General features: G+C 74.7%; 47 protein-coding genes and 1 pseudogene (2 of these 48 only partly in view). 34 read left to right on the forward strand and 14 right to left on the reverse strand.

The genetic code is table 11. From position 1 onward, the window contains the following. The 3 genes and pseudogenes from ACTWP5_RS14765 to ACTWP5_RS14775 all read left to right on the forward strand — a co-directional run. Positions 1-220: the 3' end of a sensor histidine kinase gene (locus ACTWP5_RS14765; protein WP_443221386.1), read on the forward strand. Its footprint begins 1067 nt before the window's first position; the window shows 220 of its 1287 coding nt (coding positions 1068-1287); its start codon lies off the left edge, out of view; it ends in the stop codon at positions 218-220. Beyond that, complete coding sequence (locus tag ACTWP5_RS14770; protein WP_443221387.1) at positions 220-903, forward strand: response regulator; 684 nt, start codon at positions 220-222, stop codon at positions 901-903. The genes ACTWP5_RS14765 and ACTWP5_RS14770 overlap by 1 nt, the downstream gene beginning before the upstream one ends. A gap of 232 nt (positions 904-1135) precedes the next feature. Continuing rightward, positions 1136-2282: pseudogene (locus tag ACTWP5_RS14775) on the forward strand (MerR family transcriptional regulator). 212 nt (positions 2283-2494) lie between these two features. On the opposite strand, the gene ACTWP5_RS14780 reads toward ACTWP5_RS14775, so the two are convergent. After that, a complete protein-coding gene (locus ACTWP5_RS14780) occupies positions 2495-3955 on the reverse strand; it encodes a BNR repeat-containing protein (protein ID WP_443221388.1) in 1461 nt (486 codons plus the stop codon). Positions 3956-4145: 190 nt separating this feature from the next. Here ACTWP5_RS14780 and ACTWP5_RS14785 point away from each other — a divergent pair, with 190 nt between their 5' ends. After that, the gene (locus ACTWP5_RS14785) at positions 4146-4676 is read left to right on the forward strand and encodes a GNAT family N-acetyltransferase (protein ID WP_443221389.1); all 531 of its coding nucleotides are present in this window, start codon (positions 4146-4148) and stop codon (positions 4674-4676) included. Between the two features lie 101 nt (positions 4677-4777). Here the strand turns inward: ACTWP5_RS14785 and ACTWP5_RS14790 are convergent, their stop codons facing one another. Beyond that, on the reverse strand, positions 4778-5845 hold the full coding sequence (locus tag ACTWP5_RS14790; protein ID WP_443221390.1) for an ABC transporter permease: 1068 nt from the start codon (positions 5843-5845) through the stop codon (positions 4778-4780). 108 nt (positions 5846-5953) lie between these two features. Between ACTWP5_RS14790 and ACTWP5_RS14795 the strand changes: the two genes are divergently transcribed. The 4 genes from ACTWP5_RS14795 (at position 5954) to ACTWP5_RS14810 (ending at position 10278) form a co-directional block, all read left to right on the forward strand. Further along, positions 5954-6565 carry a TetR/AcrR family transcriptional regulator gene (locus ACTWP5_RS14795; protein WP_443221391.1) on the forward strand — a complete coding sequence of 204 codons (612 nt, stop codon included), beginning with the start codon at positions 5954-5956 and terminating at the stop codon, positions 6563-6565. Between the two features lie 274 nt (positions 6566-6839). Further along, positions 6840-8321: a flavin-containing monooxygenase gene (locus ACTWP5_RS14800; protein WP_443221392.1), complete on the forward strand. Its 1482-nt coding sequence runs from the start codon at positions 6840-6842 to the stop codon at positions 8319-8321. Continuing rightward, positions 8318-9310, forward strand: coding sequence for an alpha/beta fold hydrolase (locus ACTWP5_RS14805; RefSeq protein ID WP_443221393.1), 993 nt, complete (start codon positions 8318-8320; stop codon positions 9308-9310). Before ACTWP5_RS14800 ends, ACTWP5_RS14805 begins: the two co-directional genes overlap by 4 nt. Then, the gene (locus ACTWP5_RS14810) at positions 9307-10278 is read left to right on the forward strand and encodes an SDR family oxidoreductase (protein ID WP_443221394.1); all 972 of its coding nucleotides are present in this window, start codon (positions 9307-9309) and stop codon (positions 10276-10278) included. Before ACTWP5_RS14805 ends, ACTWP5_RS14810 begins: the two co-directional genes overlap by 4 nt. 68 nt (positions 10279-10346) lie before the next feature. On the opposite strand, the gene ACTWP5_RS14815 is transcribed toward ACTWP5_RS14810, so the two are convergent. The 3 genes from ACTWP5_RS14815 to ACTWP5_RS14825 form a co-directional block, all read right to left on the reverse strand. Beyond that, positions 10347-12710, reverse strand: a complete 2364-nt coding sequence (locus ACTWP5_RS14815) for a DEAD/DEAH box helicase (RefSeq protein WP_443221395.1) — start codon at positions 12708-12710, stop codon at positions 10347-10349. A 75-nt stretch (positions 12711-12785) separates the two neighbouring features. Continuing rightward, positions 12786-13307 (reverse strand): cupin domain-containing protein, encoded by a 522-nt coding sequence (locus tag ACTWP5_RS14820; RefSeq protein WP_443221396.1) that lies wholly within the window; start codon positions 13305-13307, stop codon positions 12786-12788. Positions 13308-13372: 65 nt separating this feature from the next. Continuing rightward, on the reverse strand, positions 13373-13882 hold the full coding sequence (locus tag ACTWP5_RS14825) for a pyridoxamine 5'-phosphate oxidase family protein (protein ID WP_443221397.1): 510 nt from the start codon (positions 13880-13882) through the stop codon (positions 13373-13375). 155 nt (positions 13883-14037) lie between these two features. Here ACTWP5_RS14825 and ACTWP5_RS14830 point away from each other — a divergent pair, with 155 nt between their 5' ends. Continuing rightward, positions 14038-14541 carry a nuclear transport factor 2 family protein gene (locus ACTWP5_RS14830; protein WP_443221398.1) on the forward strand — a complete coding sequence of 168 codons (504 nt, stop codon included), beginning with the start codon at positions 14038-14040 and terminating at the stop codon, positions 14539-14541. Here ACTWP5_RS14830 and ACTWP5_RS14835 read toward each other — a convergent pair. The 3 genes from ACTWP5_RS14835 to ACTWP5_RS14845 form a co-directional block, all read right to left on the reverse strand. After that, positions 14522-14980: a nuclear transport factor 2 family protein gene (locus tag ACTWP5_RS14835; protein ID WP_443221399.1), complete on the reverse strand. Its 459-nt coding sequence runs from the start codon at positions 14978-14980 to the stop codon at positions 14522-14524. The genes ACTWP5_RS14830 and ACTWP5_RS14835 overlap by 20 nt on opposite strands. 173 nt (positions 14981-15153) lie before the next feature. Next, positions 15154-15339 carry a hypothetical protein gene (locus ACTWP5_RS14840; protein WP_443221400.1) on the reverse strand — a complete coding sequence of 62 codons (186 nt, stop codon included), beginning with the start codon at positions 15337-15339 and terminating at the stop codon, positions 15154-15156. 121 nt (positions 15340-15460) lie between these two features. Further along, complete coding sequence (locus ACTWP5_RS14845; RefSeq protein WP_443221457.1) at positions 15461-19183, reverse strand: S41 family peptidase; 3723 nt, start codon at positions 19181-19183, stop codon at positions 15461-15463. A 381-nt stretch (positions 19184-19564) separates the two neighbouring features. Here ACTWP5_RS14845 and ACTWP5_RS14850 point away from each other — a divergent pair, with 381 nt between their 5' ends. The 4 genes from ACTWP5_RS14850 (at position 19565) to ACTWP5_RS14865 (ending at position 24961) form a co-directional block, all read left to right on the forward strand. Beyond that, entirely contained in the window at positions 19565-21868 is a 2304-nt protein-coding gene (locus ACTWP5_RS14850; protein WP_443221401.1) for an MMPL family transporter, read from the forward strand. A 294-nt stretch (positions 21869-22162) separates the two neighbouring features. Then, positions 22163-23218 (forward strand): energy-coupling factor ABC transporter permease, encoded by a 1056-nt coding sequence (locus ACTWP5_RS14855; protein ID WP_443221402.1) that lies wholly within the window; start codon positions 22163-22165, stop codon positions 23216-23218. A gap of 145 nt (positions 23219-23363) precedes the next feature. Further along, positions 23364-24110: a cobalt ECF transporter T component CbiQ gene (gene cbiQ / locus ACTWP5_RS14860; RefSeq protein WP_443221458.1), complete on the forward strand. Its 747-nt coding sequence runs from the start codon at positions 23364-23366 to the stop codon at positions 24108-24110. Further along, complete coding sequence (locus tag ACTWP5_RS14865; RefSeq protein ID WP_443221403.1) at positions 24098-24961, forward strand: energy-coupling factor ABC transporter ATP-binding protein; 864 nt, start codon at positions 24098-24100, stop codon at positions 24959-24961. Before cbiQ ends, ACTWP5_RS14865 begins: the two co-directional genes overlap by 13 nt. Here ACTWP5_RS14865 and ACTWP5_RS14870 read toward each other — a convergent pair. The 3 genes from ACTWP5_RS14870 to ACTWP5_RS14880 all read right to left on the reverse strand — a co-directional run bounded on the left by ACTWP5_RS14870 (position 24926) and on the right by ACTWP5_RS14880 (position 29606). After that, positions 24926-25882, reverse strand: a complete 957-nt coding sequence (locus ACTWP5_RS14870; protein ID WP_443221404.1) for a ribose-phosphate diphosphokinase — start codon at positions 25880-25882, stop codon at positions 24926-24928. The two genes, ACTWP5_RS14865 and ACTWP5_RS14870, sit on opposite strands and share 36 nt — an antisense overlap. 126 nt (positions 25883-26008) lie before the next feature. Further along, positions 26009-27691 carry a penicillin-binding transpeptidase domain-containing protein gene (locus tag ACTWP5_RS14875; protein ID WP_443221405.1) on the reverse strand — a complete coding sequence of 561 codons (1683 nt, stop codon included), beginning with the start codon at positions 27689-27691 and terminating at the stop codon, positions 26009-26011. A 178-nt stretch (positions 27692-27869) separates the two neighbouring features. Beyond that, positions 27870-29606, reverse strand: coding sequence for a dolichyl-phosphate-mannose--protein mannosyltransferase (locus ACTWP5_RS14880; protein WP_443221406.1), 1737 nt, complete (start codon positions 29604-29606; stop codon positions 27870-27872). 47 nt (positions 29607-29653) lie between these two features. Here ACTWP5_RS14880 and ACTWP5_RS14885 point away from each other — a divergent pair, with 47 nt between their 5' ends. The 13 genes from ACTWP5_RS14885 to ACTWP5_RS14945 all read left to right on the forward strand — a co-directional run bounded on the left by ACTWP5_RS14885 (position 29654) and on the right by ACTWP5_RS14945 (position 45646). Further along, complete coding sequence (locus ACTWP5_RS14885; protein WP_443221407.1) at positions 29654-30724, forward strand: 16S rRNA (cytidine(1402)-2'-O)-methyltransferase; 1071 nt, start codon at positions 29654-29656, stop codon at positions 30722-30724. A 163-nt stretch (positions 30725-30887) separates the two neighbouring features. Next, on the forward strand, positions 30888-31175 hold the full coding sequence (locus tag ACTWP5_RS14890) for a hypothetical protein (RefSeq protein ID WP_443221408.1): 288 nt from the start codon (positions 30888-30890) through the stop codon (positions 31173-31175). Positions 31176-31200: 25 nt separating this feature from the next. Further along, the gene (locus ACTWP5_RS14895; RefSeq protein WP_443221409.1) at positions 31201-32061 is read left to right on the forward strand and encodes a TatD family hydrolase; all 861 of its coding nucleotides are present in this window, start codon (positions 31201-31203) and stop codon (positions 32059-32061) included. 109 nt (positions 32062-32170) lie between these two features. Further along, the gene (rsmA, locus tag ACTWP5_RS14900; RefSeq protein ID WP_443221459.1) at positions 32171-33061 is read left to right on the forward strand and encodes a 16S rRNA (adenine(1518)-N(6)/adenine(1519)-N(6))-dimethyltransferase RsmA; all 891 of its coding nucleotides are present in this window, start codon (positions 32171-32173) and stop codon (positions 33059-33061) included. A 48-nt stretch (positions 33062-33109) separates the two neighbouring features. Continuing rightward, entirely contained in the window at positions 33110-34093 is a 984-nt protein-coding gene (locus ACTWP5_RS14905; protein WP_443221410.1) for a 4-(cytidine 5'-diphospho)-2-C-methyl-D-erythritol kinase, read from the forward strand. After that, positions 34086-35969: an ABC-F family ATP-binding cassette domain-containing protein gene (locus ACTWP5_RS14910; RefSeq protein ID WP_443221411.1), complete on the forward strand. Its 1884-nt coding sequence runs from the start codon at positions 34086-34088 to the stop codon at positions 35967-35969. Before ACTWP5_RS14905 ends, ACTWP5_RS14910 begins: the two co-directional genes overlap by 8 nt. Positions 35970-36166: 197 nt before the next feature. Next, the gene (locus ACTWP5_RS14915; protein WP_443221412.1) at positions 36167-38062 is read left to right on the forward strand and encodes an outer membrane protein assembly factor BamB family protein; all 1896 of its coding nucleotides are present in this window, start codon (positions 36167-36169) and stop codon (positions 38060-38062) included. 16 nt (positions 38063-38078) lie between these two features. Beyond that, positions 38079-38741: a LuxR C-terminal-related transcriptional regulator gene (locus ACTWP5_RS14920; RefSeq protein ID WP_443221413.1), complete on the forward strand. Its 663-nt coding sequence runs from the start codon at positions 38079-38081 to the stop codon at positions 38739-38741. A 193-nt stretch (positions 38742-38934) separates the two neighbouring features. Next, positions 38935-39984 (forward strand): galactose-1-phosphate uridylyltransferase, encoded by a 1050-nt coding sequence (gene galT, locus ACTWP5_RS14925; RefSeq protein WP_443221414.1) that lies wholly within the window; start codon positions 38935-38937, stop codon positions 39982-39984. Beyond that, positions 39981-40994: a UDP-glucose 4-epimerase GalE gene (gene galE, locus ACTWP5_RS14930; protein WP_443221415.1), complete on the forward strand. Its 1014-nt coding sequence runs from the start codon at positions 39981-39983 to the stop codon at positions 40992-40994. The genes galT and galE overlap by 4 nt, the downstream gene beginning before the upstream one ends. Beyond that, complete coding sequence (galK, locus tag ACTWP5_RS14935; RefSeq protein ID WP_443221416.1) at positions 40991-42211, forward strand: galactokinase; 1221 nt, start codon at positions 40991-40993, stop codon at positions 42209-42211. Before galE ends, galK begins: the two co-directional genes overlap by 4 nt. A 326-nt stretch (positions 42212-42537) precedes the next feature. Next, positions 42538-43227: a LuxR C-terminal-related transcriptional regulator gene (locus ACTWP5_RS14940; protein ID WP_443221417.1), complete on the forward strand. Its 690-nt coding sequence runs from the start codon at positions 42538-42540 to the stop codon at positions 43225-43227. 178 nt (positions 43228-43405) lie between these two features. Then, positions 43406-45646: an MMPL family transporter gene (locus tag ACTWP5_RS14945; RefSeq protein ID WP_443221418.1), complete on the forward strand. Its 2241-nt coding sequence runs from the start codon at positions 43406-43408 to the stop codon at positions 45644-45646. Positions 45647-45818: 172 nt separating this feature from the next. Here ACTWP5_RS14945 and ACTWP5_RS14950 read toward each other — a convergent pair whose 3' ends face one another. Both ACTWP5_RS14950 and ACTWP5_RS14955 read right to left on the reverse strand, forming a co-directional pair. Beyond that, entirely contained in the window at positions 45819-46289 is a 471-nt protein-coding gene (locus ACTWP5_RS14950) for a deaminase (protein ID WP_443221419.1), read from the reverse strand. Continuing rightward, the gene (locus tag ACTWP5_RS14955) at positions 46276-47004 is read right to left on the reverse strand and encodes a RibD family protein (RefSeq protein ID WP_443221420.1); all 729 of its coding nucleotides are present in this window, start codon (positions 47002-47004) and stop codon (positions 46276-46278) included. Before ACTWP5_RS14955 ends, ACTWP5_RS14950 begins: the two co-directional genes overlap by 14 nt. A 205-nt stretch (positions 47005-47209) precedes the next feature. On the opposite strand from ACTWP5_RS14955, the gene ACTWP5_RS14960 reads away from it, so the two are divergent. Then, entirely contained in the window at positions 47210-47866 is a 657-nt protein-coding gene (locus ACTWP5_RS14960) for a UbiX family flavin prenyltransferase (protein ID WP_443221460.1), read from the forward strand. Next, complete coding sequence (bluB, locus tag ACTWP5_RS14965) at positions 47863-49548, forward strand: 5,6-dimethylbenzimidazole synthase (RefSeq protein ID WP_443221421.1); 1686 nt, start codon at positions 47863-47865, stop codon at positions 49546-49548. Before ACTWP5_RS14960 ends, bluB begins: the two co-directional genes overlap by 4 nt. Before the next feature lie 20 nt (positions 49549-49568). Here bluB and ACTWP5_RS14970 read toward each other — a convergent pair whose 3' ends face one another. Further along, positions 49569-50387, reverse strand: coding sequence for an SAM-dependent methyltransferase (locus tag ACTWP5_RS14970; RefSeq protein ID WP_443221422.1), 819 nt, complete (start codon positions 50385-50387; stop codon positions 49569-49571). Positions 50388-50630: 243 nt separating this feature from the next. On the opposite strand from ACTWP5_RS14970, the gene ACTWP5_RS14975 reads away from it, so the two are divergent. From ACTWP5_RS14975 to ACTWP5_RS15000, 6 genes are all read left to right on the forward strand, one after another. Next, complete coding sequence (locus tag ACTWP5_RS14975) at positions 50631-51008, forward strand: small secreted hydrophilic protein (protein ID WP_443221423.1); 378 nt, start codon at positions 50631-50633, stop codon at positions 51006-51008. Beyond that, a complete protein-coding gene (locus tag ACTWP5_RS14980; protein WP_443221424.1) occupies positions 50938-52533 on the forward strand; it encodes a sensor histidine kinase in 1596 nt (531 codons plus the stop codon). Before ACTWP5_RS14975 ends, ACTWP5_RS14980 begins: the two co-directional genes overlap by 71 nt. Positions 52534-52672: 139 nt before the next feature. Beyond that, entirely contained in the window at positions 52673-53353 is a 681-nt protein-coding gene (locus tag ACTWP5_RS14985; RefSeq protein ID WP_443221425.1) for a response regulator transcription factor, read from the forward strand. Positions 53354-53487: 134 nt separating this feature from the next. Further along, positions 53488-54906 carry an SLC13 family permease gene (locus tag ACTWP5_RS14990; RefSeq protein ID WP_443221426.1) on the forward strand — a complete coding sequence of 473 codons (1419 nt, stop codon included), beginning with the start codon at positions 53488-53490 and terminating at the stop codon, positions 54904-54906. A 170-nt stretch (positions 54907-55076) separates the two neighbouring features. After that, positions 55077-56225: a glycerate kinase family protein gene (locus tag ACTWP5_RS14995; RefSeq protein WP_443221461.1), complete on the forward strand. Its 1149-nt coding sequence runs from the start codon at positions 55077-55079 to the stop codon at positions 56223-56225. Between the two features lie 347 nt (positions 56226-56572). After that, positions 56573-57671, forward strand: partial view of an ABC-F family ATP-binding cassette domain-containing protein gene (locus ACTWP5_RS15000; RefSeq protein ID WP_443221427.1) — the 5' portion only. It continues 581 nt past the right edge of the window; 1099 of the gene's 1680 nt are visible here — the first part of the coding sequence; its start codon is at positions 56573-56575; its stop codon lies beyond the right edge, outside the window.

A 57671-nucleotide genomic window follows, 5' to 3' on the forward strand; every position in this document is an offset into this window, starting at 1 on the left:
CGGCGGGCACGGGCTCGCGGGGCTGCGCGAACGGGCGCGCGCCGTCGGCGGCTTCGTCGACCACGGCGTCACCCGGGAGGGCTTCCGGCTGCTCGCCATGTTCCCCGCACGACCCGAGCCGGACGCACGGCCCACCACGCGCCGCCGCTGGCTCGCGGTGGCCACGGGCGTGCTCGCCTTCGGCGTCCTCCCGGCGAGCCTGCTCCTCGGGGGCCGGTGATGACGCGGCCGGTCAGGGTCCTGGTGGCCGACGACGAGCCGCTGATCGTGGCCGGCGTCCGCACCGTGCTGGAGTCGGCGGGCGACATCGAGGTGGTGGCGGCGGCGGGCGACGGCAGGACCGCCCTCGAGCAGGCGCTGCGGCATCGCCCCGACGTGGCACTCGTGGACATCACCATGCCCGCCCTGGACGGCCTCGCGGCCGTCGAGGAACTGCGCCGCCGTGCCCCCGAGGTGCGCGTGGTGGTGCTCACCGCGTTCGGAACGGAGCCGAACGTGCTGCGCGCGCTCCAGGGCGGTGCCGCCGGCTTCGTGCTGAAGAACTGCACCCCGGAGGAGCTGATCCGTGCCGTCCGCGCCGCCCACGGCGGCGACGCGTACCTCTCCCCGGCCGTGACCCGTGTGGTCCTCGGCGTCCTCGCGCCGGACGCCGTGCCGCGCCGCCGCGACGCGCTGGCGCGCCTGGCGGCACTGACGGACCGCGAGGCGGACGTCGTGCGCCTGGTGGCCGAGGGACTGTCGAACGCGGACATCGGACGGCGGCTGCACATGACCGAGACGACCATCAAGACGTACGTGAGCCGCGTCCTGGCCAAGCTGGGCTGCGACAACCGTGTGCAGGCCGCCCTGCTGGTCCGTGACGCCGGCCCCGGCTGGGACACCCCGAAGGCCCTGTCCGGCTAGACGCGGTGGCTGACGCCGCGGCCCCGCCGAGATCCGAACGGCGCGGGCCAGCCCCGCGCCACCGGCCGTGACCGGCGGACGGTGCCCGGGAACGTCTCCTGCGGCAGGCCCAGGCCCAGGCCCAGGCCCAGGCCGCGGCCGACGCGGCGGGCGAGAACGGCCGGGACGCGCGGCGGCTTCCCCCAACGGCACCAGGAGCGAAGCCCTTGACCCTCACGTGACGTCATGCCGCATGGTCGGTGGCGTGGAGGAACGCCTGACCGTGGGACGCGTCGCCGAGTTGGCCGGCGTGAGCGTCCGCACGCTGCACCACTACGACGAGATCGGCCTCGTGCGGCCGTCCGCGCGGACCGCGGCCGGCTACCGGGCCTACTCGGCGGGCGATGTGGAGCGACTGCGGGAGGTGCTCGCCTATCGGCGGCTGGGCTTCGGGTTGCGCGAGATCGCGGACCTGGTCGACGACGCGGCCACCGACGCGGTCGCGCACCTGCACCGGCTGCGCGGCCTGTTGCTGGAACAGCGCGACAGCGCTGCCGCCATGGTGACGGCCATAGACCGGGAACTGGAGGGACGGGCCATGGGGATCAGGACGACGTCGGAGGAACAACTGAGAGTGTTCGGCGCGCAGTTGTACGAAGCCATCGGGACCGCCTACCCGGCGACGCGGCGCACCGAGCCGCGGATCGCCGCGAGGATCTGGGACGCGCTCGGGGACGCGCGGACGGTGCTGAACGTCGGGCCGGCACCGGCTCCTACGAGCCCCCGGACCGCGACGTCACGGCGGTGGAACCGTCGGCGGTCATGCGGGCGCTGCGTCCCGCGGGCGCGGCGCCGTGCGTGGCCTCCAGCGCGGAGAGCCTCCCGTTCGAGGACCAGTCCTTCGACGCCGCGATGGCGGTCAGCACCGTTCACCACTGGCCGGACCCGGTCGCCGGGCTGCGCGAGATGTGCCGCGTGGCCCGCCGCGTCGTGGTGTTGACGTACGACGCCGGCAGCGCCGGCTGGCTTCAGCGGTTCTGGCTCCCCCGCGACTACCTGCCGGAGTTCGCCGACCTCCTCGTCGGCTGGCCCTCCCTCTCGTCGGCTGGCCCTCCCTGGCCGACCTGACCGGCGCGATCGGGGGCCGCGCGGAACCGGTGCTCGTCCCCTGGGACTGCGCTGACGGCTTCTTCGAGGCCTACTGGCGCCGGCCCGAGGCGTACCTGGACGAACGTGTGCGCCGCGCGGTGTCGGTATGGACCAGGGTCGGGCCGGAAGCCGAGCAGCGGGCGGTGAACGGACTCCGCGACGACCTCTCCTCGGGCCGGTGGGCGGAGCGCAACCGCGACCTGGTCGCCCTCGACGCGGCGGAGCTCGGCCTCCGCCTGCTCACAGCCTGAGCCACCGTGCGCGGGATACGAAGACGCCGCCGCGGCGACACCCGGCCTCGACGGCGCGCCCGAGCCGGCGGTCCTCGCCGTACCGGTCGGGCATGGACCTCGGCGCAGCGCGTCAGCCGCACGCGGCTGCGGCTGCGGCTGCGGCTGCGCCTACGGCTACGGCTGTCGCGCTGGTCGTCCGGCTCCGCGGACGGTCGAGCGGACGGCTGCCCCTAGCCGGTCGGCAACCGGAAGTCGATGACGTGGATCGGTGAGGGCGTCGTGCCGGTCGAGGTCTCCTGGTAGAGGAAGGACAGGACGCCGTCCACGGCGACGCGGTCGTAGTCGGGGACGATCTCGCCGAAGGCGCCGAGGTCCTCGTCGAACAGCATCCGCCAGTCCGACCAGCCGGAGGCGGCGGACGCGGCGGCGACGCGCCCGTAGGGCATGACGACGTAGGCGTTGTCCGAGGCGTCCAGGAGGATCTGGGAGCGCTGGCTGGAGCGCAGGGGGAAGGGGATCTCCCTCTTGTGCCACGCCCCGGCGGCGTCCCGCCAGACGTGGAACGGGTACCCGTTCGCCACGCGCCCGGCCACGTAGTCCGGCACGCACTGCCCGAAGCGCCCCGGGACGTAGGAGATGAGGGCGTGGGGCAGGCCGGCGGAGTCGACGGTCTGGGACTCCTGGTTCATCAGGGCGTGGTCCGGGCCGAGGGGGTCGGCGACGATGCCGGGGGAGGTGACGGAGACGAGGGAGCCGGTGCCGGTGGTGCCGACGACGGTGCCCGCGGCGTTGGTCCAGGTGCGGCCGGCGTCGCGGCTGCGGACGTAGGTCGTGTCGTGGTTGGTGAGGTTGGCGCCGCAGGTCACGGCCGTGGACTGCTCGCGCCAGGTGCCGAAGACGTGCAGGGTGCCGTCGCCGCCGTAGGTGAGGCCGTGGAGGTAGAGGTTGCGGGAGGTGCTGGAGCCGTGGGGGGTGGTGTACGTGCCGGTGGCGCTGGACCAGGCGCCGAGGTCGCGCCAGGTGCTCGTGCGGCTGTCGTACTCGGCGAGCGCGGCCTGCCCGTTGCCCGAGACGCCCCGGCGGTAGCTGAGCTGGAGCGTGCCGGTGGGGGCGACGAGGAGCTGCGGGTAGGTGAGGGCGGAGGTGAGGGTGGCGCCGTCGAGGCTGGTGCGGACCGGGCCGAAGGCGTCGCGCGTCCAGGCGTGGGCGCCGGGGTCGTCCGCCAGGCCGGCGACGGACTTCACGTAGAAGTAGCCGCTGCTGTGGGCGTCCATCACCAGGTGGAGGCGGCCGTCGTCGGGGGAGACGCCGACGCAGATGACGTTGTGGGAGTCGTTGACGGTGAGGCGGTGGCCGAGGGCCACGGCCTCCCAGTCGTCGGAGCCCAGGGCGCGGCGGGCGATGGTGGCCTGGCGGTCGGCGGCGTACCAGACGGCGTACTGGTGGCCGTGGTACGTCAGCAGGCCGCTGCGCTGGAAGGCGTTGTTGTTGACCAGGCCGTTGTAGGAGACGAAGTACAGGGCGGTCGCGTCGAGCAGGGTGCTGCCGAGGGGGGTCAGGGAGGGCGGGGCGGTGGCCGGAGCGGCGGCGTGGGCGCCGGCGGACGCGGCCAGGCCGCCGGCGCAGGCGGCGGAGGCGGCGGCCGAGGCCGCGCCGAGGATGAGGCGACGGCGGCTGGGGGACGTGGGCATGGGTGCCTCCCGGAACGAGTCGACGAGCGCGTGCGGCGACGAGCGACGACAGCGACGACAGCGACGACAGAGCGATGAAAGGTTTCAACCCAGCCCGGTCATGGAGCCTACGAGCCCGTCCGGTCCCGGTCAACGCCCCGCGTCAGGGTCGGGCATCGCGTGCGATCCGGACCTTTGTACGATCGCCGGCATGGACGTCAGCAACCCCCCGAAGGCCGCCCTCCAGCTCGTCGAGCGCGCCTTCGACCACCCCGACGCGCGCATGCTCAACGACCTGGTGCAGGCCGAGTACGCCGAGAGGTACGAGAGCGAGGGCGACGCCACGCCGCTGGAGCCGGGGATGTTCGCGCCGCCACGCGGCCTGTTCCTCGTGGCCTACGACGGCGACGGCCGGCCCGTGGGCACCGGCGGCTGGCGGGCCTGGAACGGCGAGGGCGCCCGCGCCGAGGGGTACCTCGACGGCGACGCCGAGATCAAGCGGATGTTCGTGGTGCGGGAGGCCCGGGGCCGGGGGCTGTCGCGGGTGATCCTGGCCCGCCTGGAGGAGTCGGCGCGGGCGGCGGGGCGGACGCGGATGGTGCTGGAGACCGGGCATCGCCAGCCCGAGGCCATCGGCCTCTACGTCACCAGCGGCTACGTCCAGGTGCCCGAGGAGGAGAAGTTCGGCTACTACCGGGCCGAGGCGACGAGTGCCTGCTACGTGAAGTCGCTGCTCGGCTGACACGCCGCGCGGCTGACGTGCCGCGCGGCGTGCCGCGTCCGCTTCCGTCCGCGCCGGCGCCGGCGCCGGCGCCGGCGTCCGCGCTCGCGCTCGCGTCCGCGTCAGGCGACCGACGGCGCGGGTGACGGCGCCACCGGTTCCCCGGAGGCGGGGCCGCCCGCGTTCGCCACCCCCCGCTGCCTGCGGCGCGCGACGCCGAGCGCCGCCATCCCCAGGCCGAGCGCCGTCCATCCCGCCAGCACCGCCAGCGGGAACGCGATCGCGGCCCCGTCGAAGAACGCCACCGAGCGCACCAGCGTCGCCCCCGACCCCAACGGCAGCCACTGCCCGATGACGCCGACCGGGTCGGGCAGCATCTCCGGCGCCGAGCCCGCCCCCGACCAGGGGTTGCCCATCAGCATCACCACGATCGCCCCGACGCCGATGCCCGCCGGGCCGATCAGCGCCACCAGACCCGCGACCGTCGCCGCCGAGGCCAGCACGACGAGGGCGATCGAGCCGGCGACGGCCCACCACGCGCCGTCGAGCACGCCGAGCCAGCTGTGGCCGATGGCCGTGACCGCGATCCCGACCACGACGGACGCGAGGGCGAGTGTCCCGACGCCCACGGCGCGACCGCGCGCCATCAGGCCGGTGGCGGCCACGGCGGCCCCGGTGGCGATGCCGGCGAGCGCCAGCGGCAGCACGGAGGAGCTGAACGCCGCGCCGCGCGGGTCGGCCTCGGGCGTCGGAACGACGTCGACGACGGTCAGCTCGGCCGTGCCCGCGCTCTCGGCGGCGAGCCGCGTGGCCATCTCCTCCAGCACCCCGGCGACGGCGGGGCCCGCCGCCGTGGCGGTCAGCAGCCGGGGGCCGCCGTCCGGGGCGCCGAGCACCACCGCCCCGTAGACCTCGCGGTCCTCGATGGCGGCGCGGGCGCTCGCCTCGTCCGGATAGGTGTGGACGTCGAACGCGCCGCCGTCGCCCTGGGCCGCGAGCCGTTCGGCGGCCGGTGCCGTGGCGGCGGGCGGCCCGGCGACGCCGACGGGCAGGTCGTTGGGCGCGGTGCGGGCCGCCGGCCAGGCGAAGGCCCACAGCGCGAGCGCCACCACCGCCGGGATGACGAGGGCGACGACGATGACGAGGCGGGGGAGCGGAACAGAGGCCCCGGGAGGGGCGGTTGCGGACATGATCGGTCCCTCCGATCAAAAAGAATGACTGTTCGTTTTGGTCGTCCCCACAGTGCTCCCGTGATCACCCGGTTGTCAAGAATGAATGTTCGTTTTAGCCTCGGTGGCATGGCCCGTGTTTCCCAGGAGCACCTCGACTCCCGCCGCCGGCAGATCCTCGAAGGCGCCGCCCGCTGCTTCGCCCGGGACGGCTTCCACGGCACGACGATGCAGGACGTCCTGGCCGAGACGGGCCTGTCGGCCGGCGCGGTCTACCGGTACTTCCCCTCCAAGGACGCGATGATCCTGGAGATCGCCCACAGCGTGCTGGACGTGGTCCACTCCGCCTTCGAGGAGGCGTCGCACTCCCCGAAGCCGCCGCCGCCGGACGAGATCCTGCTGGAGGTGGTCGAGCGCCTCACCGCCCACTTCGCCCACCCGCCGCAGATGGTGCTCCAGGTCTGGGCCGAGACCTTCAGGAACCCCGAACTCGCCGCCCTGCTCGACACCTTCATCGACCGGGTCGTCACCGCCTGGGCGAGGATCGTCGGGACGTACCAGGCGCGCGGCGAGATGGCCGCCGACCTCCCGCCCGAGCACGTCGCCCGCACGCTGATCGCCTGCTGCCAGGGCTTCATGGTCCAACGCGCCCTCGGCCACGGCGACATCGCCTGGCTGCGCGACGGGCTGCGCGGTCTCGCCACCTTCCGCCGCGAGGAAGAGGAAGGGGAAGGGGCGTAGGCCGCCCGTCCGCCCGGCCTCTCCGCCCGGCCTCTCCGCCCGGCCCGGCCGTCCCGCGGAGCGGTCGCCCCCGAGGGGCGGTGAGAGGAGCGGGCGGGAGGGGCGGTCCCCGTCCTCGCGGCTCCGGCGAAACGCGCCGTGCGCATCGCGTGAGCCGGCGGGCCGCCACACTCCCGACGCGCGACCCCTTGCCTCCGTGAACGAAACGGGGAAGATGGCTACGACCCCCCGAAGTAACGCAACGGGTCGGTAAGTACACGGAAGGCAGGCGAGCATGGCCGACGAGCACGTCCGGGTCGCCGTCATCGGCGCCGGCTTCGGCGGACTCGGCGCCGCCCTGCGCCTGCGCCGCGTCGGCGTCACCGACGTGGCCGTGCTGGAACGCGCCGACTCCGTCGGCGGCACCTGGCGCGACAACACCTACCCGGGCTGCGCCTGCGACGTCCCCTCCCACCTCTACTCGTTCTCCTTCGCCCCCACCCCCCACTGGCCCCACACCTTCTCCGGCCAACGCCACATCCGCGCGTACCTGGAGTGGCTGACCGACACCTTCGGCCTGCGCCCCCACATCCGTTTCTCCCGCCCCGCCGAGAGCATGGCCTGGGACCCCGCCGAGCTGCGCTGGGTCATCGAGACGCCCGGGGGCCGGCTCACCGCCGACGTCGTCGTCTCCGCCGCGGGGCCGCTCTCCGCCCCGCGCCTCCCCGACATCCCCGGCCTCGACGGCTTCCCGGGACGTGTCTTCCACTCCGCCCGCTGGGACCACGACCACAGCCTGCGCGGGCAGCGCGTCGCGCTCGTGGGCACCGGGGCCTCCGCCGCGCAGATCGCGCCCGAGGTGGCGCGCGAGGCGGCCCACCTCACCGTCTTCCAGCGCACCCCGCCCTGGGTCCTGCCGCGCGGGAACCGCGCGACCACCGCCGCCGAACGCTGGCTCCACGACCGGCTGCCGGTCACCGCCACCGCCCGCCGCCAGCTGCTGTGGGCCCTGCGGGAGGCCCAGGTCGGCGCCTTCACCCGCCATCCCGGGGCGCTCCGCGTCCTGGAGGGGCTGGCGGCCCGTCACATGCGCCGTGCCATAGCCGACCCGGCGTTGCGCCGCCGCCTCACGCCGGACTACCGGATCGGTTGCAAACGCATCGTGCTCTCCGACGACTGGTACCCGACCCTCGTCAGGCCGGGCGTCGACGTGGTCCACGCGGGCCTGCGGGAGGTGAGCGGCTCCACCCTGGTCGCCGCCGACGGCCACCGCGTCGAGGCGGACGCCGTCGTCCTCGCCACCGGCTTCCGCGTCACCGACGCGCCGATCGCCCGGCGCGTCAAGGGCGCGTACGGCACGACCCTGGCGCAGGAGTGGCGCGACGGCGCGGCGGCGTTGCGCGGCACCACCGCCGCCGGCTTCCCCAACCTCCTGACGATCATCGGCCCCAACACCGGCCTGGGGAACACCTCGATGCTCCTGATCGTCGAGGCGCAGCTGACCTACCTGGCCGACTTCGTGGCCACCCTCCACCGCATGGGACACCGCAAGGGGGAGCGCGTCGCCCTCTCGCCCCGCCCCGCCGCCGTTCGCGCCTGGAACGAGCGTCTCCAGCGGCGCCTGGCGCGCTCGGTGTGGAACACGGGCGGCTGCGACAGCTGGTACCTCGACCGGCAGGGGCGGAACACCACGGTCTGGCCCGGGACGACGGCCGAGTTCCGCCGTGAGACGCGCGCGGTCGACCTCTCCGAGTACGAGGTGATGCGCCGACCATGAACGCCAGCAACGCCGCGAACGCCGCGCACGACGCCACGAGCGACGCCACCGGCACCGTCACGGGAGCCGGCCCGACGGTCGCCGTCACCTCCCGGGACGGGACCCCGCTCCACGTCGAGGTCCACGAGGTCCACGAGGCGCGCGGGGTCCACGGGGCCCGGCGGGCCGACGGGCCCCCGGACGCGCCCACCGTCGTCCTCGTCCACGGCTGGACCTGCCAGGTCCGCTTCTGGTACCCGCTGCTGCCCCGCCTCACCGGCGACCACCGCGTCGTCCTCTACGACCAGCGCGGCCACGGCCGCACCCCGGCCACGCCGGGCCGCTGCACCGCCGAGACCCTCGCCGACGACCTGTGCGCCGTGCTCGCCGCCACCACGCCGCCGAGCGGCGGCGAGGGTGGGCGGCGGACCGTGGTCGTCGGCCACTCCATGGGCGCGATGGCCGTCGTGGCCGCCGCCGCCCGCCCCGAGCTGCGCGAACGGGCCGACGCCGTGGTGCTGTGCAGCACCACCACCGACCGGCCGGCGGACCACCCAGCGGCGCGGAGCTGGCGTGCCGTCCTGCGGCGCCGCGCGATGGGCCTGCCGCTGCCGTTCCGGCCCGTCACGCCCCTCACGCGGCGCCTCGTCCACCGCGTCCTCCTGGCCCCCGACGCCGATCCCGAGCTGGTCGGCTGGACCGCCCGCCTGGTCAGCGCCTGCCCGCCCGGCGTCCGCGCCGAGTGGGGCCGGATGCTGGCCGGTCTCGACGTCCTCGACCACCTGCCGCACCTCACGCTGCCGGTGACGCTCGTGCACGGCACGGTCGACCGCCTCACGCCCCCGCGCCACGCCCACCGCACCGCCGGCCGGCTGCCGCGACCGCCCGAGCTGGTCGAACTCCCCGGCATCGGCCACATGACGCCGCTGGAGGCGCCCGACGCGGTCGTCGCCGCGATCCGCGCCCAGACCCGCCCGACAGGACGCCCGACAGGAAGAGCCACGCCATGAACCACCGCATCCCCCTCTCCCTCGCGGGCCAGGTCGCCGTCGTGACGGGCGCCGCCCGGGGCCTGGGCGCCGCCCTCGCCCGCGAGCTCGCGCTGCGCGGCGCACGCGTCGCCCTCGTCGGCCTGGAGCCCGAGCGGCTCGCCCGCGTCGCCGACTCCCTGCCCGCCCCGGCCGACCAGGTGGGCCACTGGCACGCCGACGTCACCGACGCCGCCGCGATGGACGAGGTCGCGCGGGAGGTCCGTGACCGCTTCGGCGCGGTGGACATCGTCGTCGCCAACGCGGGGGTCGGCCTCGGCGGCTCCTTCGAGTCCGTCGACGCCGCGCACTGGCGCCGCGTCATCGACGTCAACCTCGTCGGCTCGGCCACCACCTGCCGCGCGTTCCTGCCGGCGCTGAAGGACAGCCAGGGGTACTTCTGCCAGGTCGCGTCGCTCGCGGCCCTCACCCCCGCCCCGATGATGACGGCCTACTGCGCCTCGAAGTCCGGCGTCGAGGCGTTCGCCCACAGCCTCCGCGCCGAGCTGGCGCCCAGCGGCGTGCGCGTCGGCGTGGCGTACCTGGCCTGGACCGACACGGACATGGTGCGGGCGGCCGACGAGGACGAGGCCAACAGGGAGCTGCGGGCCAAGCTGCCGGGCCCGTTCGGCAGGACCTACCCGTTGGCCCCGACCGCCGCGCGCCTCGCCGCCGGGATCGAGCGGCGTTCGGCGCACGTCTACGGGCAGCGGTGGCTGCGGCCGGTGCAGGCGATCCGTGGCGCGTTGCCGCCGGTCGTGGCGGCCGGCGCCCGCCGCATGCTGCGGCAGCTGCCCTCGTCCACCGTGGCCCAGGGCCTGCTGGGGCCGGGGGGCGCGGCGGCGAGCCGGGAGACGGCCAGGGCACCGGGGGAGGCGGCCCCGGCGGAGGTGGCGTCGGCGGAGGCGGCGTCGACGGAGGCGGCGAGGAGGGACGACACCCCCCGCTGACAGCCCGCTCACCGTCGGCTGACAGCCCGCCGACGCCCTCTGACGGGCAGCCGGCGCCCGACGGCGACTCAGGCCTCCGGCGCCGGCTGCCGTTCCTCCGCGTTCCGGTGGGCCGGCTCGTGCCCGCCCGCCCCGGCGGCCAGGCGCTCCCGCTCCTCGGCCACGATCAGCCGGGCCAGGGACTGTTCGGAGACGTCCACGGCCTCCGGGGTCGACTCGGCGACGTCGCTGCGGCGGGCGAAGGCGTCGAAGAGCCGTTCCTTGCGGCCCAGCAGGCGCAGCATCCGCTCGTCCACGCTGTCGGTCGCCAGCAGCCGGTGGACCTGCACGCGCCGCACCTGCCCCATGCGGTGGACGCGGCCGACGGCCTGGCTCTCCATGGTCGGCTTGACCTGCGGCTCGCAGAGCACGACCACGGACGCCGCCTGGATGTTCAGGCCCACCCCGCCGGCCTGGATCTGGCTGAGCAGCACGGCGTGGCCGCTCGCCGCCGCGAACTCGTCCACCACCTGCTGCCGTCGCGTGGCCGTCAGGTCCCCGGCGATCGGCCCGAACACCCCGTCGCCCCCCGGGACCTCCCCCTCCAGCGCCCGTCCCTCCAGCGCCCGCCCCTCCGGGGTCCGCCTCGCAAGCGCGTCGCCCCTCAGCGCCTCGCCCACGGTGGCCAGCACCTGCCGGAAGTACGAGAAGACCACGACCTTCCGCCCGTTCTCGGCCGCCTCCGCCACCAGCTCCCGCAGACGGTGCAGCTTCGCCGAGCCGGCGGGGGAGGCGTACGCGGCGCGGCGCATCGCCATGAAGTTCCCCTCCGCCACGGCGGCGCGGTACGCGGCGAGGTCGGCCTCGCTGAACTCCTCCCACTCGTCCACGTGGACCACCCCGGGCAGCTCCGTCAGCACGTCCTCCTGGTTGCGCCGCAGGTAGACCGGCGCGACGGCCCTGCGGAACGCGCGGGCGCCCGCCACCGCGTCGCTGCCCTGCACCCGGGGCGCGAGCTCGGGCCGCAGGTACCGCACGAGGCTGCGGAACTCGTCGACGTGGTTCTCCATCGGCGTGCCGGTGACGAACAGCACCCGCTCGACCCGCTCCGTCAGCGCCGCCACCGCCCGCGAGCGGCGGGCGGCCGGGTTCTTCACGTAGTGCGCCTCGTCCACCACGAGCGCCCCCAGCTCCGGCAGCCGCGCGACGTCCAGGCTCTGGAGCCCGTCGAAGGTGGTGACGGCGACGCCGCCGTGCTCCCGCCACTCCGTCACCGCCGCCTCCCGCTCGGGGCCGTGGAGGCGGTGGGCGGCCAGGGCGCTGCGGGTCTCGGTCTCGCGCAGCCAGTTGATCAGCACGCTGGCCGGGCAGACCACGAGGAAGTGCGTGGCGCCGCCGGCCGCCAGGTGCGCGAGGACCGCGATCGCCTGCACCGTCTTGCCCAGGCCCATCTCGTCGCCCAGGATCACCCGCCGGCGGGTGAGCACGAAGCGGGCGCCGAACGCCTGGTACCCGCGCAGCGAGACCCGCAGGCGGCTGTCGTCCAGCGGCTGCGCCCGCACCTGGCCGGTCAGCGTCTCCGGCAGGAAGCCCTCGGCGGCCGATCGGTCGAGCGCCCCGACCTCGGCGACGTCGGTGAGCAGGGTGTGGTACTCGGGCGAGCGGCTCTCGAAGTCGACCCAGGCCGCCACGGCGTCGGCGTCGGGCCGCAGCAGGTCCGTGGAGAGCTGCGCGAGCCGCAGCCGCGCCTCGCGCCGTTCCGCGTCGGCCAGCAGCTCGTGGACGCCCTCGACCGCCTCGCGGACCTGCTCGCGGCGGCGCCGGCCGAGGAACAGCCGCCGCACCCGGCCCCGGGCCGGCGCGGAGGCCGCGAGCAGCGTGCCGAGCACGCGGTCGATCCGCTCGGCGTCCTCCCGCGCCTCCCGCAGCCCGGCGCCCTCGCGCGTCTGGGCCTGCCCGTCGGCGGCCGTGAGCAGCCGGTGCAACGCCACCACCAGCGCCGTCGTCTCCGGGGCGCGGTCGTCGGGGTCGAGCGCGACGGTGACGGTCTCCCGCACCGCCTCGGTGATCTGGGCGGCGGCGGCCGTCAGCTGGTGCGCGGTGTGCTGGCCGACGCCCGGGATGCGGCGCAGCCGGTACGGCGGGGTCTCGGCGACGTGACCGACGGTGTCGAGGCCGGCCTGCTCCACGGCCCCGAGGCGCAGCTGCCCGTTGGTCACCTCCCGCAGGCGCGCCAGCGGGATGCCGCGCAGCTCGCGGCGGACCAGCGGCTCGCGCAGCGCGTCGTACGCCCGGCGCACGGCCGCGCGGGCCCGCTCGTGGTCCTCCAACGCGGCCCGTGCGGCCACCCGCAGCCGCTCGCCCTCGGCGAGGACCTCCCGGTCGCCGCGCCGGCTCCGGCCCCGTCCCCGCTCCGGCTCCCGGTCTCCTCCTCGGCTGTCCGCGTCCCCCACGGCTCCGCCTCCGCTCCGCTCACGCTCGCTGCCCCGGGCCCGCCTCCTTCGCGTGCGCCCGTGCGGCGGGTGATACTACTGCGAGCGGCGCTGGCGGGGGGCCGGTCCGTGCTCGGGGTCGACGAAGTACGAGTCGTGCCGGAGAAGGAACTCGGCGAACTCCTCGTCGCCGCGCTGCGCCATCTCCGCGACCCGCTCGAAGTACTCCTCGCGCGGCGCGCCGGGCGAGAACAGCAGCAGCATCGAGTTCGGCTCGTCCGCGTCGTTGCGGAACGCGTGGAGCCCGCCGACCGGCACGTACAGGAAGTCCCCCGACCTGCCGGTGATCCAACGCTCGCCGTCGAAGAGGCTCACCTCGCCGGAGAGCACGTAGAAGGACTCCGAGATGGTGCGGTGGAAGTGCGTGCTGGGCCCGGGGGAGCGGGGTGCCATGTCGATGCGGTACAGGCCGAACTCCCCGCCGGTGGTGGCGTGGGTGGCCAGGTAGTGGGTGCGGTTGCCGCTGGGCGAGGACACGTCCGGCGGGGTGTCGACGGGCCGGAAGACGGCGTTGACCTCGCCGTTCGCTCCGGCGTAGCGGGGGTCGGGGTAGGACATGGGGCGGTCGTCTCCTCGGTGGTCCGTGGTTTGTGGGCGGTCGTCTGTGGGCGGTGGACGGGGCGTCAGAAGCGGTAACGCGTCTGCGCATAGTGTCCCTTCCGGAACGCGAACGCCTTCGCCGGCCGGACGCGGAAGGCGAGCGCGGAGCCGCCGCCCGGGGGGTGCAGCTCGCCCTCGCGCACGGTGAAGCTCCACTCCTCGCCGTACTTCGCCAGGAACGCCTCGGCGAGCCGACGGAGCGCGTCGTCGTCCCCGACCCGCTCGGCGTCGCCCTCGACCACCACGTCCAGGCCCTCGTGCAGCACGTTGGTGCCGGTGGCCATGACGCAGTGGGGCCGCCCCGCGAGGTTGTGTGCCTTCTGCTCCCGGCCGCCCGTGGTGAACCACAGCGCCTCCTCGTGCCAGACGCCGATGAGGGGCGTGACGTGGGGTCGCCCGTCCGCCCGGACGGTCGTCAGCCAGTAGAGCTCGGCGTCCGCCAGCCCGTCCCGTGCCTGGGCCCAGGGCGTCGGCGCCGCGTCCGGCTCGCTGAACCTCGCGTCCACGCTGGTCATCGGCTCGCCAGGTGTCATGTCCTTCGGTCCTTCCGTCTGGTGTGGGGGGTCTGTCCCAAAGATGACCCCGCCGGGCGCGCGAACTCATCGGTGGGGCGTGCGGCGGCCGGCGGCCGGCGGCCGGCGGCCTCGCGGTTGACCTCAGGTCCACTTGAGGTTGCAGGGTCGGGGTCATGACTGTGGACAGGGACGAGCTGCGGGACCGGATGGAGATCGTCGACCTGATGGACCGGTACCTGCGGTCGCTGGACGAGGACGAGACCTACGACGAGGACTGGGCGCGCGCCTACGTCACCGAGGACGTGCGGAGCGAGGTGCCCGTCGGGGAGGCGGTGGGGTGGAGGGAGGTGGCCCGGCAGACGGAGGCGGCGTTGGCCCAGTTCGAACGGACCCACCACGTGGGGGCGAACCACGTGGTCGACCTCGACGGCGACCGCGCCGCCGTCCGCTGCAACGCCGTCATGACCCACCTCCACCCCGCCGCGCTGCGTGAGCGGCTGGGGGAGCGGTTCACCGTCGGCGGGGTGGTGGAGGGCGAGGTGGTGCGGACGGCGGCGGGGTGGCGGCTGGCGCGGGTGGCGATCAGGCCGGTGTGGTTCGACGGCCAGCCGCCGCTGCGGCCGGGGGGCGTGGCGCCCGACGGGGGTGGCGTCCCCGTCACGCCCCCTCGCGGATGAACGCGGGCACGATGTGTGCCTCGTCGACGCGCCAGCCGTCCGGCGTGCGGACCGCGCCGTAGGACAGGCGCAGCCCGGAGGAGCGGTGGGGCGGCTGGCCGTCGCGGAAGAAGAAGACGAGCTGGTGGGCCGCCGCGCCGGCCCGGTCGGGTCCGTCGAAGGTGACCAGGATGTCGCCGTGGACGTGCAGGGTCCGCTCGCCCTCGACGCGGCTGCCGTTCAGGAACGCGAGCACCTCCTCGATGCCGCGCAGCGTGCCGCCGCGTGGCGAGTGGACGACGACGTCGTCGGCGTAGACGGCGGGGGCGTCCTCGAAGCGGGCGTCGTCGAGGAGGTGGGCGAGGCGCGTGAGGAGATCGACGATCTCGGCTCGGTCCGCGAGCTCGGAGGCGGCGCGGGACGGGGCGGCGGACGTCGTGACGGTGGACTGCGTGGGCATGGCGGGCTCCGTGCTCGGTTGATTCGTTGGCATGACCAACATTGGATGCGCCCACCCTAGGCGCCAATCGTTGGTCTGTCCAACGGAATGGTTTCAGTCGCCCACCGGAGAACGGAGACGCCCCGAGTCCCGGTGGGGGCTCGGGGCGTGCGGACCGCTCGCGCGCTACGGGGTCAGTGACCCTGGTCCCGCCGCGCGCGCTTCGCCTTCTCCATCGCTTCCTTGGCCTTGTCGGCCATGTCGTTCATGCCGCCGCCCTTGTCCGTGTCGGACCCGGACTCGGACCGGGACCCGGACTCCGACCGCGATCCCTTCATGTCCTTGGCGAGCTTCTGGAACTGCTTGAACCGGTCGGACATACCCATTCCTGATCTCCCCTCGTCTCGATCTCCCCTGCCCAGGGTCCCACGGTCGGGCATGTCGCGCATATGGATCATATCGGGACATAAGGGAAGCGTGGCGACGCGGGGAGGCGTGCGCTCATGACGGGCCGACGTGCGGGCGCGGCGGGAGAACGGGCCGGCGCCGGTCCGGCACGTTCTCGTAGCCCGGCGGCGTGCTCGCCGGGTGCCGGTCCAGCAGGTCCAGCGCGAGCTTCACCGCCGTGTCGAGGACGACGTACCGGCCCTCGGCCCAGTCCAGCGGCGTCCGCTCGCACTCCACGTCCGGCGCCACGCCACGGTTCTCCACGTCCCAGCCGTACTCGCCGAACCAGGCCGCGTTCATCGGCACCGTGATGCGCGTGCCGTCCCCGAGCCGGTGGTTCCCGGTGATGCCGACGACCCCGCCCCAGGTGCGGGTGCCCACCACCGGGCCCAGGCCGAGCAGCCGGAACGCGGCGGTGATCATGTCCCCGTCGGACGACGTCGCCTCGTCGGCCAGCGCGACCACCGGGCCGCGCGGCGCGTCGGAGGCGTAGGAGACGGGCTGGGCGTTGCGCGTGACGTCCCAGCCCAGGATCGTGCGGGACAGCTTCTCTATCACCAGCTCGCTGATGTGGCCGCCCATGTTGCCGCGCACGTCCACGATGAGCGCCTCCCGCGCGAACTCCATGCGCAGGTCGCGGTTGAACTGCGCCCAGCCCGAGCCGCCCATGTCGGGGATGTGGACGTACCCGCAGCGGCCGTCGCTCAGCTCCCGCACGACGGCGCGTCGCCGCGCCACCCAGTCCTGGTAGCGCAGCGGGCGGTCGTCGATGAGCGGCACGACGGCGATGCGGCGCGGCCTGCCGCCGACGGCGCCCCGCCCCTTCGGCGCGTCGCTCCGCGCCGCCCCCGCGGCGTCCCGCGTCGCCTTCCCGTCCCGCGCGTCCGTGCCGTCCTCGGAGCCCTGGGTGCCCTCGGAGCCCTGGGAGTCCCGGGCGCCCTCGGCGTCCGTCCCGGCCTCGCCGTCGGTCCCTCCCTCGCCGTCCCGCACCGGGTCGACGAAGGTCAGCTCCACGCTCGTGCCGCCGGTCGCCGTCAGCAGCGGCCACGGGCCCGCCTCCGGGTCCACCGGCCGGCCGCCGACGTGGGTGAGGATCGCGCCCTCGCGCACCCCGGTGCCCGCCAGCGGCGAGCGCGCCTTCGGGTCGGAGGACTCGCCCGGCAGAATCCTGGCCACCTGCCAGTGGCCGTCCCTGGTGCGCGTGAAGTTCGCCCCCAGCAGGCCGATGGGGCGCTGGTAGTGGCGGGGGCCCTCGTTGCGGCGCGCCGCCGTGACGTACGCGTGCGAGGTGCCGAGCTCGCCGACGGTCTCGCTGACCAGGTCGGCGAACTCGCCGGGCGTCGCGACCCGCCGCAGCAGCGGACGGTACTGGTCCAGCACGCCGGGCCAGTCGATGCCGCACATCTTCGGGTCCCAGTAGTAGTCCCGAACGAGCCGGCCCGCCTCCTCGAACGACTGCCGCCACTCCGCGCAGGGGTCGACCTCGTGGACGATGCGGCGCATGTCCAGGTCCACGGAGGTGTCGCCGTCGGGGTTGTCCGTGGCCGGGATGGCGCGGAAGTCGCCGTCCTCGCACACCACGAGCCGCGTGCCGTCGCCGCTGGGCGTGAACCAGTCGACGTCGTCCGCGAGTTCCGTCCGCTTGGACTTCGTGAGGTCGAAGTACTCCAACGTCGGCTTGCCCGAGGTGTGCGCGGGGTTGGCGAACGTCTCGCCGAGGGCGCCGGAGATCGGCCAGCGCAGCCAGACGAGGCCGCCGCCGCTGACGGGATGGAGCGAGGAGTACATGGACGCGGCCACGGGGAACGGCACGACGCGGCTGCTCAGACCCTCCGCCTCCACCATCACCGCGCCCTCGCCGGACTTCTCGCCCGCCCCGGGGCCGCCCCCGTCGGCGCGGGCGCCACGGGACTCCGAAGGCTCGAACGGGTCCAGGCCCCCGGCGGCCGGGCGGCCCTCGGGGGTGATGGCGAACGGGGACCGCGTGGCCGAGGAGAGCGGCACCAGGTAGGGGCGGCAGCCGACGGGGAAGGACAGGTCGCCGGTGTGCACGTCGTAGACCGGGTCGAAGCCGCGCCAGGAGAGGAACGCGAGGTACCGCCCGTCGCGGGTGAAGACGGGCTCCTCGTCGCGGAAGCGGCCGTCGGTGACGTCGAGCACGGTCCGTTTCGTGCCGGCGATGCGGGCGATCTTGATCTGGCTGAGGTACCGGCCGATGCCGGGGTGGGCCCAGGCCACCCAGCCGGAGTCGGGGGAGAAGGACAGGTCGTGGACGGGGCCGTTGACGGAGCGGATGAGCTCGGTGACGACCTGTGGCCCCTCCTCCTCGTCCTCCGCGTCCTCCGCGTCTCCGTCCTTCTCTTCCTTCCCTTCCTTCCCTTCCCCCTCCTCGGCGGCCTCGGCGGCCTCGGCGTCGGCCGCCTCCCCGGCCTCCCCGGACGAGCCCGGCGACCCCTCCGACCCCTCGGCCTGGCCCGCCTCCTCGCCCGACTCCGGCTCCGCCGCTTCCTGTTCCTCCTCCGCCGGCTCCTCGCCCTCTCCCGCCGCCGGCTCCGTGACCTCCGGCTCCGGCACGCGCACCACCAGCAGCCGCCCGTCGTGCGAGGCCACGGCCAGGGTCCTGCCGTCGGGCGAGGCCGCCATCTCCCGCACGTGCCCCAGCGCCCCCGCCGCGAGCCGCACCGGGTCCCGCCCGCCGCTGGCACGCGGCAGGTACGTGATCTCGATCGCGTCCTCGCCCTCGGCGTCCGTGAGATACGCCACGCGCCCGGTGTCCCCGAGCATCACCGGCTCCCGCACCCGCACGCCCGCCGCGACCGACAGCGCGCGGGCCGGGCCGTCGCGGTGGGCGAGCCAGTACAGGCCGCCGCGCACGCAGACGGCGCTGGAGCGGCCGGTGGTGTCCACGGCGAGGTCGTCGACGTGCCGGGCCGCCGGCACCTGGTACGTGCGGCGTCCGGCGCGTGGCCCGCCGAGCCGGATCGGCAGCCGCCGGGGCGTCGAGCCGGGCCCGAGGTCCTCCGCCAGCCACAGCTCGCCCGCGCACTGGTACACCACGCGCCGGCCGTCCGTGGAGGCGTGGCGGGCGTAGAACGCGTCGTGGTCGGTGTGGCGCCACAGCTCGGTGCCGTCGGGGCGGCAGGAGTAGAGGTTTCCGATCCCCTCGTGGTCGGAGAGGAACGCGATCCGGTCACCGACGAACATCGGGCAGGCGATGTGGCCCTCCAACTCGGCCAGCAGCCGCCGCCCGTGGAGCCACAGCTTGCCCATGGCCCCGCCCCGGTACCGCTTCCACGCGGCCGGCTCGTGCGGGGCCTTGGCGGTCAGGAGCAGGGTGCGCCGCTCGCTGCCGTAGTCGCCGCTGACCGCGATGTCGGCGACGGGCCCCCAGGGAAGACGCTCGCCCGGCCCTCCGGTGACGGGGACGGTGTAGGCCAGGTCGAAGTAGGAGAAGGGCTGTTCGTGCGAGCTGACGGCGAGGATGCGGCTGGTGCCCGTGCCGTCGGAGGGGGCGGGCGTCCATCCGCAGACCCGGGTGTCGTGCGAGCCCCAGTGCGTCAACTGCCGCGCCGGGCCGCCGTCGACGGGGGTGAGGTGGATCTCGGGGTCCAACGTGCGCCAGCTCACGTAGGCGATGTGGGCGCCGTCGGGAGAGAAACGGGGGCTGGCGAGGCGGGTGCGGTCCACCGTGAGCCGCCAGGCCCTGCCCGGTTGGGTGTCGTGGGCGCCGGGCAGCGGCGCCAGCCACAGGTCGTCCTCCGAGACGAAGCACAGCAGCTCGCCGGAGAGGTGTGGGAAACGGAGGTAGCCGTCGCCTTCTGGGAGCTCGCTGACGGCCGGGGCGTCCGCGGCGCTGGTGGCGGCGGAGGCTTCGGGGGCGTCGGAGGCGGCGGATACGTTGAGGTTGTCGCTCACCGTACCCATGCTTAGCGTTGGAGTGAGCTGCGGCAAGTCACCGGGAGTGGCGGAGCGTGGCTGCTGTGATGTCAATCACAGAACGGTGGATGACTCACCCCGGGAACCTCCGATTGGCGTCTCGTGGCATGAACTGACACGTTGGTTGATCTGACTGCCGTCGCGTGGCTCACGTAGGCTCGATTGACAGCCGTCAGTCACTGTCAATAACGCCCGTTTACCCCGGACAGGAGAACCTGCCCCGTGGCTACGTTTCTGTACAAACTCGGTCGCCTGAGCTATCGGCGCCGCTGGTGGGTCCTGCTGGTCTGGATCGCCCTGCTCTTCGGTGTCGGTACCGCCGCCTCCACCGCCGGCGACCCCCCGCCTGACGAGTTCGCGCTTCCGGGGACGGAGTCCCAGCAGGCACTCGACGTCATGCAGGAGTCCTTCCCCGAGGCCAACGCCGAGGCGCTGGAGACCACCATCGTCTTCCAGGCGCCCGAGGGCGAGCTGCTGACCGATCCCGAGAACCAGCAGGCGGTCAACGAGGTGCTCGCCGGCCTGCGCGAGGACCCGGACGTGCTGCGGGTCTCCGACCCGTTCGCTGACGGCAACAGCGGCGTCAACGAGGACGGCACCACCGCGTACGCCTTCGCCGGGTACGACGTGCTCTGGGGCAACGTCACGGAGGAGATGTCCGACCGGTTCAACGAGATCGTCGAGGAGGTGCGCAGCGACTCGGGTCTGACGATCGAGTCCAGCGGCGAGATCGCCGAGCCCGAGATGGAGCCGGCCGGTGCCGAACTGCTGGGCATCGTGGTGGCCGCCTTCGTGCTGATCATCACGTTCGGCTCGCTCGTCGCCGCCGGCCTGCCGCTGCTGACCGCGGTGATCGGCGTCATGATCGGCATCATGGGCATCACCGCCCTGTCCTCCACGCTCGACCTGTCGGCCTCCACCGGCATGCTCGGCATGATGATCGGCCTCGCCGTCGGTATCGACTACGCGCTCTTCATCGTGTCGCGGTACCGAGCGGAGCTGATCGCCCATGCCGACCGGATTCCCGACCCGAGGAAGCTGCGGGAGGAGGCCATCGGCCGTGCCGTGGGCACCGCCGGCTCCGCCGTCGTGTTCGCCGGTCTGACCGTGATCATCGCGCTGTCCGGCCTGGCGATCGTGAACGTGCCGATCCTCACCAGGATGGGCATCGCGGCGGGCGCCATGGTGGCCATCGCCGTGCTCGTGGCGCTCACCCTCGTGCCGGCGGCCGCAGGCCTCACGGGCAAGCTCGTCTTCGGCCGGCGCGCCCGCAAGCAGAACCCGGAGACCAACGTCCCGAGCCGGCTGCCCACCACGTTCAGCAAGAGCACCGGCGACAACATGGGCACCCGCTGGGCCAAGGGCGTGCTGCGCCGGCCCGTCGTGGCGCTGATCGTCTCGCTCGTGGGCCTGGGTGCGCTGGCCGCGCCCGTCGCCGACATGGAGCTCGGCATCCCGGACAACGGCATGGCGGCCGAGGACACCACGCGCCGTCAGGCGTTCGACATGCTCAGCGAGGGCTTCGGTCCGGGCTTCAACGGCCAGCTGATGTTCGTCGTCGAGGGCGGTGACGGTGCCGACATGGACGCCGCCACGCAGACCCTGTCCGACCAGCTCAACGGGCTGGACGGCATCGTGTTCGCGGCGCCGGCGGCTCCGGAGAACTTCAACGACGACGGCACCGTCGCGCAGATGTTCGCCTTCCCGGCCACCGGGCCCGCCGACCAGGCCACCGCCGAGCTGGTGGAGCACATCCGTGACGAGATCGTGCCGATCGTCGAGCAGGAGACGGGCGCCGAGGTGCTGGTCGCGGGCATGGCCGCCAGCAACATCGACTTCTCCCAGGTGATGAACGACGCGCTCGTGCCGTACCTCGCGATCGTCGTCGGACTGGCGTTCATCCTGCTGGTCATCGTCTTCCGCTCGCTCCTGGTGCCGCTGAAGGCGGCGCTCGGCTTCCTCTTCTCCGTGCTGGCCGCGCTCGGCGTCGTCGTGGCGGTCTTCCAGAACGGCTGGGGAGCGTCGCTGATCGGGGTCGAGGAGACCGGTCCGATCATGAGCATGATGCCGATCTTCATGGTCGGCATGATCTTCGGACTCGCGATGGACTACGAGGTCTTCCTCGTCACGCGGATGCGTGAGGCCCACGTCCACGGCGAGGGGGCCAAGCAGTCCGTGGTCACCGGCTTCAACCTCAACGCCCGCGTCGTCACGGCGGCGGCGCTGATCATGATCAGCGTCTTCGCGGCCTTCGCGGCCGTGAGCGCTGACTCGATGATCAAGATGATGGGTCTCGGCCTGGGCGCGGCGGTGTTGCTCGACGCGTTCGTCGTCCGCATGATCGTCGTCCCGGCCGTGATGGGCCTGGTCGGCGAGCGGGCGTGGGCGCTGCCGCGCTGGCTGGACCGGATCCTGCCGAACGTCGACGTCGAGGGCGAGTCCCTGGAGCGGTACCTCAAGGAGCAGGACAAGGGCCAGGGAGGCGGCTCCGTCAAGCGCGAGCGCGAGCCCGAGCCGGTGGGCTGATCCCGCCCGCCCCACCCAGGGGATCCCACGAGGGTCCGAGGGAAGCCCGGCCCCCCGGGTCCGCCACCACGGCGGCCCGGGGGGCCGGGCTCTTCGCTGTCCGGATCCGCGTAGCTGGCTGTCCCTTGCTCTTGCACATCACTTGCAAGAAGGGATTATCATCGGACGGTTGATCCTGGCCGCCGGAAGCGACGAAGCTCCGAAGCGCTCCACCGCCGAACTGCCGAACTGCCGAACCGCGAACCGCGAACCGCGAACCGCCGACCGCTCCGACCAGGAAGCGAGCGCCCACCCATGCACGTCCCCGATGGATTCCTCAACGCCCCGGTCTCCGTCGCCACCGGAGCCGTCGCCGCCGTCGCCGTCGCGGGCTGCCTGCGCGGCGCGCGCACCGAGTTGGCCGAGCGCACCGCGCCGCTGGCCGGCCTCGTCTCCGCGTTCGTCTTCGCCGTGCAGATGCTGAACTTCCCCGTGGCGGCCGGCACCAGCGGCCACCTGCTGGGAGGAGCCCTGGCGGCGATCCTCGTCGGGCCGTACACGGGGGTGCTCTGTCTGGCCGTGGTGCTGCTGATGCAGGCGTTGCTCTTCGCCGACGGCGGCCTCACCGCCCTGGGCACCAACATCACGCTCATGGGCGTGGTCACCGTCGTCGTGGCCTACGTCGTCTTCCGCGGCCTGCTGCGCGTCCTGCCGCGCGGGCCCGGCGCGGTCGGCGTGGCCACCTTCGCCGCCGCGTTCCTGTCCGTGCCGGCCTCCGCGATCGCCTTCACCGGGCTCTATGCGATCGGCGGCACGGCCGACGTCTCGCTGGGGCGGGTGCTGGCCGCCATGACCGGGGTGCACCTGCTCATCGGCATCGGGGAGGCGGCCATCACGACCGCCACCGTGGGCGCGGTCCTCGCCGTCCGGCCCGACCTCGTGTACGCGGCCCGCGACGTCTCCCGGCCGCGGCTGGAGATCCGCGGCGCTCCCGCCGCCGAGCCGAACGCCGAGCCTGCCGCCGGGCCGGCGGCGACGCCCGGTGGCCGGCGCCCGCTGCGCCCCCTGTGGGTGGGCGGCCTGGTGACGACCCTGGTCTGCGCCACGTTCGTCAGCTTCTACGCCTCCGCCGAACCCGACGGCCTGGAGCGGGTCGCCACCGACGAGGGCATCGCCGAGGAGGCGCGCGAGCACGACCTCGCCGACTCGCCGCTCGCCGACTACGGCGTGGAGAACGTCGACAACGAGCGCCTGTCCATCGCCCTGGCGGGCACCGCGGGCGTCGCCGTCACCCTCGCCGTCGGCTCGGGCCTCTTCCTCGCCGCCCGCCGCCGCACCGCCCCGGACCGCGACGAGACCGAGCGTGTCTGACCGCGAGCCGCCGGCCCCGCCCGCGACGGGGCGGGGCGTCGCGGGCCCGGCCAGCGCCCCCCGACGCGTCGTGCTCGGCGCCGGGCACGCGCGTTCCTCGCCCCGCCACCGCCACCGCGACGCAGCCGCCACGCGCGGCGGCGTCCTGGAACGCGCCCACCGCCCCGGCGACAGCGTCGTGCACGCCCTGCCCGCGCACTGCAAGCTGACCGCCCTCGTCGCCTTCGTCCTCCTCGTCGTCGCCACGCCCCGCGAGGCGGTGTGGGCCTTCGGCTGCCACGCCGCGCTGCTGGCCGGCGTGGCCGTGGCCGCCCGGGTACCGCCCGGCTTCCTGCTGCGGCGGATGCTGATCGAGGTGCCGTTCCTGGCCTTCGCGGTGCTGCTGCCCCTCGTCGCCGAGGGGCCCCGCACCACCGTGCTCGGCGTGAGCCTGAGCGAGTCCGGGCTGTGGAGCGCGTGGAACATCCTCGCCAAGGGGACGCTCGGCGTCCTCGCCGCCCTGCTGCTGGCCGCCACCACCGAGGTCCGCCAGCTCCTCCTCGGCCTCCAGCGGCTGCGGCTGCCCCCGTTGCTGGTGCAGATCGCCACCTTCATGGTCCGCTACGCCGACGTCATCGCCGACGAGCTGCGCCGGATGCGGATCGCCCGCGTCTCCCGCGGCTTCACCGCGCGCGGGCCACGGCACTGGGCCGTGCTCGCGAAGACCGCGGGCGCGTTGTTCATCCGCGCCTACGAGCGGGGCGAACGCGTCCACCTGGCCATGCTCAGCCGGGGCTACGCCGGCAGCCTGCCGGCGATCGACCGCGCCACCGCGAGCCGCGCCCAGTGGACGGGGGCCGCCGCCCTCCCGGCCGCCGCGCTCGCCGTCTGTGTGCTGGGATGGACGCTGTGACCGACGCCGCGCCCGCCACGCCCGCCACGCCGCCCTCCCTGGAGGTCTCCGGGCTCGCCTACGCCTACCCCGACGGGCACCAGGCCCTCTTCGGCGTGGATCTGACGATCGCGCGCGGCGAGCGCGTCGCCCTGCTCGGCCCCAACGGCGCCGGCAAGACCACCCTCGTCCTCCACCTCAACGGCGTCCTCACCCCCGCCGCCGGCGGCGTCCGCGTCGGTGGGCTCGCCGTCGGCCCGGACGCGGACAGTCTCGCCGAGGCGCGGCGCCGCGTCGGCATCGTCTTCCAGGACCCGGACGACCAGCTGTTCATGCCGACCGTGCGGGAGGACGTGGCGTTCGGGCCGGCCAACGCGGGGCTGCGCGGCGCCGAACTCGACGCCCGGGTCGCCACCGCCCTCGAACGGGTCGGCATGGCCGCGTACGCCGAGCGGCCCCCGCACCACCTGTCCTTCGGGCAGCGCCGCCGCGTCGCCGTGGCCACCGTGCTCGCCTCCGAGCCGGAGATCCTCGTCCTCGACGAGCCCTCGGCCAACCTCGACCCGGCCGCCCGCCGCGAACTCGCCGACGTGCTGCGGTCGTTGGACGGCCTGACCGTCCTCATGGTCACGCACGACCTGCCGTACGCCGCGGAGCTGTGCCCGCGGTCCGTCGTCCTCAGCGAGGGCGTCGTCGCCGCCGACGGGCCCACCCACGAGCTGTTGGCCGACGCCGCGCTGCTGCGTCGCCACCGCCTGGAGCTGCCCTACGGCTTCAGCGTGCCCGCGCCGGGCGCGGGAGGCGTGCCGGCGGCGGGTGCCGCGCCCGGCGCCGGGTCAGTCCGGCGGCCGGTCGAAGAGGGCGCTGACTGACTCGCCGTTGTGGATGCGGCGCATCGCCTCGGCCAGCGCGGGAGCGATGGACAGCACACGCAGCTTCTCCGCGCCCTCCCGCTCCTCGGGGGCTATCGGCACGGTGTTGGTGCAGACGATCTCGCGCACGTCGGGCTCGGAGGACAGCCGCTTCAGCGCGCCGCCCGCGAACAGGCCGTGCGTGCACGCGATCCTCACCGAGGCGACGCCGAGCTCCCGCAGCCGCTCCAGCAGCTCCAACACGGTGGATCCCTTGGCGATCTCGTCGTCGAGGACGATGACGTCCCGCCCCGCGACCTCCCCGATCACCGAGCTGATGCTCACCCGGTCGTCGCTGAAGCGCTGCTTGGCGCCGGCCGCCACCGGGACGCCGAGCAGCCGGGCGAACGCCGCCGCCTCCTTCGCGTTCCCCAGGTCCGGCGAGACCACGACCGCGTTGCTCAGGTCCTGGGCGCGGAAGTGCGCCGCCAGCTCGTTCAGCGCGTGCAGGTGGTCCACCGGGATGGAGAAGAAGCCGTGGACCTGCGGCGAGTGCAGCGTCATGGCCAGCACGCGGTCGGCGCCGGCCGTCACCATCAGGTCGGCGATCAGCCGGCCGCCGATGGAGATGCGCGGCGCGTCCTTCTTGTCGGACCGCGCGTAGGAGTAGTGCGGCATCACGACGGTGGTCCGCGCGGCCGAGGCGCCACGGGCCGCGTCGAGCATCAACAGCAGCTCGACGAGGTGCTCCTGGACCGGCCGCACCAGCGGCTGGATCAGATAGACGTCGCGCTCGCGACAGTTGGCCTCCAGCTGCACCTGGAGGCAGTCGTTGGCGAAACGATCCACCCTGCTGGGCCGCAGCGGCACCCCGAGATGGTCGCAGACCTCGGCGGCGAGCTCCGGGTGGGCACTGCCGCTGAACACCGCGATGTCCCGCATGGCTCGCTCCTTCTTCACGCCGACTTCACACCTGCACACATTAACGCCTGTCGTGGGCGACTCATGGTGCGGGGTGCAGCAGCCCTCAGGGCGCCTGCCCTGAGGGCTGTCCCGTAATCCAGGGGATCAGGGAGCGGCGCGCAACACCTCCGCCACCACGGGGCCGGCGAACTCGCCCCCGTGCCCGGAGTTCGGGACCACCGCCGCGACGGCGAGGTCGTCGCGGTACGCGGTGAACCAGGCGTTCGGCTTCCGCTGGCCGTCCACCTCGGCCGAGCCGGTCTTGGCCCCCACGTCGCCCGGCACGCCCGCCATCGCCTCGGCCGCGGTGCCCCAGCCGGCCGTGGCGTTCATCAGCCCGCGCAGCTCGGCCGCCGCCGCCGGGTCGAGGCTGCCGGCGGCCTGCGCCAGCTCCCGCCCGTCGAACGAGGGCGGCACCAGGTACGGCTGGAGGAAGGAGCCGTTCTTCACGGTGGCGGAGACGGAGGCCATGGTGAGGGGGTTCATCCGGACGCCGCCCTGGCCGATCAGCGAGGCCGCCATCTGCGCGTCCGACTGCGTCGGCACCGCGCCGTCCATCGTCGCCACCCCGACCTGCCAGGTCAGGCCGAGGCCGAAGACCTCCCGCGCGTGGTCGCCGAGCGAGGCGTCCTCCAGCTCGGGCGCCTGGCTGATGAAGGCGGTGTTGCACGAGGCGGTGAAGGAGTCGGTGAAGGTGCCGTCCTCGATCTCGAAACGGTCGTCGTTGTGGAAGGGCCAGCCGCCGAACTCGAACTCCTTCGGGCACGGGTGCGGCTCGCCGGCCGAGGCCAGGCCCTCCTGGATCAGCAGCGAGGAGCTGACGACCTTGAACGTGGAGCCGGGGGCGTACGAGCCCTGCAACGCGGTGTCGAAGCCGTCGGCCGGCTTGTTCGCCACCGCGAGGATCGCGCCCGTGCTCGGCTGGACCGCGACCAGCGCCGCCGTCTCCCCGTCCGCGCCCGCGACCGCCTCCTCGGCGGCCCGCTGCAAGGCCGCGTCGATCGTCGTCGGGACCTGGCCCGTGCTGGGCTCGGCCAGCTCCATCAGGCGCTCGACCCGCTCGCCCTCCCCGTCCACGATGCGCAGCTCGGCGCCGGGGCTGCCGCCCGCCTCCTCCGCGTACCGCTCCCGCAGGTCCGCGACGACGCCGGCGAGCGTCGGGTGGTCCTCGACGCTCAGCACCTCGCCGTCCCGGTCGAGCACCTCCACCGGAGGCAGCTCGCTGACCGGCCCCACCTCGACGCGCTGCCCCTCCTCGAGCCGCGGATGGAGCACGGACGGCTCCCAGCGCACGACGGCCGGCCCGCCGGCCTCCTCGCGCACGACGCTCAGCTCCGTCTCGTACGCCCACGGCGCCTGCCGCGTCTCGCCCCCGTCCTCGAACTCCACGACCGCGTCAACGGAGAACGGCACCGAACCGCCCGTCCGGGTGCCACCCGGCTCGGCCGGGGTCAGCTCCAGCGAGGAGAACGGGGCCGAGTCGGCGAGCGTGGTGAGGGCCCGCCGGGCCGCCGCCGGGTCGTCGGTGAGGGAGGAGGCGCGCCGCGCGTCGCCCGCGGCCCAGGCGTCGAGGAAGGCGGTGGCGGTCTCGCGCACCTCCTCCTCGGTGGGAGCCTGGACCTCGTCCTCGGGATCCCGCTCGCCGGGCGCACCGTCCTCGCTGGCCGCCACGCCGCCGCGATCCCCACCGTCGGAATCGCTTCCCAGCAGGCTGAACGTGCCGAATCCGACGACCGTGACCACCGCCACGGACACCCCGCCGAGCACGGCGAGCCGCCGCGTGTCCATCGGCTGACCCGGCGTCCGCGAGCGCGCCCACGACCGCGCCCGGGTCCTACCCCTTGTCCCTGTCACCACAATCCCGCAACTGCTCGTTAACTCTCAGCAATGTCCTGGCGATCGGCAGCCTACCGGCTGGGGCCGACAACCCACCCCCTCTCCAGGACGCGGTTGGATCACCTTCGGGTCAAACCCAGGAGTCGAGCCACATCCGGGCGCGCCAGGCGTCCTTGGGGAGCTCGACGCCGGTGTAGATCGGATAGAAGTAGATGAAGTTCCAGGCGATCAGCAGCACCAGCACCCCGGCCGCCACGATGCCGACCGCGCGCCGCCGCTCGGCGCAGCCCGGCGGGCCGAGGAGCGCGCCGATCAGCAGCGTCACCGCCAGGCAGAGGAACGGCGTCAGCACCACCGCGTAGAAGTAGAAGATGGTGCGCTCCTGGTACATGAACCAGGGCAGGTACCCGGCGGCCACCGCGCACAGCACCGCGCCGGCGCGCCAGTCGCGCCGCAGCAGCCAGCGGTAGCAGGCGTACACGAGCGCGGCGCAGGCCGTCCACCACAGCAGCGGCGTGCCCAGCGCCAGCACCTCGCTGGCGCAGCCGCTGGCGTAGCCGCAGCCGGACTCGCCGGGTTCCGCGGAGGTGTAGTAGTACGTCACCGGGCGGGCGGCCACCAGCCAGCTGAACGGGTTGGACTCGTAGGAGTGCTCCGAGGTGAGGCCGACGTGGAAGTCGTAGACCTCGGTCTGGTAGTGCCACAGGCTGCGCACCGGCTCCGGGATCCACGACAGCGAGCTGTCCTGGTCGTGGTGGGCGGCCCAGTCGCGGTAGTAGCCGCCGGAGGTGGCGAACCAGCCGGCGAAGGAGGCCACGTACGTCGCCACCGCCACCGGGACCATCGAGCAGAAGGCCGGCAGCGCGTCCCGCCGCAGCATCGCGCGGTACGGCCGCCGGGCGCCGGCGGTGCGGCGGGCGGCGGCGTCCCACAGCACGGTGAGGACGCCGAACGCGGCCAGCACGTACAGCCCGTTCCACTTGGTGGCGCAGGCCAGGCCCAGGCAGACGCCCGCGGCGATCCGCCAGGGCCGCCACCCCAGGCCCAGCCCGGAGCCGGTGGCGTCGTCGGGCCGCAGCACGCCGTCCTCGCTCGCGGGCAGGGCGTCGGCCAGCCGGGCGCGGGAGCGGTCGCGGTCGACGAGCAGGCAGCCGAACGCGGCCAGCAGCCAGAACATCAGCACCAGGTCGAGCAGCGCCGTGCGGCTCATCACGAAGTGCAGCCCGTCCACGGCCAGGAGGGCCCCGGCCAGGCAGCCCAGCACCGTGGAGCGGAACAGGCGCCGCCCGATGCGGCAGAGCATCAGGACCGACAGGGTGCCCAGCAGGGCGACCATGAACCGCCAGCCGAAGGGCGTCAGCCCGAACATCCACTCGCCCAGCGCGATGACCCACTTGCCGGCCGGGGGGTGGACGACGTACGCGGCGGCCTCGTCGAACGGCGTGGCGCCGGCGATGATGCGCTCGTCGGCGTCGTCGGCCCACTCGGTCTCGTACCCGGCCTTCAGGAGTGACCAGGCGTCCTTCGCGTAGTACGTCTCGTCGAATATCACGGCGTTCGGCGAGCCGAGGCGGGTGAAGCGCAGGGCGCCGGCGAGCAGCGCCACCAGCAGCGGCCCGATCCAGCCCATCGCGCGGGCCAGCCGCTCGGCGGCGCGGGGGGCGAAGCCGAGGTAGGCCCACATGCGGGTGCCGGGCTCGGGAAACGGCGGCACCAGCCGCTGACGGACGCCGGCGCCGCGCCGGGGGACGTGGCCGAAGTGCCGCAGCCGCTGCTGCCAGTCGGTCGCCGGGCTCTCGGCGGGGGGCGGCAGGTCGGGTCCTGGTGGGGCGTCGCTCACGGTCTGGCTGCTCCTCACGCGGGCCATCCTTGCATCCGACGGGCCGTCGACCGGTGGGCTGCCACGATGACCTCATGGACGAGCCCCTGGATCACCCCAGCGACGACCTCACCGACGACCTCGCCGACGACCCCGCGGGCAGGGCGGGGGAGCACCTCGCCGGGAGCGCGGACGTGAGCGGGGATGTGAGCGGCACGGCGGACGCGCCGGGTGTGCTGGTGCTGGCCGGACGTCCGGCCGGGGACGCGGGCGGCGCGCCGGCCCGGCTGGGCGAGGAGCTCGCCGCGGCCGACGTCGTGGCCGGCGACCCCGAGCTGCTGCGGGAGCTGGCGCGGGCCCTGGACGTGCCGCTGACGGGGCGCGTGGTGGCGTACGGCGAGGCGGAGGAGGACACGGGCGCGCCCGAGGTGCTCGGCGCGTTGCGGCGCGGCGCGCGCGTGCTGCTGCTCACCGACGCCGGGTCCCCCTCGGCCGTGCCGTGGGCGAGCGGCGGCCGGCACCGGCTCGTCGCGGCGGCCGTGGCGGCAGGCGCCCGGGTCACGGCCGTGCCCTGGCCCTCGCCGGCGGTCACCGCGCTGGCGGTGTCGGGGCTGCCCGTCGACCGGTTCTGCGTGGAGGGAACGCTGCCGTCCGGCGCGACGGAGCGGGCGGCGCGGCTGGCCGAGGTGGCCCGTGATCCGCGCACCCTCGTCTTCCACGTGCCGGCCGGGCGGCTGCCCGAGACGCTCGGGGCCGTGGCGGAGGGCCTGGGAGGGAAGCGCCGGGCGACGGTGTGCGGCCCGGAGGCGCGCGCCGTGTGGCGCGGCACGCTGGCGGACCTGGCCGCAGGCGCCGACGCCGACGCGGCCGACGACGCCGACGCCGTCGGCGGGAGCGCGGCGGGGCGGGAGGAGCGCCTGCTGGTGGTGGCGGGTGCGGAGCCGGCCGCCGAGCCGCGTGAGCGGCCCGACGGCGCCGAGCTGGCCCGCCGCGTCGCCGCCCGCGAGGCGGCGGGGGAGCGGCGCAAGGAGGCCATCGCCGCCGTGGCGCGCGACGCCGGCCTGCCGAAGCGGCAGGTCTACGACGCGGTCGTCGCGGCGAAGGACGGGGCGTCCGGCGAGGCCCCCGACGAGAGCCGCCCGGTCGGCCGGGCGGAGGGCGACTAGAATGACGCTGATGCGACAAAAGCGGCGATAGTGGTGATAGCGGTACGTAGGGCGGCGGGGTCCGTGGGGTTCTCACGGGCGCTCCGCACGACGGACTGAACGCGACGCGTGCGACGGAGCGACGGGTCCACGGGGACCTCTCCTCCTCGTCAGGAGGTCGGCGATGGTGACCAAGGACGGCAGCGGCCCCGCCACGGCACACGAGGCGTACGCCTTCGCCTGTCTCAGCTGCGGCCGTGGCTGGGAGCAGGAGTACGCGATCCAGCACCAGACCGACCCCGAGCACCCCGACGGGCCCCCGCTCGTGCGGTACCTCGCCGGCGGCCGCCCGGTGCCCTCCCCGCTCACCCACCCCCGCTGCCCGGCCTGCGAGGGGACCAGGGTGCGGGTGATCCGCTCCGGCCTCGTGGCCGCCGCCGAGCGGGCCACGGGCGGTGTCGCGAGGCGCTGAGGGCTGAGCCCTTAGGATCGGGCGTATGCCCAAGTCCGCCAAGGCCAGGTCCCTTGAGACGGTCCTGCCGCCGCCGCCCGAGCCGCTCGCCGTGCCGGTGGCCGACTCCCACACCCACCTCGACATGCAGCAGGACCGGTCGGGCACCAGCGTGGAGGAGGCGCTGGAGCGCGCCGCCGCCGTCGGCGTCACCCGCGTCGTGCAGATCGGCTGCGACGTGCCGCGCGCCCGGTGGGCCGCCAAGATCGCCGCCGAGCACGAGGCCGTCACGGCGGCCGTCGCGCTCCATCCCAACGAGGCGCCCCGCCTGGCGGCCGAGGAGGGCCCCGCGGCGCTGGACGCCGCGCTCGCCGAGATCGCGGAGCTGGCCGCGTTGCCGCAGGTCGCCGCCCTCGGCGAGACGGGCCTGGACTACTTCCGCACCGGGCCCGAGGGCGTCGCCGTCCAGCAGCGTTCCTTCCGGGAGCACATCCGGCTGGCGAAGGAGCTGGACAAGACCCTCGTCATCCACGACCGCGAAGCCCACGCCGACGTGCTGCGCATCCTGGAGGAGGAGGGCGCCCCGCGGCGCACCGTCTTCCACTGCTTCTCCGGCGACGCCGCCATGGCCGAGACCTGCGCCGCCGCCGGGTACTTCATGTCCTTCGCGGGGAACGTCACCTTCGCCTCCGCCCAGCCGCTGCGCGACGCGCTCGCCGTCGCCCCGCCGGAGCTGCTGCTCGTCGAGACCGACGCCCCGTTCCTCACCCCCGCCCCGTTCCGCGGCCGGCCCAACGCGCCGTACCTCATCCCCGTCACGGTGCGCGCCATGGCCGTGGTGAAGGGCCTGTCGGAGGACGAGCTCGCCCGCCACCTCGCCGCCAACACCGACCGTGCCTTCGGCTGACGCGGCCGCCGCGACCACCACCGCCACCGTGAACCCCGAAGACGCCCCCTCCGGCAGCGCCCCCGGCAGCTTCTCCGGCAGCTCGTCCGACGCCCCGGCCGACGACCGGCTGCTCGGCCCCGGCGACGTCCGCGCCCTCGCCGCCGCCCTGCGCCTGCGGCCCACCAAGCAGCTCGGCCAGAACTTCGTCACCGACGCCAACACCATCCGCCGCATCGCCCGCGCCGCCGAGGTCGGCGAGCAAGACACGGTGCTGGAGGTCGGCCCCGGCCTCGGCTCGCTGACGCTGGCGCTGCTGCCGCGCGCCCGCCACCTGACCGCCGTCGAGATCGACGACACCCTCGCCGCCGCGCTGCCCGCCACCCTGGCGGCGCGCCTGCCGCACCTCACCGACCGTTTCACCCTGGTCCACGCCGACGCGCTGCGGCTGACCCCCGACGAGCTGCCGGGCCCGCCCCCCGACGCCCTCGTCGCGAACCTTCCCTACAACGTCGCCGTCCCGGTCCTCCTCCACCTCCTCGAAGGGCTCCCGTCCCTGAGGCGGGCCCTCGTGATGGTCCAGTCCGAGGTGGCCGACCGGCTCTCCGCCTCCCCCGGCACCAAGTCCTACGGCGTGCCCACCGTGAAGGCCGCCTGGTACGCCGAGGCGCGCCGTGCCGGCGCCGTGGGCCGCACCGTGTTCTGGCCCCAGCCCAACGTCGACTCCGCCCTCGTCTCCCTCACCCGCCGCGAGCCGCCCGCCACCACCGCCGGCCGCGCCGAGGTCTTCGCCGTGGTCGACGCCGCGTTCGCGCAGCGCCGCAAGACGCTGCGGGCTGCCCTCGCCGGCTGGGCGGGGTCGCCGGCCGCGGCCGAGGCGGCCTGCGCCGCCGCGGGCGTCTCGCCGCAGGCCAGGGGCGAGTCCCTGACCGTGCACGACTTCGCCCGGCTCGCCGAGGCGCGGCCCTCCCCACCGGCCGCCGCCCCGCGCCGTCGCCGTCCCGACCCCGACCCGTCCTGACCGACCCGTCCTGACCGACCCGTCCTGACCGACCCGGAGGACCCGCCGTTGCCCGCCGCGCCCGAGGCCCCCGCCGTCACCGTCCGCGTCCCCGCCAAGGTCAACGTGCAGCTCGCCGTCGGGCCGCCCGGCCCCGACGGCTTCCACGAGCTGGCCAACGTCTTCCTCGCCGTGGCCCTCCACGACGACGTCACCGCCGCCCCGGCCCCGCCGGGGACCGGCATCCGCCTCGCCTGTGAGGGCCCCGACGCCGATGCCGTCCCCCTCGACGACAGCAACCTCGCCGCCCGCGCCGCCGCGCTGCTCGCCGCCCACCACGGACTGCCCACCCCCGACGTCGACCTCCACATCGCCAAGGACATCCCCGTCGCGGGCGGCATGGCCGGCGGCAGCGCCGACGCCGCCGGCGCCCTGCTGGCCTGCGACGCGCTGTGGGGCACCGCCACGCCGGCCGAGGAGCTGCACGCGCTGGCCTCCCGCCTCGGCTCCGACGTCCCGTTCTGCCTGCTGGGCGGCGCCGCCCTCGGCCAGGGGCGCGGCGAGCGGCTCACCCCGCTGCCGGTCGCCGGGACGTTCCACTGGGTGTTCGCCGTCGCCGACGGCGGCCTGTCCACGCCCGCCGTCTACCGCGAGTGCGACCGCCTCCGCGCCGCCGCCGAGCCCGCCGGCCAGCCCGCCGCCGAGCCCGCCGCGGGCGCGGCCCACGAGCCGCGCCCCGACCCGGTCCTGCTCGCCGCGCTCCGCGACGGCGACGCCGCCGCCCTCGCCGCCCGCCTCCCGGCCGCCAACGACCTCCAGCCCGCCGCCCTCTCCCTGCGCCCCGCCCTCGCCGACACCCTCGCCGCCGGCCGCGCCGCGGGAGCCCTGGCCGGCCTGGTCTCGGGCTCCGGACCCACCTGCGCCTTCCTCGTGGCCGACGCCGACGCCGCCCGCGCCGTCGCGGCCCGGCTGGCGGACTCCGGCACCTGCCGCTCGGCCCGCGTGACGACGGCCCCCGCTCCCGGCCCCACTACGATCGGTACCCATGCCTGAAGCTTCCGGGAAGAACCTGGTCAGCCTGGAGACCGTCACCAAGGAGTACGGCACCCGCGCCGTCCTCGACCGGGTCTCGCTCGGCGTCGCCGAGGGGGACCGCATCGGTGTCGTCGGCCGCAACGGCGACGGCAAGACGACGCTCATCACCGTGCTGACCCGCCAGCTGGAACCCGACGCGGGCCGCGTCACCCACACCAGCGGCCTGCGCCTCGGCGTCCTCACCCAGGGCGACAGCCTCGACCCGGCCGCCACCATCCGCGAGGCCGTGCTCGGCGACCTCGCCGACCACGAGTGGGCCGGCGAGGCCCGCGTCAGGGACGTCCTCACGGGCCTCTTCGGCGGCCTCGACCTCCCGGGCTTCCCCGACGGGCTCGACACCGTCATCGCGCCCCTGTCCGGCGGCGAGCGCCGCCGCGTCGCGCTGGCCGCCCTGCTGATCGCCGAGCAGGACCTGATCGTCCTCGACGAGCCCACCAACCACCTCGACATCGAGGGCATCTCCTGGCTCGCCGAGCACCTGCGGGCCCGCCGCTCCGCCCTCGTCGTCGTCACACACGACCGCTGGTTCCTCGACCAGGTCTGCACCCGCATGTGGGACGTGCAGCGCGGCGTCGTCCACACCTACGACGGCGGGTACAGCGACTACGTCTTCGCCCGCGCCGAGCGCCAGCGCGTCGCCGCGGACACCGAGACGAAGCGGCAGAACCTCGTCCGCAAGGAGCTGGCCTGGCTGCGGCGCGGCGCCCCGGCCCGCACCAGCAAGCCCCGCTTCAGGATCGAGGCGGCGAACGCCCTGATCGCCGACGTGCCGGCGCCCCGCGACCGGGCCGAGCTGGTGCGCTTCGCCAGCGCCCGCCTGGGCAGGACCGTCATCGACCTGGAGGACGTCACCCTCCGCGCCGGCGACGCCCCGGGCGCCCGGGAACTGCTGACCCGCCTCACCTGGCAGCTCGGGCCCGGCGACCGCGTCGGCCTGGTCGGGGTCAACGGCTCGGGCAAGACGTCGCTGGTGCGGGCCATGGCCGACGCAGCGACCGACGACGCCCAGCCGCCGGCCGGACGCATCACGGTCGGCAGGACCGTGCGGCTGGCGCACCTCTCGCAGGACGTCACGGAACTCGACCCCACCTGGCGGGTGTTGCAGGCCGTCGAGCGGGTCCGCGCCCGCGTGGAGCTCGGCAGGGGCCGGGAGATGACGGCCTCGCAGCTCTGCGAGCGGCTCGGCTTCGGCCCCGAACGGCAGTGGACGCCCGTGGGCGACCTCTCGGGCGGCGAGCGCCGTCGCCTCCAGATCCTGCGCCTGCTGATGGACGAGCCGAACGTCCTGATCCTCGACGAGCCCACCAACGACCTCGACATCGAGACGCTCACGCAGCTGGAGGACCTGCTCGACGGCTGGCCGGGGTCGCTCGTGGTCATCAGCCACGACCGGTACTTCGTGGAGCGCGTCACCGACCGCGTGTACGCGCTGCTCGGCGACGGCTCGTTGCGGATGCTGCCGCGCGGCGTCGACGAGTACCTCGAACGCCGTGCCCAGCAGACCCGCGGCGCCTCCCCGCAGCCCTCCCAGCAGGCTCCGCAACGGCAGCAGGGCGGGCAGGGCCGGCAGGACGGCGGCGACGGGGGTGAGGGGTCCGCCGCCGCGCCGAGGTCGGCCGCGCAGCGGCGGGCCGCCCAGAAGGAGATCCAGCGCATCGAGCGGCAACTCGACCGGCTGGGCGAGCAGGAGAGCGCGCTCCACCAGGAGATGGCCGAGCACGCCACCGACTTCCAGCACGTCGCCGGCCTCGACGCCCGCCTGCGCGAACTCGCGAAGGAACGCGAACAGTTGGAGACGCGCTGGCTGGAGGTCGCGGAGGACGCGGCGGTCTGACGGCGGTCTGACGGCGGACTGACAGCGGCCTGACGCCGGTCTGACGGCGGTCTCGCTGCGGTTGCTATGCGGTCACGGCCGTCCGCCGGGCGGAACCACACCGGACACTGTCAGAGTCCGGTGGTAAAAAGAGCTTTGCTCACCAATCACGTGATCGCAGTGGTCGCTTCCGCGATCACGCCGGGCCAGGGGAAGCCATGTCACAGCCGCCACCACCGCCGAACCAACCTCCCGGTCAGCCAGCCGGCCAGCCGCAGCCGGGAGGATTCGGCCCGCCCTCGCCGCCGCCCGCCCCCGGCACGCCACCCTCGGCTCCGCCGCTGCCTCCGGCCGGTCAGCCCGGTCAGCCCGGGTACGGGTATCCGCAGACGCAGCCCGGCGGCCCGCCGCAGCCCCCGGCGGCGGGGCAGCCGCCGTACGGCTATCCCCAGCAGCCGCCGCCCCCCGGGGCCCCCGCGGCCCCGCCACCGCCCGGGCCGCCGCCCGGCGCCCCCGTGCCGCCGCCCGGCGCGTCCACGGCCGGCTTCGCCACCCCGACCGGGCCGGGCCCGTACGCGCCGGGAGCGGTCACGCCGCCGCCCGGCCAGCCGGGCTGGGGCCAGCCCCCGGGTCACCCCGGCATGCCCGGCATGCCGCCCCCCGGCGGCCCGCGGCGCGGGATGAACACGCGGCTCATGGTCATCGTCGCGGCCGTGACGGCCGTGGTCCTCGCCGCCGTCGGCGCCGTCGTCCTGATCTCCGGCGACGACGGCTCCCCCACGGCCGAGGGCGAGCGGGGCGAAGACGGGGAGAACGGGGGCGGTGAGCAGAACCCCGGCGGCGGTGGCGAGGGCGGAGGCGGCCTGCCCACCGAGGCGATCGACGCCGCGCTCGCCTGGTCCGTCCCGGGCATGGAGCCCACCGCCGAGGAGATCATCCTCGGGGCGCGCGGCTCCTGGATCAGCGGCGACACCGTCGTCCGCACGATGGACGACGCGATCACCGCGTTCAGCCTGGAGGGCGGCGAGGAGGTGTGGTCCGTCCCCCTCCAGCTGAGCGGGGGCGACTGCAACGCCTCTCCCACGGCCTCGGAGAACCGCATCGCGGTGCTCCAGGGCCGCGACTGTGAGGTGCTGACGGTCATCGACATCGCCGAGGGCACGGAGGTCACCACGATCAACCTCGACCTCGACGCCATCGGCGGGTACCTCACCGACACGACGTACCCGGCGATCCTCGGTGACACCGTGCTCGTCGGATGGGGCACCGGCGGCGCCGGGTACAGCATCAGCGAGGGCGCCCAGATCTTCGAGCAGTCCTCGGAGGAGGACTGCCCCGAGGTCGCGTACGTCGTGATCGACGAGATGTTCGTCTCGCACCGCCAGTGCGGGTTCCTCGGCGACGAGGGCGGCGCCATCCGCGCCACCAACGAGGCCGGCGACGTCCAGTGGGAGTGGGAGTACGGCCCGGAGTACGAGAACAAGGAGCTGGCCGTGAAGTCGGTCGTCTCCATCGAGCCGCTCGTCATCACCGCCTGGCTCGACGACGACCTCGAGCAGGAGTCCATCCTCGTCGTCGACGACAACCACCAGGAGATATCCCACGTCCTGGACTACGACATCGACCGCTTCAAGTCGCCCTGCCAGGTCAACACCTTCAACGACTGCCGGATGTCGGTGGTCCACGACGGCTTCCTGTACCTGGCCGGTGCCGACACGGGCATGCCGACGTCCGTGGTCGCCTTCGAGCTGAGCAGCGGCCAGCCGCTGTACGAGGTGGAGCCGATGACGGCGGACGGCGGCGCGCCGCCGAACGGCTCGGCCCTGGAGATCAGGCCGTTCACCGTCCTGGACGGGAAGGTCCTGGCGTACCAGCGCGACGCCTACGACCCGACGCAGCCCGGCATGGTGCTGGCGATCGATCCGGCGACGGAGGAGGCCACACCGCTGATGAACCTCGACCCCGGAGCCTCGGAGGAGGAGTCGTACGCGGGATCCCCGACCGACTACTTCGAGCTCGGCCTGCTGTGGCACGAGAACAGCCTGCTGATGCTGACCGAGGCCTTCTACGAGCCCGACCTGGAGCAGCGCGAAGCGATTCTCGCGTTCCGGTGAGGGCCCGGGGCGCGTGATGAGCGTGCGGGTCGTGGTCGTCGACGACAGGCGGCTGGTGGCCGAGGCCCTGGCCTCGGCGCTCCGGGTGCGCGGTCACCGGGTGCTGGGAGCGGCGGCACCCGTGGCCCGCGCGGCGGAGCTGGCGCTCGCCAAGCAGCCCGAGGTGCTGCTCCTCGGCTCGGCCGCGCCGGAGGAGGTCGGCGCGCTGGACCCGGTGCCCAGGATCCGGCGCGAGGCGCCGCGGGTGGCCGTCGTCGTGCTCGGTCCCGTGCCGTGCCCGCGGGGGGTGGCGGCGGCCTTCGCCGCGGGAGCCCGCGGGTACGTGCGGCACGACGAGCGGATCGAGGGGGTGGAGCGGGCGATGGCGAAGGCGCGGGCGGGGGAGGCGGCCGTGGCCCCGCAGCTGCTGCGCGACGCCTTCGCCGAGCTGCTCCACCCGCGCGACGCGCCGGACGCGGAGGGCGCGAGGCTCGCCGGCCTGCTCACCGAGCGGGAGGCCGACGTGCTGCGGCGCATCGTGGAGGGGGAGGACACCCGCAGCATCGCGGCGGGGCTCGGGGTGGCGGCGAGCACGGCCCGCACCCACGTGCAGCGGCTGCTGACCAAGCTCGGCGCGGCCTCCCGCCTGGAGGCCGCCGCGCTCGCGGTCCGCACCCGCCTCCTCGATCATCTCCCGTGACGCCCGTGTCCCCTTCCGTTCCCCTCCGTCTCCCTCCCTCTCTCCCCCCGTCTCTCCCGTCCCTCCCCGCCGTCCTCGGTCCCCGGCCCCCCGTGCGCCGGCCGTCGCGGGGCGCTGAGCTGTCACGTTGACGAACCCTGAACCCGCGTGGTTCATTATGTTTGATTGTGTTGGCTGGCGAGGGTGACAGGTGATGAAGAGGACCACGACCCGGCTGGCGGACGGCCGTGAGCTGATCTACTACGACTCCCACGACGACGCGGTCCGCGACGCCCTCGACCGCCGCCCCCTGCCGCCCGCCACCTCCGCCTCCGAGGTCCGGGTCAACCCCCTCCTCGGCGAGTCCGTCGGGTACGCCGCCCACCGCCAGACCCGCACCTACCACCCGCCGGCCGACCAGTGCCCGCTGTGCCCCTCCCAGGGCGAGCGGCTGAGCGAGATCCCCGCCGACAGCTACGAGGTCGCGGTGTTCGAGAACCGCTTCCCGTCCTTCTCCGGCGAGCTGGGCCGCTGCGAGGTGGTCTGCTTCACCCCCGACCACGAGGCGTCGTTCGCCGGCCTCACCGAGGACCAGGCCGCGCTCGTCCTCCACGCCTGGACCGACCGCACCGCCGAACTCGCGCTGCACCCCGGCGTCCGTCAGGTCTACTGCTTCGAGAACCGCGGCGCCGAGATCGGCGTCACCCTCGCCCACCCCCACGGCCAGATCTACGGCTACCCGTACGTCACGCCCGTCACCGAGCGGATGCTCCGCTCCCTGGCCGAGCACCGGCGGCGCACCGGCGGCGGCAACCTCTTCGACGCGACCCTGGCCGACGAGCGCGCCGACGGCCGCCGCGTCGTCATCGACGCCGACCACTGGTTCGCCTTCGTCCCCCACGCCGCCCGCTGGCCGTACGAGGTCCACCTCTACCCCAGACGCCGCGTCCCCGACCTGGTCGCGCTCGACGACGCCGAGCGCGCCGAGTTCCCCCGCGTCTACCTCGACCTGCTGCGCCGCTTCGACCGTCTCTTCGGCCCGGAAGCCCCGCCGACCCCGTATATTTCCGGCTGGCACCAGGCCCCCTTCGCCATGGAGGACCGGGAGGAGTTCGCGCTCCACCTGGAGCTGTTCACCATCCGACGCAGCCCGGGAAAGCTGAAGTACCTCGCCGGCTCCGAGTCGGGCATGGGTGCCTTTGTCAGTGACGTCCTGCCGGAGGCGGCGGCCGACCGGCTGCGAGAGGTGGCGAGCGAGCGGTGAGCACGACGGACGCGACGAGGAAGTACCTGGTGACGGGCGGTGCGGGGTACGTCGGCGGCACCGTCGCGGCCCACCTGCTGGCCGCCGGACACCGGGTGACCGTCCTCGACGACCTCTCCACCGGCTTCGCCGAGGGCGTGCCGCCGGGCGCGGACCTCGTCGAGGGCCGCATCCAGGACGCCGCCAAGTGGCTCGACCGCAGCTACGACGGCGTGCTGCACTTCGCGGCGAACTCCCAGGTCGGGGAGTCCGTCACCCACCCCGAGAAGTACTGGCGCAACAACGTCGGCGGCACCGTCGAGCTGCTGCGCGCCATGCGCGACGCCGAGGTGCGCACCCTCGTCTTCTCCTCCACGGCCGCCGTCTACGGCGAGCCGGCCACCACCCCGATCACCGAGGACGCCGCCACCGCCCCCACCAACCCGTACGGCGCCACGAAGCTCGCCGTCGACCACATGATCACCGGCGAGTGCGCCGCCCACGGCCTGGCCGCCGCCTCCCTGCGGTACTTCAACGTCGCGGGCGCCAGCGGCGTCCTCGGCCCCGGCGCGCCCCTGGGCGAGCGCCACGACCCCGAGAGCCACCTCATCCCCCTGGTCCTCCAGGTCGCGCTCGGCCGCCGCCCCGCCGTCTCCGTCTTCGGCACGGACTACCCGACCCCCGACGGCACCTGCGTGCGCGACTACATCCACGTGGACGACCTCGCCGAGGCCCACCTGCTGGCCCTCGCCCAGGCCACGCCCGGCGAGCACCTGATCTGCAACCTCGGCAACGGCAACGGCTTCTCCGTCCGCGAGGTCATCGAGACCGCCCGCGAGGTGACGGGACGCCCCATCCCCGAGACGCCCTCCCCCCGGCGCGCGGGCGACCCGGCCGTGCTCGTCGCCTCCGCCGAGCGCGCCCGCGAGCGGCTGGGCTGGCGGCCCAGCCGCACCGAGCTGGCCACGATCATCGCCGACGCCTGGGCGTTCGCCCAGGACACCGCGGCGGCAGCGAAGGACGCGAAGTGACGACGAACCAGGCGCCCCACGAGTCCACCGAGCCCCACAGCCCCACGGGCCCCGCCCACGCCGTGGCCCGCCACCGCGAGCTGTTCGGCACCCCTCCCGAGGGCGTCTGGTCGGCCCCGGGCCGCGCCAACCTCATCGGCGAGCACACCGACTACAACGACGGCTTCGTCATGCCGCTCGCCCTGCCGCACGCCACCACCGTCACCGGCTCCCGCCGCGCCGACGGCCTGCTGCGCGTGCACTCCCGCGACATCCCCGGGCCCACCGTCGAGTTCGTCGTCGACGAGCTCGCCCCGCGGAGCGCCGAGGGCTGGGCCGCCTACCCGGCCGGCGTCGCCTGGGCGCTGCGCGAGGCCGGCCACGCGATCGGCGGCGCCGACCTCTACCTGGAGTCCACCGTCCCCACCGGCGCCGGCCTGTCCTCCTCGGCCGCGCTGGAGGTCTCCACCGCGCTCGCCCTGAACGACCTGTACGAGCTCGGCCTGCCGCCCGAGGTCCTGGCCCGCCACGCCCAGCGCGCCGAGAACGACTTCGTGGGCATCCCCTGCGGCATCCTCGACCAGATGGCCTCGGCCTGCTGCACCGCCGAGCACGTCCTCCACCTCGACACCCGCGACCTCAGCCGCCGCCAGGTGCCGTTCGACATGGCGGCCGAGGGCCTGCGGCTGCTGGTGGTCGACACCCAGGTCAAGCACGCCCTCGCCGACGGCGCCTACGCCGAGCGCCGTGCCGAGTGCGAGGCCGGCGCGGCGGCCCTGGACGTCCCCGCGCTGCGCGACATCGCCCACGACCAGCTCGACGCGGCCCTCGCCCGCCTGGCGGACCCCGCCGTCCCGCCGGCCGTCCGCCGCCGCGTCCGCCACGTCGTCACCGAGAACCACCGCGTCGAGCGGATCGTCGCGCTGCTCGACGCCGGCCGCGCCCGCGAGATCGGCCCGGTCCTCACCGAGGGGCACGCCTCGCTCCGCGACGACTTCGAGGTCTCCTGCCCCGAGCTCGACCTCGCCGTCTCCGCCGCCACGGCGGCCGGCGCGCTCGGCGCCCGCATGACCGGCGGCGGCTTCGGCGGCTCGGCGATCGTGCTGGTCGAGGCGGACGCCACCGACACCACCACCAAGGCGGTGCTGGCGGCCTTCGCCGAGCGGGGCCACGTTCCGCCCCGCGTCTTCGAGGCCATCCCCTCCGCCGGCGCGCGCCGGCTCCCGCTCGCCGGGTGAGCGTCCCCGCGGCGCCCCGTACCCGGAGTGGTCACCGGAACACCACGTTTCCTTTGTGACTTTATCGATACAGCTCCTTTGACGTTATGCCTTCCCTCAACGGCCCCCGCCCGTAGGCTGAGAACAGCACCGGTGGGGGCTGGTGCCGCCTCAGGGGGCGAGATTGGTGGGTGCGACGCCCACGGCCCGGCGACGTGCCGTACGGCGGCGGCCGTGCGGAACGCGGGCACCGTGGCACGGGTGCGCCGCGCCCACCGAGCCCACCGGCCCGCCCCGCACGAGCTGTCCCGTGTCGTCGCTGGCCTGTCCGGATGCAGGAGGCCGCAGTGGATCGAGTCCGGGTGCTGGTAGCGGACGAGCACCGCATCTTCGCCGAGTCGCTGGCGACCGCGCTCAGCGCCGAGCAGGACGTGGAGGCCGTCGCCGTCGGGAGCGTCCCGGCCGCCCAGCACCTACTGGAGCGCATCCGCTCCACCCACGAGACGCCGTTCGACGTGCTGCTGATCGACGCGGACCTCGACGGCGCCGTCGCCCCGGCCAACGGCACCCCGCCGCTGCTGACCACCGCGCACGAGCGCTATCCCGCGATGCGCACCGTGATGCTCGCCGCCCACGACGACGCGGGCCGCGCCGCGCAGGCCCTGGCGGCCGGCGCCAGCGGCTGGGTCGCCAAGGACAGCTCGCTCGCCCGCCTGCTGACCGTCGTCCGGGGCGTGCTGCGCGAGGAGACCCACCTCTCGCCCACCCTCCTCACGGGCGTCCTGCGCGAGCTCGCCCGCGACCGCCGCCACCGGGACGAACACCAGCGGCTCGTCGAGTCGCTGACGCCGCGCGAGCTGGAGGTGCTGCGCTGCATGCTCGCCGGCCTGGGGCGCAAGGCCGTCGCGGAACGCCTCTACCTCTCCCCGCACACCGTCCGCACCCACATGCAGAACGTGCTGACCAAGCTCGGCGTCCACTCCACGCTCGCGGCCGTGGCCCTGGCCCGCCGCGCCGGGGTGTCGCCCGCCGAGTGACGCCGCCGGGGACCCGGGCCGCTCCCGACCCCGGGCGTGTGGCCCTGAGCTGCGGCGAAGCGGCCGGCGGCGGGGCCGGCGGTGTGCGGGAGGAACGTCACGGGGTGTACCCAGCACCACCTCGTGCGGGTGTCTGACCGGCTGGGGCGGGAGAGCGCCGGTTTCTAGCGTCCTTGGTATGACCACGACGCATACCCCGACCCCCACTCCCCGCCCCCGGGGCGTGGCCGCCCGCCTCGGCGGCTGGAGTACCCGACACCGGAAGACCGCGATCCTCGGATGGCTTCTGTTCGTCGTGCTCGTCGCCACGGTCGGCGGCGCGTCCGGCTTCACCGAGATGACCGACGCCGAGAGCGGCAGCGGCGACTCCCGCCGCGCCGGCGAGATCCTCGAGGACGCCGGCATCACGTCTCCCGCGGGCGAGCTGGTGATGCTCCGCAGCACGGAGCCCGACGGCTGGCGCCAGGCCGCCACCGAGCTCGCCGACGCCCTGGCCGCGACGGGCGAGGTGACCAACCTCGCCGAGCCCGTCAGGTCCGACACCGGCCGCGAGGCGCTGGTCGCCTTCGACATGGTGGGCGAGTCCGACACCGCCATGGACCGCGTCGAGCCCGTCATGGACGCCGTCACCTCGGTCGAGGAGGCACACCGCGACGCGGGTCTGGAAGCCTTCCAGTTCGGCGACGCCAGCGGCGACAAGGCCGTCGGCGACCTGCTCAGCGAGGACTTCAGGACGGCGGAGATGACGGCCGTGCCGCTCGCCCTCGGCATCCTGCTCGTCGTCTTCGGCGCCCTCGTCGCCGCGCTGCTGCCCGTCTTCCTCGCGCTGACGGCCTGCGTGGGCACCTTCGGCCTGCTGGCCCTCGCCAGCCACCAGGTCCCGATGTTCGAGACCACCAACTCCGTGATGTTCCTCGTCGGCCTCGCCGTCGGCGTCGACTACTGCCTGTTCTACCTGCGCCGTGAGCGGGACGAGCGGGCCGCCGGCCACGACGCGGAGACCGCGCTGCGCATCGCCGCCGAGACCAGCGGCCGGGCCGTCCTCGTCTCCGGCCTCACGGTCATGCTCGCCATGTCCGGCATGTTCCTGTCGGGGCTGCTGCTCTTCCACGGCTTCGCGATCGCCACCATCCTCGTGGTGCTGATGGCCATGCTCGGCTCGGTCACCGTGCTGCCCGCGACGCTCTCCTGGCTCGGCGACCGGGTCGAGGCCGGCCGCCTGCCGCTGCCGGGCCGCCGTCGTCGGGGCGCCGCGCGCCGCGGTCGCGGCGGCGTCAGCGGTCGCCTGGTCCGTCCGGTCCTCGCCGCCCCCGCCCTCTTCACGGTCCTGGCCGGCGCGGTCCTGCTGGTCCTCGCCGCCCCCGCGCTGACCATGAAGACCGAGGAGCTGGGCCTGGAGAAGCAGTTCGGCTCCGAGTCCGACCTCACCATCGCCTACACCGAGATCACCGGGACCTTCCCCGGCGGCCCCGACCCGGCCGAGGTCGTCGTCGTCGCGGACGGCGGCGACGTGACGGCCCCGGCCTTCCGCTCCGCCGTCGCCGACTTCGAGGAGGCGGCGGGCGCGAGCGGCGTCACCTACCACGAGTCCGCCGGCGTCGCCCGCGTCGAGGTGCCCCTTCCCGACGGCGACGAACAGGCCCGGGACGCCCTGGACACGCTGCGCGAGGAGCTCGTCCCGCACCACCTCGAACCCGTCGCGGCCGACGGCCAGGCGTACGTCGGCGGGGCGCTCGCCCAGTCCGTCGACTTCACCGACCAGCTCTCCCGCGACATCCTGCCGGTCTTCCTCTACATCGCCGGCATCACCTTCGTGCTGATGCTGCTGGCCTTCCGCTCCCTCCCGCTCGCCGTCGTCTCGATCGTCCTCAACCTGCTCTCGGTCGGCGCCGCCTACGGCGTGATGACGGCCGTCTTCCAGCACGGCTGGGGCGCGGAGACGCTCGGCATGGAGCCGGCCGGCGCGATCGAGGCGTGGATGCCGCTGTTCGTGCTGGTGATCCTCTTCGGGCTGTCGATGGACTACCACGTCTTCGTGGTCTCCCGCATCCGCGAGGCCCGCCTGGCCGGCCTGTCCGCGAAGGAGGCCATCGCGGACGGCATCCGCACCACGGCGGGCCCGGTGACCGGCGCCGCCGCGATCATGGTGGCGGTCTTCTCGGTCTTCGCGCTGCTCCAGATGCAGGACATGCAGCAGATGGGCGTCGGCCTGGCCGTGGCCGTGCTGGTGGACGCCACCCTGGTCCGCATGGTGCTGCTGCCCTCGGTGCTGGCCCTGCTGGGCGACCGCACGTGGTCGCGGCGTGGCGGCACCACGGCGGGTGGCCGCCGGCGGCCGGAGGACTCCGCCCCGGTGCCCGGCCCCGCGCCCGCCCTCACAACGGACCCGCGCCCCGCGCCCGCACCCACCCACCGCTGACCCGCCACGCCGGCCGAGCCGGCACCGACGCGAGGGGCCCCGCCGCCGTCCACCGGCGCGGGGCCCCTCGCTTCGACCGTCCCCGGCCGGTGGGCCGCGACGGGGTCGGCACGGCGGTCCGGCCGGCGGCCCGGACGGCGGCACGGACGGCCGGTCCGGACGGCGGTCCGCCTCACGCGAGCAGGTGGGCGTTGACCTCCCGCACGAGGCCGGCGAGCTCGGGAACCTCCCGCACCGTCACGCCGGCCGCGCGCAGCCGTTCCGCGCCGTCGCAGTCGACGAACAGCGCGGGCTCCCGCCACGCGAAGACGACGGTCGGCACGCCCGCGTCGAGGATCAGCCGCGTGCAGCTGGCCGGGCGTGAGGCGCGGGTGCTGCACGGCTCCAGCGAGCTGTAGAGCGTGGCGCGCCGCAGGCGGGGGTCGTCGGGGGCGAGCTTGGCCAGGGCCGCCTCCTCGGCGTGGTCGTGGGGGTGGCCCTCGCGGGAGTACCCGGTGGCCAGCACCCCGCCGTCGTCGCCGACGACCACGGCCCCGACGGAGAACGCGGTGGCGGAGGGCGGGCAGGCCCTCGACAGCTCGACGGCCTCCTCAAGCCAGCGGCGGTCGGCGGCGGCCCGGGCAGCGGCGTCAGTCACGGTCACGGTGTCCAGTCTGCGGCCGGTAGCGCAGCAGCACGCAGTCGCCCATCGTCCTGGTCTCCACCAGCCGCATCGGCCGCGCCGGGCCCTGCGGGAACGCGGCGGGCCGCACGAAGCGCGGCGCGTCGGCCTGGCCGACGAGGAACGGGGCGAGGACCAGGTGGATCTCGTCGACCAGCCCCGCCGCCAGGAACTGCGTGTGGACGCCGCCGCCGCCCTCCACCATCAGCCGCCGCACCCCGCGCCCCACCAGGTCGGCGAGCACGCGCCCGAGGTCCAGCGGATCGCCGGCCGCCACGACCTCGGCGACGCCGCCGAGCCGCGCGGCGGCCGTCGCCACCCGGCTCGTCGGGCAGTACACGAGCCGGGCGACCGGCCCTCCGGTGGTGAAGAAACGCGCGCCCGGATCGAGCCGCCCGCTCGACGACAGGGTGACCTTGGCCGGGTTGGCCGGCCGCCCCGCGGCCACCCGCTCCGCCCGCCGGCCCTCGTCGCGGACCAGCAGCCGCGGATCGTCCCGCCGCACCGTGGTGGCCCCGACGAGGATCGCGTCACAGGTGGCGCGGACGGCGTCCACCCGGTCGAGGTCCTCCTCGTTGGACAGGACGAGCCGCTCGGGACCGGCGTCGTCGATGTGCCCGTCGAGGGAGGCGGCGCAGGACAGCAGGACGTACGGGCGTGCGACGGGGGGCGCGGCGGCCGGCTGCTCGGTGGTCATGGGTCCGTATCCTCCCTGTTCACGGCTTCCGGCCGCGGCGCTGACGGGCCCGTTGGATGTTCGAGGTTAAACAAGTCCCCGGGAACGAAAGCTACTCTGTGGCCATTCGCAGGTCCCGCGAGACACCTGCGAGGACCGCCGAGTGTGGCCACAGAGAGGGAACGAACCGCGCGTGAGCACGGATACACCAGACTCCGCCCACCAGGTGCCTCTCGGGGCGCCCGCCGGTCGACCCGGAGCGGGAAACGGCCGGTTACGACTGGTGGTGGGGATGACGGGCGCCACGGGGGCGATCCTGGGTATCCGGCTGCTGGAGGCCCTGCGGGTGCGCGGCGTCGAGACGCACCTCGTGCTCAGCGCGTGGGCCGAGCGCACGATCAGGATGGAGACGGAGTACTCCCAGGCCGACGTGCGTGCCCTCGCCGACGTCACCTACCGTGACAGCAACCAGGCCGCGCCCATCTCCAGCGGCTCGTTCCCCGTGGACGGCATGGTGATCATCCCGTGCAGCATGAACACTCTGGCGGCCATCGCCCACGGCCTGGCGGACCGGTTGATCGTGCGGGCGGCCGACGTGACGATGAAGGAACGCAGGCCGCTGGTGCTGGTGCCGCGGGAGACACCGCTCAGCACCATCCACCTGCGCAACATGCTCACCCTCAGCGAGATGGGCGTCTCGATGGTGCCCCCCATGCCCGCCTTCTACAACGACCCGAGGACCGTCGACGACATCGTCGGGCACATCGCGGCACGGGTGATGGACCAGTTCAGCATAGAGAACGACCTGACGACGCGTTGGGGAACCAGCCGCCTGCTGCCCGTCGCGCACCGTGGGGAACACGAGGCAGGTGAGAAGGAGTGACTCAGGAGCCGCTGGCCACGACGATGGCGTACGCCGACTCCGAACGCGAGGCCGTGTACCGGGTGATGCGGGAGCGCCGCGACGTCCGGCACGGGTACCGTCCCGACCCGATCCCGGACGAGGTGCTCACCCGGGTGCTGTCCGCCGGCCACCTGGCCGGCAGCGTGGGCCTCGTCCAGCCGTGGGACTTCGTGCTGCTGCGCTCCACCGAGCTGCGGCGCCGGATCCTCGACCACGTGCTGCACTGGCGGCGTGAGTACGCCGAGTCGCTGCCGGCGGCGCGCGCGAGGAAGTTCATGACGATCAAGATCGAGGCGATCCTCGACGCGCCGGTGAACCTCGTCGTCACCGCCGACACCTCGCGCGGCGGCCGGCACGTGCTGGGCGCGCGGACGCAGCCCTACGCGGCGGCGCAGTCGGCGACGCTCGCCGTCCAGAACATCTGGCTGGCGGCGCGCGCCGAGGGGATCGGCGTCAACATGATGGGCTTCTTCGAGGAACGCCACCTGGCCCGGCTGCTCGGGCTGCCCGACCACCTCAGCATCGTGGCGTACCTGTGCATGGGGTACGTCGAGCGCTTCCCGCCCGCCGCCGAGCTGGAGCTGGCCAACTGGGGCGTGCGGCGCCCCCTGTCGTGGGTCGTCCACCACGAGACCTACGGCCGGCGGGGGCTGCCGGGGGAGCGGGTCGGGACGCTGTTGGAGGAGATCGTCGGGGCGGTGGCCGAGCGCACGGCGGCGGCCGAGGAGGCGGGGGAGCGGGGCGCCGCGCCGACGCTGCCCGAGGCGGTCGCGGGCGGGCTCGGCGCGCACGAGAGGGAGCTGACGGAACGCCTGACGCGGCTCGCCGGCTCCTTTCCACCGCCGCCCGCGGCGCCGGCCGCGGTGGCGGTCTTCGCCGCAGACGTCACCGACTTCGGTGACCGGGCGGGGGAGCCCGGCGATCGCACCGGACCGGGCGACGACGAAACGGCCCGCCACGCGGGCGGCGCCGCCGTCGCCCGGCGTGTCACGGAGATCGCGACCGGGCGTGACCCGTTGGCCCGGCAGTCCCTCGCCGCCGGGGCCGAACTCGCCGTGGTGGACCTCGGCACGGCGACCGGCGTGACGGGCCCGTTGCCCGTCGGCGTCACGCCCCGACGGGTGCCGTCCGCGACGACGGACGGGGTGCCGAGCGGGTCGCTGACGGGGGACGACGCCCTCGCGGCGGTCGAGGCGGGCATCGAGACCGCCCGTGAGCTGGTCATCGGAGGCGCCCGCTGTCTGACGGTCACGGGCATCGCTGGAACGGGGGACAGGAAGGCGGCCGTCGCGCTCGTCGATCTCCTGCTGGGAACGGACGGCGCCGAGCTGTCGCGCGCCCTGGCCGCGGTCGCCGAGACCGCCGCGCTGGAGGAGGCGGCCGCCGCGGGCTTCGTGTTGGCCGCCGCGGCCCACCGGGTTCCCGTCGTGCTGGCGGGTCCCTTCGGCAACGCCGCCGCGCTGTTGGCCCAGCGGCTCGCGCCCACCGCGGTGGATGCCTGCGTGTTCCTGGCGACGCCTGACACGCCGGCGCCGCGCGGGCTCACGGCGCCGCCGTTGCGCGGTGACGCGACGCCGCAGGCAGGCGGCGACGCCGGCCACTCCGTCGCGGCGCTGGCCCGGGTCGAGCGGCTCAGCCTCGCGTCCCACGGCGCGGTGTGAGGAGGCAGAGGCAGGGGGCGTCAGCGCTTGCGCCCGACGCCCCCCAGACAGTCGACCGCCGCCAGTGGCTCCGCCGTCGAGGACAGCGGGTCGGGCTCGGGCCGCCAGTGGGTGACGGTGACGACGCCGGGATCGAGGAGCTCCAGTGACGAGAAGAAGCCCGTTATGACTTCCGGGCTGCGCAGCACCAGCGGCGAGGATCCGAGTTCGTTCCACAGTTGAGCGATCTTGTCGGAGACCTCGCCGTGGACGATGTTCGTCGCGCTGTGCAGCGCCAGGTAGCTGCCGGAGGGCAGGGCGTCGAGCAGGCGGCCGATGATGGCGTTCGCCTCGTCGTCGTCGAGGATGAACTCCATCACACCCATCAGGACCAGGCCCACGGGCTGGTCGAAGTCGATGACGCGGGCGGCCTCGCGCAGGATCGTCTCCGGATCGCGCAGGTCGGCGTCGATGTAGTCGGTGACGCCCTCGGGGGTGCCGGTCAGCAGGGCGCGGGCGTAGGACAGGACCAGGGGGTCGTTGTCCACGTAGACCACGCGGGCGTCCGGCGCCACGCGCTGCGCGATCTCGTGCGTGTTCTCGGCGGTGGGCAGCCCCGTGCCGATGTCGAGGAACTGCCGGATGCCGGCCTCCCGCGCCATGAAGCGGACGGAGCGGGCCAGGAAGTCCCGCGACGTGCGGGCCAGGGTGGCGACCTCGGGGAGTACGTCGAGGATGAGGTCGCCGACCTCGCGGTCGACGGCGTAGTTGTCCCGGCCGCCGAGCCAGTAGTTCCAGATACGGGCGACATGGGAGACCGTGCTGTCGATCTCACGCGCCCTGCCGTGCAGTGTCACCACGGGAGCTGACCTCTCACTCCTCGCTCATTTCCAGTCTGTTCCGGTCGGCGGGCGACCGAAGAGGGTCCGATCAAAGCACAGTTTGCGGCGGACATCACCGCACGTGACACGACGAGGAAGCGCGGTGATTGGGTCGGGCTTGTCTCGTTCTGTGGCGCCGAAGATGAGAACTCCTTCATCCTCTCTTCATGATGTCCCACGCCGTCGCGCCGCAGGCTTGTTCGTATGACCTTTTCGCACCGCATGGCTACCCTCGCGGCCGTCGTCCTGATACCCGTGGGCATCGCCACAACGAGCTACCTCCTCAGCGACGAACCGGCGGAGCCCGAGGTGCCCGCCGGGGTGGAGATCGGTGACCAGGAGGACGGTTCCGAGACGGGGTCGTCCACCACCGCACCCACGGGCGAGGCCGGCCCCGATCCCGAGCAGTCCGCCCAGCCCGACGATTCCAGCCAGTCCGACGAACCCGGCACCCCAGATGACACCACCTCACCGGACCAGCCGCACGACGAGGTCGTCCCACCTCCCTCCGCCACCGAGGGATCCATCGATGACGACGACGGAGACGGCACCGACGACGACGCCGGCGACGACGACGGCCGGGGCGACGGGGACGACTGACCCCCACGCCGAGGACGCGGCCGAGGCCGGGGGCGCGGGCGGATTCCGCATCTCGGCCCGCTTCCGCATCCTGCTGTGGCTGGTGGCCGTCATGGCCGTCGCCCTCGCCGCCGTCGTCCTCACCACGCGGTCCATCCTCCTCCGTGACGTCAACGAGCGCACCGCCCAGCTGCTCGCCCAGGAGACCTCGGAGTTCGCCAACTTCGTGGAGCGGGGCCGCGACCCCGACACCGGCGAGCGGTTCGCCGACCCCGACCGCCTCCTCCGGCTCCACCTGGAGCGCCAGTACCCCGACCCCGAGGAGGAGCTGCTGGGCTTCGTGCGCACCACGCCGCGGACCACCGTCCTGCGCCAGCGGCGCGACATCCCCTCGCCCCTCCCGCTCCACGAGGACAACGCCTCCCTCCGACAGATCACCGACGACCCGGCCTCCTCCGGCGTCCTGCGCCGCGCGTCCGGCGAGGTCCGCTGGGCCAAGGTTCCCATCACCGCGCAGGGGTCGTATCCCGAGGCGATGTTCATCGTCGCCTTCCACACCGACGGGGAACGCTCCCAGGTCGCGAACGTGGTCGGCGTGCTCGTCGTCATCTCCGGCATCGCCCTGCTCATGACCTGCGCCGTCGGCTGGGTCATGGCCGGCGGCATCCTCGCCCCCGTCCGCCTGGTCCGCCTCACCGCCGCCCAGCTCACGGAGCAGGACCTGACCCGTCGCATACCGGTCCGCGGCCGGGATGACATCTCGGCGCTGGCCCAGACCTTCAACGCCATGCTCGACCGCCTCGAACACGCCTTCACCGCGCAGCGTCGCTTCGTCGACGACGCCGGCCACGAGCTGCGCACCCCCATCACCATCGTCCGCGGCCACCTGGAGCTGATGAGCACGGGCGCAAGCGCCGAGAGCGAGGCCGAGCGACGCGAGACCGTCCGCCTGGTCACCGACGAGCTCGACCGCATGAGCCGCATCGTGGAGGACCTGCTCCTGCTGGCCAAGGCCGAACGGCCCGACTTCGTGCAGCCCGCGCCCACCCCGCTCGCCGAGCTCACGGCCGACGTCTACGTGAAGGCGCGGGCGCTCGGGGACCGCGACTGGGAGCTCGCGGAGGTCGCCGAGTGCGAGGCGGCGCTGGACGCGCACCGCGTCACGCAGGCCATGGTGCAGCTGGCGCAGAACGCGGTGGAGCACACCGCGCCGGGGCAGACCGTCAGGATCGGCTCGCGCCACTTCGGGGGCGGGGGCGGCGTGGACGGCGACGGACCGCCCGTGACCGTCGAGCTCTACGTGGCCGACACCGGGCCGGGCGTCGCGCCCGAGGACGCGCCCGTCATCTTCGAACGCTTCCGCCGTGGCGGCACGGCGGGGCGCGTCACGCGGGGGGCCGGCCTCGGCCTGTCGATCGTGAAGGCCATAGCCGAGGGCCACCACGGCCGCGTCGAGCTGCGCCCCACGCCGGGGGGCGGCGCCACCTTCGTCCTCGTCGTCCCGGGGGTGCCGCCGCCCGCGCCGCCCGCGCCGAGACACCGTTGACCCCGAGCCGCCGGCGGCCGGGCCCGTCGCGTCGTCTCGTTTCTCCGAGTCCACAGAGTCCGCCGAGTCCGTCGAATCCGTCGAGTCCGCAGAGTCCGCCGAGTCCGCAGAGTCCGTCGAGTTGAGGAGAGCTCCGGTCATGAACCGCATCCTGATCGCCGAGGACGAGGAGCGCATCGCCTCCTTCGTCGAGAAGGGCCTGCGGGCCAACGGCTTCGTCACCACCGTCGCCGCCGACGGCGACACCGCCTTCGACTACGCCTGCACCGGCTCGTTCGACCTGATCGTCCTCGACATCGGGCTGCCGGGCCGCGACGGCTTCACCGTGCTGCGCGAGATGCGCGAGTCCCGGGTGACGGCGCCCGTGATCGTCCTCACCGCGCGCGACTCCGTCCGCGACACCGTCGCGGGCCTGGAGGGCGGCGCGGACGACTGGATGACCAAGCCGTTCCGCTTCGAGGAGTTGCTGGCCAGGGTGCGGCTGCGGCTGCGCACCGCCGCCCGCACGCCGGAGGTGACGGTGCTGCGCAGCGGGGACCTCAGCCTGGACCTGCGCACCCGCCAGGCGCGGGCGGGCACGACGGTGGTGGACCTGACGGCGCGGGAGTTCGTGATGCTGGAGTTCTTCCTGCGCCACCCGGGGCAGGTGCTGTCGCGGGAGCAGATCCTCTCCCACGTGTGGGGCTACGACTTCGACCCCGGCTCGAACATCGTGGACGTGTACGTGCGCGCGCTCCGCAAGAAGCTGGGTGCCGCCCGGGTGGAGACCGCCCGCGGCATGGGCTACCGCCTGGCCGTGTCGACGCGTGCGCCGTCCTGAGCGCCCGCCGGGTGTCCGGCCTGGTCACGCGTTCGAGGGTTCGTACGCTCAGCTGTTCGGGGTTCGGATGTTTGATGAGGCCGCCTTCATAGTGGGTTCATCGTCGCCTCACGCGCCGTTTCCAGACTGGCCAGGTGACACTCACTCCTCGTCAGGCGGTCGTGCTCTGCGCGGCGCTGAGCGTCTGCGGCCTGCTGCTGGTGCCGACCAACTTCGACGGTCTCGGCGCGGACGCCCGCGTCACGCTCGTCGTCTTCGCCCTGGCCACCTGCGCCTGGATCGCGACGCCGATCGACGACACCTACGTGGCGCTCGGCGCCGGCCTGATCCTCACCGTCACGGGCGTGACGAGCACCGAGACCCTCTTCGGCACCCTCGGTGACCCCACCGTCTGGCTGCTGATCTGCGCGTTCGTCCTCGCGGCGGCCGTCGCGCGCAGCGGGCTCGCCGGCCGGGCGGCCGCGTTCCTGATCTCGGGTGCCCGCACGGTCAGGCAGTTGGTCCACCTCACCACCGCCGCGCTCGTCGTCACCGCCTTCGCGATCCCGGCGACGTCGGGACGGGCCGCCCTCGCGCTGCCCGTCTTCCTGGCGCTGGCGCGGGCCCTGGCCGACCGCAGGCGGCTCGTCGTCGCCCTCGCGCTCCTCTTTCCGACCGTCATCCTGCTGTCGGCGGTCGCGACGCTGATCGGCGCGGGCGCGCACCTGATCACGGTCTCCGTGCTGTGGGAGACGACGGGGGAGCGGATCGGCTTCCACGAGTGGCTGCTGCTCGGCCTGCCGCTGGCGGTGGTCTCCTCCCACCTGGCCGCCGAGGTGGTGCTGCTGGTCACCACCCGGCGCGCCGACCGCAGGGGGCCGGTGCGGGTGACGGTGGAGGACATCCAGGCCCACAGCGAGCAGCGGGTGACGGGGCCGCTGACGCAGGGCGAGACGCGCTGCGGGCTGCTGCTGGCGACGGTGGTGGCGCTGTGGTGCAGCGAGCCGATCCACGGGGTGTCGCCCGCGCTCGTCGCGCTCATCGGCGCCGTGGTGGCGACGGCGCCGGCGCTGGGCACGGTCCGGCTGAAGGACGCGCTGGCGACCGTGCCGTGGTCGTTGCTGATCTTCATGGCGATGACGATGGCGATGGGCGTGGCGCTGGCGGAGTCGGGCGCGGCCGACTGGCTGGTCGGCGGGCTGCCGATCGGCGAGGCCGTCCCCGCCTGGGTGTTCCTCCTCGTGGTGGTGGGGATCAGCACCGCCGCCCACCTGATACTCCAGTCGCGTTCCGCCCGCTCCAGCGTGCTGGTGCCCCTGGTGGTGGCCTCGGCGCTGGCGGCGGGCGTCGATCCCGTCGCGGCGGCGCTCGCCTCCACGGCGGCGGCGGGCTTCTGCCACACGCTGCCCGCCTCGGCGAAGCCGGTGGCGCTCTTCTCCGACGTGCCGGCGCCCACCCCCACCTACACGCCCGCCGACCTGCTGCGGCTGTCGATGGTGCTCGGGCCGCTGACGGCCGGGCTCGTCCTGGCCTTCGCCCTCGCCGTCTGGCCGCTCCTCGGCGTCGCGCCCTAGGCCCGCCGCCCGACCCGCCCCGACCCCGACTCGCCCCGACCTCCGACCCCCGACTCCGCCCGACCCCGGCTCCCGCCCCGACCCCGTACGACCGCGCCGCGCCTGAGCACCGAGGAGACACCGTGATTCCGCCGACCCCGCCCTACCGATTCGTCGTCGCCCCCAGTGGGATGAAGGAGTCGCTGTCCGCCTCCGACGCCGCCGAGGCCATCGCCGAGGGCCTGCTGCGTGCCGCGCCCGGCGCCGAGATCGACCTGGTGCCGCTGGTGGACGGCGGCGAGGGCACGGCCAGGGCACTGGCCGCCCTCACGCCGGGCGGCACGATCCTGCCCCGCCTGGCCACCGGCCCCGTTGGCGACCCGGTGGAGACGCACTTCGCGCTCCTGCCGGGGCCGGACGGGCCGGTGGCCGTCGTGGAGATGGCGGCGGTGGCGGGCCTGTCGCTGGTGCCGCACGACCGCCGCGACCCGGGCCTCACCACGACCCACGGCGTCGGCGAGCTGATCCGCGCCGCGTTGGACGCCGGGGCCCGCCGCGTCCTCGTCGGCTGCGGCGACTCCGGCACCTCCGACGGCGGCGCGGGCGCGCTGCGGGCGCTCGGCGCCCGGCTGCTCGACGCCGACGGGCGCGAGCTGCCGCACGGCGGGCGCGCGTTGCTCCGGCTGCACCGGATCGACCCCGCCGGGCTCGACCCCCGGCTGGCCGAGACGGAGCTGCTGGTCGCCTGCAACCCGTTCAACGTGCTGTGCGGCCCGCGGGGGGTGGCCCGGGTCTTCGGGCCGCAGAAGGGCGCCGCCCCGATCCAGGTCGAGGAGCTGTCGGCGGCCCTGGAGCGCTGGGCCGCGTCGCTGGTCCGCGACGTGCCGGGCGCGGCGGCCTTCGGCGACCTGCGCAACGACCCCGGCACGGGCGCCTCCGGCGGCCTCGGCGCCGGCCTGGCGGCGCTCGGCGCCCGGCTGCTGCCGCGCTTCGACGTGCTGCTGGACCACCTCGACCTCGACGCCCGGCTGGCGGGCGCCGACCTCGTCGTCACGGCCGAGGGGGCGCTGGACCGGCAGACGCCGAACGGCAAGGTGCCGGGCGAGGTGGCGCGCCGCGCGAAGGCCCTGGGCGTGCCGGTGCTCGCGCTGGCCGGCACGATCGGGGAGGGCGCCCACGAGACGCGGCTGATCGGCGTCGACGCCTACAGCGGCATCCTGCCGGCGCCCGTCGCGCTGCCCGAGGCCCTGGCCCGCGCCCACGAGTTCCTCGCCGACGCGGCCGAGCGCGCGCTCCACATGGTGCTGCTGGGCAGCCGCCTGGCCGCCGCCCGCGCGTGAGCCGCCACGTTCCCGCCCGTGCTCCCGCCCGTGCTCCCGCTCGCGCTCCCGGCCCGCTCCCGGCGTCGGTCACCGCGCCCGGCCGCGGCCGGGCCGGGCGGGCCGGGCGCGGTGACCGGCGGCCTCGCCGCCCGCCGCCCGCCCGGCTGGGCACCGCGCGCACGTGCCCCGGTTCGTTAGCATGGCCGTCATGGCACGAGGCATCTGGTCGCAGAAGGTCCGCTCCGCCCGCTGACGGCGGCGCGTTCTCCCCTCTGAACCCCTTCTGAATCCGCGCTCGCCGTCCCGGTCCCCGCCGGGCGGCCGCTTCTCGCTGCCCGGCTCCACCCCGAGCCGCGGAGCATCCGTTGAACCCCACCCCCCTCCAGCCCCCCGCGTCCGACGCCCTGTCCCTGCCCGTGGAAGCGGGCGACAGCGCCCACGTCCGAGTCGAGGGCGTCACCGTCACCCGTGGGTCGCGGCGCGTCCTGAACGACGTCTCGGTCACCGTCTCCGCACGGTCGCGGGTCGCCGTCGTCGGCGAGAACGGCCGTGGCAAGACGACGCTGCTGCACGTCCTCGCCGGACTGATCCCGCCCGACCAGGGCACGGTCCACCGCTCCGGCACGATCGGCCTGGCCCGCCAGGAGCTGCCGGCGCGGGCGGGCGAGACCGTCGGCAGCCTGACGTCCGAGGCGCTGGCCGCGTCGCTGGCGGCCCTCGCCGCCCTGGACGAGGCGACCGGCGCCCTGGCCGCGGGCGACCCTGCCGCCGACGGCCGCTACGCCGCCGCGCTGGAGGCGGCCACCCGGCTCGACGCGTGGGACGCCGAACGCCGCGTCGACGTCGCCCTGGCGGCCCTCGGCGCCTGCACCGACCGCGACCGGCCCCTGTCGACCCTGTCGGTCGGGCAGCGTTACCGGGTCCGGCTGGCGTGCCTGCTCGGCGCGCGGCACGACGTCCTGCTGCTCGACGAGCCCACCAACCACCTCGACGCCGGCGGGCTGGACTTCCTGACCCGCAGGCTGCGCGAGCACGACGGCGGCCTCGCCCTCGTCAGCCACGACCGGGCGCTGCTGCGCGACGTCGCGAACCGTTTCCTGGACCTCGACCCGACCCGCGACGGCAGGCCGCGCCTGTACGCGGGCGGCTACGACGCCTGGCGGCTCGCGCGGCGTCGCGAGCGCGAACGCTGGGAGCGGGACCACGAGGAGCAGCAGGCCGAGCACCGGCGGCTGCGGGAGGCGGTGTCGCGAGCCCGCGACCGCCTCTCCACCGGCTGGCGGCCGGACAAGGGGACCGGCAAGCACCAGCGCCAGTCCCGCGCACCGGGCGTCGTGCAGGCCCTGCGGCGGCAGCAGGAGGAGCTCGAAGCGCACCGGATCGACGTGCCCACGCCCCCGCCGGTCTCGCGCTGGCCCGACCCGGGCGTCCGGCCCGGCGCCCCGCAGGTGCGGGCACACGGCG

The sequence above is a fragment of the Streptomyces sp. 4N509B genome (assembly GCF_052245655.1).
In the GTDB taxonomy this organism is placed as follows: Bacteria; Actinomycetota; Actinomycetes; order Streptomycetales; family Streptomycetaceae; genus Streptomyces.

Excerpts from the sequence above, each read along its gene's own strand:
- galT (WP_443221414.1), top strand. The coding sequence starts at position 38,935 with ATGAAGAGGACCACGACCCGGCTGGCGGACGGCCGTGAGCTGATCTAC.
- ACTWP5_RS14835 (WP_443221399.1), bottom strand. The coding sequence starts at position 14,980 with ATGCCCACGCAGTCCACCGTCACGACGTCCGCCGCCCCGTCCCGCGCC.
- ACTWP5_RS14800 (WP_443221392.1), top strand. The coding sequence starts at position 6,840 with ATGGCCGACGAGCACGTCCGGGTCGCCGTCATCGGCGCCGGCTTCGGC.
- ACTWP5_RS14955 (WP_443221420.1), bottom strand. The coding sequence starts at position 47,004 with ATGACCACCGAGCAGCCGGCCGCCGCGCCCCCCGTCGCACGCCCGTAC.
- ACTWP5_RS14945 (WP_443221418.1), top strand. The coding sequence starts at position 43,406 with ATGACCACGACGCATACCCCGACCCCCACTCCCCGCCCCCGGGGCGTG.
- ACTWP5_RS14865 (WP_443221403.1), top strand. The coding sequence starts at position 24,098 with ATGGACGCTGTGACCGACGCCGCGCCCGCCACGCCCGCCACGCCGCCC.
- ACTWP5_RS14910 (WP_443221411.1), top strand. The coding sequence starts at position 34,086 with ATGCCTGAAGCTTCCGGGAAGAACCTGGTCAGCCTGGAGACCGTCACC.
- ACTWP5_RS14840 (WP_443221400.1), bottom strand. The coding sequence starts at position 15,339 with ATGTCCGACCGGTTCAAGCAGTTCCAGAAGCTCGCCAAGGACATGAAG.
- ACTWP5_RS14785 (WP_443221389.1), top strand. The coding sequence starts at position 4,146 with ATGGACGTCAGCAACCCCCCGAAGGCCGCCCTCCAGCTCGTCGAGCGC.
- ACTWP5_RS14980 (WP_443221424.1), top strand. The coding sequence starts at position 50,938 with ATGACGACGACGGAGACGGCACCGACGACGACGCCGGCGACGACGACG.
- ACTWP5_RS14870 (WP_443221404.1), bottom strand. The coding sequence starts at position 25,882 with ATGCGGGACATCGCGGTGTTCAGCGGCAGTGCCCACCCGGAGCTCGCC.
- ACTWP5_RS14875 (WP_443221405.1), bottom strand. The coding sequence starts at position 27,691 with ATGGACACGCGGCGGCTCGCCGTGCTCGGCGGGGTGTCCGTGGCGGTG.
- ACTWP5_RS14890 (WP_443221408.1), top strand. The coding sequence starts at position 30,888 with ATGGTGACCAAGGACGGCAGCGGCCCCGCCACGGCACACGAGGCGTAC.
- ACTWP5_RS14805 (WP_443221393.1), top strand. The coding sequence starts at position 8,318 with ATGAACGCCAGCAACGCCGCGAACGCCGCGCACGACGCCACGAGCGAC.
- ACTWP5_RS14820 (WP_443221396.1), bottom strand. The coding sequence starts at position 13,307 with ATGTCCTACCCCGACCCCCGCTACGCCGGAGCGAACGGCGAGGTCAAC.
- ACTWP5_RS14915 (WP_443221412.1), top strand. The coding sequence starts at position 36,167 with ATGTCACAGCCGCCACCACCGCCGAACCAACCTCCCGGTCAGCCAGCC.
- ACTWP5_RS14995 (WP_443221461.1), top strand. The coding sequence starts at position 55,077 with ATGAAGGAGTCGCTGTCCGCCTCCGACGCCGCCGAGGCCATCGCCGAG.
- ACTWP5_RS14830 (WP_443221398.1), top strand. The coding sequence starts at position 14,038 with ATGACTGTGGACAGGGACGAGCTGCGGGACCGGATGGAGATCGTCGAC.
- ACTWP5_RS14920 (WP_443221413.1), top strand. The coding sequence starts at position 38,079 with ATGAGCGTGCGGGTCGTGGTCGTCGACGACAGGCGGCTGGTGGCCGAG.
- ACTWP5_RS14975 (WP_443221423.1), top strand. The coding sequence starts at position 50,631 with ATGGCTACCCTCGCGGCCGTCGTCCTGATACCCGTGGGCATCGCCACA.
- ACTWP5_RS14795 (WP_443221391.1), top strand. The coding sequence starts at position 5,954 with ATGGCCCGTGTTTCCCAGGAGCACCTCGACTCCCGCCGCCGGCAGATC.
- ACTWP5_RS14770 (WP_443221387.1), top strand. The coding sequence starts at position 220 with ATGACGCGGCCGGTCAGGGTCCTGGTGGCCGACGACGAGCCGCTGATC.
- ACTWP5_RS14825 (WP_443221397.1), bottom strand. The coding sequence starts at position 13,882 with ATGACACCTGGCGAGCCGATGACCAGCGTGGACGCGAGGTTCAGCGAG.
- ACTWP5_RS14780 (WP_443221388.1), bottom strand. The coding sequence starts at position 3,955 with ATGCCCACGTCCCCCAGCCGCCGTCGCCTCATCCTCGGCGCGGCCTCG.
- ACTWP5_RS14855 (WP_443221402.1), top strand. The coding sequence starts at position 22,163 with ATGCACGTCCCCGATGGATTCCTCAACGCCCCGGTCTCCGTCGCCACC.
- ACTWP5_RS14985 (WP_443221425.1), top strand. The coding sequence starts at position 52,673 with ATGAACCGCATCCTGATCGCCGAGGACGAGGAGCGCATCGCCTCCTTC.
- ACTWP5_RS14790 (WP_443221390.1), bottom strand. The coding sequence starts at position 5,845 with ATGTCCGCAACCGCCCCTCCCGGGGCCTCTGTTCCGCTCCCCCGCCTC.
- ACTWP5_RS14880 (WP_443221406.1), bottom strand. The coding sequence starts at position 29,606 with ATGGCCCGCGTGAGGAGCAGCCAGACCGTGAGCGACGCCCCACCAGGA.
- ACTWP5_RS14810 (WP_443221394.1), top strand. The coding sequence starts at position 9,307 with ATGAACCACCGCATCCCCCTCTCCCTCGCGGGCCAGGTCGCCGTCGTG.
- ACTWP5_RS14895 (WP_443221409.1), top strand. The coding sequence starts at position 31,201 with ATGCCCAAGTCCGCCAAGGCCAGGTCCCTTGAGACGGTCCTGCCGCCG.
- ACTWP5_RS14885 (WP_443221407.1), top strand. The coding sequence starts at position 29,654 with ATGGACGAGCCCCTGGATCACCCCAGCGACGACCTCACCGACGACCTC.